Here is a 57671-nt window from a genome sequence, read left to right on the forward strand (position 1 = left end):
CGGGCTAGGGCTACACTGGTCGCTGGGACTACCACTGGCCGCTCGGATACCACTGTTGTCAAATGGAAGGGATCGACGATCCATTTGCTGGCGCACTTGGTAGTGGGATTCGTCAGAATTCCTTTCGGACAGGATTTCTGGCGAAATCCATTACGCCACTTGCAGGATTTCTGGCGAAATCCACTACGCCACCTATTGATGCAGCGTCCCTCAATCGATCGATTCCACCTTGCTCTCACCTCAATGATGCATCTCATGTCTCACCGTTTTCTGATCGCGTTGGTCGTGCTCTCACTGATTTGTATTGGTGGCCTCCAGTCGAATCATCAAACTTCAGCTCAAGCTCAGTCGCAAGCAGAACAGTCGACCGACTTGGTGATCTACGGCGGGACTTCGGCGGGCATCGCGGCGGCGGTGCAGGCCAAACGCATGGGAATGAGCGTGGTCGTCATCGAACCGTCCGATCGTGTCGGTGGGCTGACCACCGGTGGGCTTGGGCAAACCGATATCGGCAACAAGTCCGCGATCGGAGGCATCGCTCGCGAGTTTTATCAAGACATCGCCAAGCACTATGCTCAGCCCGAAGCATGGAAATGGCAGACTCAAGAACAGTATCGCAGCGACGGTCAATCACGAACGCAACAGGGCGAAGATGCGATGTGGACATTTGAGCCCAGCGCCGCTTTGTCCGTCTATCAACGTTGGATCGATGAAAACAAGATCGATGTGGTGTACGGCCAGCGACTCGATCGCGACGCGGGAGTGATGATGACTCGCAGTCGTCCGGCACGAATCATCGGGATTCGAATGGAGTCTGGCGAGACTTATCGAGGCAAGATGTTCATCGACGCGACGTACGAGGGCGATTTGCTGGCGACCGCTGGCGTGAGTTACACGGTGGGACGCGAAGCGAATTCACAGTACGGCGAGACGCTCAACGGTGTGCAAACCAGGATGGCACGACACCACCAACTCTTCAAAGGCATCGATCCGTACGTCGTCCCGGGCAACGCCGACAGCGGGCTGCTGCCCCACATCGACCCTGAAGGACCGGGGATCGAAGGCGGCGCGGATCATCGCGTTCAGGCGTATTGTTTTCGCATGTGCCTGACCGATCATCCGGAGAACCGAATCGAGTTTCATCAACCCGAGGGCTATCGACCGGAGTGGTACGAACTGATGTTGCGAAACTATGAAGCGGGTGAGAATTCGGCCCCCTGGATCAATTCACCGATGCCCAATCGCAAGACGGACACGAATAACCGGACGGGTTTCTCAACGGATTTCATTGGGCAAAACTACGACTATCCCGAAGCGAGCTATGAGCGACGTGAGCAAATCGTGGCGGAACATCGACTGTATCAGCAAGGATTGATGTGGACGCTGGCCAACCATCCGCGGGTTCCATTGTCGGTTCGCAAATCGGTTTCACGATGGGGAATGTGCAAAGACGAATTCACCGATGGCAACGGCTGGCAAAATCAGCTTTACATACGAGAAGCCCGGCGGATGGTCGGCGAGTATGTGATGACGCAAAAGAATTGCCAAGGCGTCGCGGTGCCCGACCCGGTTGGACTGGCCGCCTACACCATGGACTCACACAATCAGCAACGCTACGTCGATGCCGATGGCCATGTTCGCAATGAAGGAGACGTACAAGTCGGTGGATTTCCCCCGTATGGCATCAGTTATCGATCGATCTTGCCCCAAGCCGAGGAAGTGTCCAACTTGCTCGTACCCGTTTGTTTGTCGGCGACGCACATCGCGTTCGGCTCCATTCGCATGGAACCCGTTTTCATGGTCTTGGGCCAGTCGGCGGCAACGGCGGCGAAGCTGGCGATCGATGAGAACAAACGGCTGCACGACGTCCAGTACGACAAGCTTGCAGAGACGCTCAAAGAGAATGGACAGATTTTGGAGCATGTTGGTCCAAAGCCGGTGGCGGGTATCGATCCGAGCAAGTTACCGGGTGTCGTTGTCGACAATGACGGGGCGACCCTGAAAGGACCTTGGATGACTAGCAGTTCTTCTTCGCCGCGGGTGGGACATGACTATATGCACGATGGTGATGACCACAAAGGCGAGTGCGTCGCCACCTATGTTGCGAAGCTACCTGCGCCGGGTGACTATCGAGTGGTGCTGTTTTGGCCCCCGTATTCCAACCGGGCAACCAACGCTGCGGTGACCGTCATCGACGCGGATGGCCGACGCACGACGGTTCACGTCAATCAGCGGAACTTAGCATCCAAGGGACAACACGTGGTTGGCACGTACTCATTCTCTCAGTCAGCGACCGTTGAGATCACCAATGCCGATAGCGACGGTCACGTGATTGCCGATGCGGTTCAGTTTATTGCAGCCGACGATGTAGATGAGGTTTCGGACACCGCAGAACCAAAGTCTGGGACGCCGCGTTGATGGACTTTGGGTTTGACAGTTTAATGCCGCCGTTGGTTGCGATTTGCTTGGCGATCGCGACACAGCGAGTGGTGCTGCCGCTGGCACTGGGAGTGTTTTGCGGCGCTGTCATGCTGGCCCCTCACGATTCGATTTTGTTGTCGCCGCTGTTGTACTTTCGCTACACGATGCAGGACTCGATCATGAGTACATCGCATCTGCAAGCGCTGTTGTTCAGTTTGCTGCTTGGCGCGATGGTCGGTGTGCTGGAGATCGGCGGTGGCATGCGTTCGTTGATCGGTGGATTGGCTAAAACGATCCGCTCCCGTCGCGGTGCTCAGACGTTAGTGGCCACTTCGGGATTGGCCGTTTTTTTTGACGACTATGCCAACACGTTGTTGGTGGGCGGCACGATGCGCTCGACAGCGGATCGCTACGGGATGTCCCGGAGCAAGCTGGCATATCTGGTTGATTCGACAGCCGCGCCCGTAGCCGGCCTGTCAATCATTAGCACTTGGGCGGCAACCGAAATCTCGTACATGAGTGACGGGCTGATGGCTGCGGGGATCACGGATCGAGCGGCGGGATTTGAGCTTTTCATTCGTTCTATTCCTTATCGCTTTTATCCACTGCTTGCGCTCGTGATGGTCTTTATCATCGCGCGAACCGGTCGAGATTTTGGCCCGATGCGATCGGCTGAACAAGAAGCGATGGACCGGCATCTCGATGGCGGTGGTTCTGCGGAAAACGGATCTGGTGACGATGAAGCAGTGAGTTCATTGCCACGCTACCTGTGGCTGGCCGCGATCATACCGGTGTTGCTTTGCATCGCGGTCGTCGGTGTGGTGTTGATGATCACGGGATATCTCTCACTTGGACCGCAGAACGCTGGACTTCCCACATGGAAGTATTTGGGTTTGGTGTTCAGCAACGGTGATTCGTACCGAGCGTTGATTGCGGGCGGGGCGATCGGTTGGGCGGCGACGTCGTTGATGCATCTGGGGATGGGCGGTTGCCGACCGGTGGATTTGTTTTGGGGAACGTATCGTGGCGCCAAGCAGATGATGCCGGCGATGGTCATCCTCTGGTTTGCCTGGGCCTTGTCTGCACTGACGGAGCCCGATCGATTGAACACGAGCGGTTATTTGGCTGCGGTACTTTCCAACGGATTGGACGTGAGATTGCTGCCGGCGATCGTATTTGTCATCGCAGGTTTGACCGCGTTTTCGACAGGCACGAGTTGGGGGACGATGGGAATCCTAACTCCATTGTCGGTATCCTTGGCAATCACGATGGATCCGAGCGGGGGCCCCGGAGGTGCGATTTGCTTGGCAACGTGCGGCAGCGTTTTAGCAGGAGCGATCTTTGGCGATCACTGTTCACCGATCAGCGACACCACGGTGCTGTCCAGTCGTGCAAGCGGTTGCGACCACGTGCGGCACGTGCGGACGCAGATGCCCTACGCGATCATCGTTGCGGCCGTTTGCATCGCGGTGGGGTGTGTGCCGGCGGCGTTGGGGGTTTCGCCTTGGATCAGTTTGCTGGCGGGGTCGGTGGTGCTGGTGGCGATTGTGCGATGGGTGGGCAAAGAACCGGTGCTTCACGAAGAGAATGAATCGCCGGGGTGAATCGTATCGACATTGATTTTGCCGCGTGCTTCTGAGGCTTGGGCAAGAATGTTCTATTGCATCGTCCAGTCTCAGAACGTGGGTTGGATAAATAAGCCGCCACGCGGTCAACAGACAATTCTGCTGGCTTTGCATACCTGCGTGCTCGGCGGGCGAGTACATTGTCAGTCCGTTGGCGGTGGATAGAGAACACATCAAGACTCGATTCAGGGAATAGACTTCCATGGACAGTGTGAGATACCGGCTTAGGAATTTATCATCGATCAATGGCGTCTTGGATTTCGCCGGGAATGCGTTGTTGAGGGAATTCTGGCGAATCCCATTACGGGATGCGTCAGGAAATGTTTCGTTGATCGTAGCGACGGGACTTTTGCTAATCGCAATGCTTTCGGCCGCCAATTCTTTTGCCGATGTGCAAGCGAACACCGAGCGGCCGAACATTCTGATCGCGATCTCCGATGACCAATCGTATCCCCATGCATCGGCGTATGGTGATCCCGCGATCAAGACGCCGGCGTTCGATCGAGTCGCCAAGCAAGGCATTTTGTTTCGCAACGCGTTCACACCCGCACCTGGTTGTAGCCCGATGCGGGCAGCGTTCTTGACCGGTCGCGAAATCTGGCAGAACCGAGAAGCGGGGACGCACGCGAGTGACTTTCCGACCGAGCTGCCGGTTTTCACACAACAGCTAGAACAAGCCGGTTATCACGTGGGGATGACGGGCAAAGGCTGGGGACCGGGCAAGTCCGCGGGCTGGCCACACAATCCAGCGGGCAAGGGCTACGGTAAACGCAAGATGGAGGCCCCCAAGGGGATTTCCAATCTGGACTATGCCGCCAACTTTGAAGATTTTCTGGCTGAACAAAAGGAAGGCCAACCGTTTTGCTTTTGGTTCGGCGGTCAGGAACCACACCGGGTCTACGGTGCCGGACTTGGTGCGGAGAACGGAGTCGATCCGGCGAAGGTCAACGTTCCAAAGTTCTTGCCCGATAGCGATGCGATCCGCAGCGACATGGCGGACTACTTGTTTGAAGTTCAGTGGTTTGACTCGCATTTGCAACGCATGCTGGACAAGCTTGCCGAGACCGGGCAGTTGGACAATACATTGGTGATCGTGACGAGTGACAACGGCATGCCGTTTCCTCGCGCCAAAGCAAATCTTTATGAATACGGCATCCACATGCCGATGGCCGTTTCCTGGCCGGCGGAGATTCCTGCCGGTCAAGACACGGATGACTTGGTGAGTTTGATCGATGTGACACGGGTCATTTTCGAAGCCGCGAGAGTCGTGCCTCGCCAATCCGAGCAGTTATCGGGGGTAAGTTTCTTGTCCCGTTTTCATGGAGCGTCGGACAAGACGGTGCCGGCCCGTGACGCGGTCTTCAGTGGTCGCGAACGGCATTCTTCGTCTCGATACAACACATTGGGCTATCCGAGTCGATGCGTTCGAACCAAAACGCATTTGTACATCCGCAATTTCAAACCGGAGCGTTGGCCGGCCGGGCCGGGACAAAAGTACGACGGGGCAAAGTTCAATGGCGACGGCGAATTGGTGGCTGGGAAACTCGGTCCGCCGCATGCGGGTTACCACGATATCGACGATGGACCGACCTTGCGTTGGATGGTCGATCACCGCGACGAACCCAAGGTCGGTCAGTTACTGAGTGCTGCGGTTGATCTGCGGCCTGCCGTCGAGTTGTACGACATTCGCACCGATCCCGCTTGCATGGACAATCTCGCTGGCAAGCCAGAGTTTGCGGAGCTGCAGCAGGCCATGGCTCAGACGCTGCAGGATCATTTGGTCCGCACCGGTGACTTGCGTCAAACCGATCCCGCCGCGGCAGAAATCTGGGAGACCTATCCGCGCCACAGTTCGCTTCGTTGGTTTGAAACTCCGCAGTGGGCGATCGACCATCCTGACGATGTGCCCGAGCAACCGTGGCTGGAAGCCAGGAGACCACGTCAAGAAAGCAAGTGAGGAGGCCGGAATGCTTCGATGATCTCTCGGGCTTCGTTGATCGTGTCGACCAAGTGGACGTTGTCTCGCATGTGTTCTTTGCCTGGCGTTTCCGCAAGGGATCGCATCAACGGCCATGCGGGACGCTCCTGTTGCCAGTACTCTCTGCCCAGCAGAATCATGGGAGATGCGTGCAGGAAAGTCTCGTAGTAGTTTTGAGCACCATCCTGGAACGTTTCTTGATCGGTCCCGGCGTTGCCAGGTGTATCGATCACGCCATGGTTGGCGATTTGCAGCAAGCCGTCCTCGCGAATGCTGTTGCTGAAGTACTTGGCGATGTCGGTAGCAAATGACGCTGGGGGCTCGTGGCCATAAAACCAAGTCGGGATCGCAAGGGTTGTGATTTCCTGGATGCGTTTGTCGGTGCGGGAGATTTTCAGGGAGGGAATCAGGACGCGGTAAACGGGATCCGACTCGGTGGCATCTACACGTAGCGGCGTCTCTCTGAGACACTGAAGATTGCGAGTCTCGGAGAGACTCGCCTACGTGGTGTTAGCGCTCGGCGTTTGCCTGCTTGACTTGTGGTTGGACGAGCTTGGCGCGAATCAAAATCATCATTTGGTTGGGAGATTGCTGCGGTGTTTCTGATCGGAAAGTTGAAACAATGGATGGCAGCTTTTTGAGAATCCCCGGCTCGGCGTCCGCCTTTGGTTGCGCGGCGACTTCGATGTACGGATCGATCAATAGAACCTCGCCTGGGCGGAGATCATGATGCGTTTGCAAGGACGTGGTCTGCAGTTCGGGAACTTGCACGATCGTTTCGCCATCGGAGATTCCGAAGACACGCTGAGTCGTAACCTGCTTGACCAACGCGGTGCGTAGAAAGACATCCAGCTCGATGGACTCGACGTTGACACTGGGGCAGACTCCGATCTCGGTGCCTTCGTCGAGCACCTGGATGTCCGACTGGATTCCGTTCTCTCGAGTCAGGTCCGTCAAGAACGGTCGCTGCTGAACGTCACTGATGGTAGCGGGGACATGATCATTGGTAATCACTCGTGGCGTCGCGATGATGCGACTGACGGCTGATTGGCGGACCTCCTCTCGCAGTTGCTTTTGGTCATCGGCCGTGATCGTTGCAGTTGAGATCGTGCCAGGAATGTAAGTGCAGGTCTGCCGCGAGTTAGATATCGGCGATCCATCGATATCGTTGTGTTTTGTTTCAGGGATTCTGGTGAACGTGGTGTTGATGTTGTTCGTCCCGATTCGTTCGTACCATTTGACACGCAAATCGGGTTGAATCGACAAGATCTCCATGTCGATCAGGACCGAAGTCGTGTCGTGCTTCATGCGGCTCCGTGCAAGAGCTTGCGCCGCGATCGTCGTCGCTGTCGCTCCGGTTGGTGCCGAAGCAAATGGGCCTGACGAGGGAGGGATTTCGCTCGTGGCTTCAGCCGGGTCAGGTAACGTCCCCGTCGCAGGCTCCCTCGCGGAGGCTTGTTGAACCGACTCGGTGAACGGCGGAATCGACTGCTGGGCGAAAGTGGGAGACGCTGCGAAAATGACAGCCGCTATCGCAGCGGCGTGTCGCAATGAAGGCAGAGGATGCATCGTGCTGTCCCGGAATGGAAGAATGGCGAATCGTTGACGATCGAGGCATAGCAGATCGGCGTGCCGGGGGGCAATGCCATTCGGGTGGTCTGAAAGGCCGCCGTCGCCAGGCGGCAATGCTGTGAAGCATTTTATCTGCTGAAATGCGGGACATACCTGCACGAAACGCGAGCGAGTTGGTGAGTCGCCAGATTCACTCGCTTGCGCTTCGTGCTAGTATTCTTGACGGTCAGAATGCTTTACAGCGTTGTATTTGCTGGGATGCTGCTCGGCGCCACGATGGCGGAACGGATCTTTTGAAAAGCTATCCCCGATACATTGAGCGAGTTATACTCGGCGTTTGGTGAAACTTTCCCCCTCTGTATCCTCTGCACTCCGGTCTCAACTGATGCTGCGATTCGCCCTGCTTTCGATCGGGCTCTTGCTCGCTTGTTCCAATGGTTCTGCGGAAATCGTGTTCAGTGAATTTGACTTGGCGACTGATTTGAGCAATCTGCCCACGGCGCCGACGTCAATCGGTACGCTTGCTCTGGGTGCCAACGAGGTCGAAGGAGCCCTGGTCCAAGGAGAGGTCAACGAGCTGGATATCGATCCTGATATCTTTACCTTCACCATCGGCGCGGGGCAGGTGCTGGACTCTGTCATCCTGCTGGACTTTGAAGGAGATGGGCATTTCTTTGGATTGGACGACGGGACCACCTCCGATTTTGGAAATGGAACCCAATTGCTGATTGCCACCCTGGTTGGTGACGCTGGGACATTGAACATCAACCTGCTGGACTTAACGACGGCTCAGCAGAATTTCGGTGGCCAAGGCGTGACGGCACCGCTGGGAGCTGGCGACTACACCATCTGGGTTCAAGAAAACCTCGCGGAGTTCAACGTGTTCACGTACACCGTCCAACTGAACACCAGCGCGGCCGCCGTACCCGAACCAGGATGTTTCGTGGCTCTTGTCGGATTGAGTGTCGCAGCGATCACGCAGCGTCGGCGTCGACGAACGAACTAGCGTCAACACCACGTGTTTGAGTTTGAATACTAGCACGGATGATTCATCAGCCGGCACGCGATAGCGTCCGGTTCCCGATTTCAGGCGTGAGAACCCGACGCTATCGCGTGGCGGCTGATATGCGCAGCCTGTTTGCGTGCCAATCCGCGTAAACCGTTTCGTGCAAACGCATTGCAAAGAGAATAATCTGAACTAGAACGGTGCGTCGTCGTCACCGGCTTCGTTGAACGCATCATTGGCGTCGGTCACTTTTTCGGTCATCGGTTCGCCGCCTGGGCCGCTGCCCACGACACGGAACGCGACAGCTTCACAGCTCAGGAAGTACTTGACTTCGCTGTTGGCGTCTTTTTGCCAGCGACGACCATTCAGGCGATAGGTGATTTCGACTTCGTCACCCATGTTCATATCGTCGACGGTATCGCAGAGATCACGAGTAAACTCGACGGGGACGTAATTGGTGAAACTGCCCTTGTCCTGCTCCAGGACCACCAATCTTTTTCGAAATCCCTTTGCTCCGTAGGTCTTGGTTTCTTCGATCAAGTGGACCACGCCACTGACTTTGGAATCGCTCATCTCTATTCTCTCGCATGTCTCTTGAAAAGGCATCAATCGCCGAAACGGGCATTGTAGCCGTCAAACGGGGACCTCACCACGGTGGGGTGAAACATCGACCTGGAGGCTTTTTCACGGCACCGCACCTTGCAGAGGGGACGAGATTTCTGGGGCCGAGGACCATCTGGGGACCGGGAATAGCGGTTTAGGGAAGTCAGGAGGACGTTGCCGATTTTAACACAATCAGCGCTGATCTCTGCTGGATTTCTGGGCGTGGGCACATACATTTCGAGTCGGTATCGATCCTGTTTCAGACGCGAGGGAGACTCATTTCATGTCAGGGCACAGATGCGGGCGTTGCGGCACAGGTTTTCAAAAGACACATCGCCGCTGGTTTGAAAAACTGGTCATGAGGGCAGCCTACTACTGTCCGAAATGCCAGCGGAGGCACTATCAACTCAAGTTGATCGGCCTGATCATCTGACTCGGCAGTCACACGTTTTTCTATTGCCGGCAAACAGCCGATCAGTTTGCGTCCACGGCTTCGTCGGCCAAGACACGGCGAGGCACCGCGATCCGACGATAGCGAAACTCGCGGAATAGAAAGAACAGGTTGATGGCGAACACCATCGCACCGACGACAAAGATCAGCGTTGCGATGCCGGGATCAAATCGGCGATTGATGGCATGCTCCCAGGTCCAGGCCCAATTGGGGGCTTCTAGGACCTCGTAGCTTCGAGGCGGTCCGCCGGTCAGCATGAAGTGTAAGATCAACGGCGTGACTAGCGCGGTGAACATGACCAAGAGACCGATCACGAGCGGCAGCACAAACGAGGAGCCGAAGCGTCGTGCCAATGGCATCGTCAACAGGCGAATGACGCTGAGGTAACCCAGCAAGTACCCCGCCATGATCATGGCAAAGATCAGTCCCGACGTCGTGTTGCGACGGCGAGACAGTCCATTGATCTCTGCAAAATCTCCGAAAGCACTCAAGACCAGCAGTCCAGCACAACCGCTGCAAATCGCGAACATGAATCCGGTACCGGGGCCTGGATAGAGCCACGTCAAAAACATGCGAGACAGGTACGTACGTGGCAACCCTCGCTGCACGCGTGGGCTGAGTTCTTTCGATTCGCCCAACATCAACGTGCCCACGATCAACCAATACAGTCCGATCATGGTCGAGCCGAAATTGATCGGCTCGACATCGCTGTACCGAACCGTTAGCGCAACCATGACGAGGATCCAAATGGATTGCTGTATCAACATCATCCATCGCAGCCCCGTCGATCTGTTTTCGGTGACCGGAGCGATCCTGGCAGCGGCGGCCATCAAAAACATGGCGGCAAAGGAGAGTCCGATCGCATAGAAATAGGAAGTGTCGATCAGCGTCCCCAGATCGAAAGACATTCTGTCGCCCAGAATGTCTCCCAAGACAAATGCGCCGCACAGGAATTGTGAAAAGACAATCACCCCGACCAATCCCAACAGCGTGAAGGTCTGCACGGCTCGATGATTGGTCAGGGTCGCCAGCAGCAATCCAAAGGTTGTCAGCAGGAACGCTACGCCAAAGACAAACGCCAACAGATACAGGATCGATGGCAGACTGATGCCACGCAGCAAATAGGAAAAGGCGAGGCAGGGTACGATTGCTGCGAAGTAGATCAGCATTTGCAGCATCGCGCTGTTGAGCTTGCCCCAAACGATTCTCGTTGCCGAGAGCTGGGTGATCGCCAGCATCTCAAACGTCCCGTCGTCCAGCTCTGCGGCGAGCGAACGAAAAGCCACAATGGGCACCAAGCCCATCAAGGGAATCGCCAAGATGAGATAGTAACCGCTCAGTAAACTTTGTCCGGTGGGTGTGTAGTAGACGTCGGGACTATTGATCACGATTCCCAAGATCGTCCATGCCCAAGAGGCAAACAGAAGCGTGAAAAAGATGACGAGAAATTGTTTGCTCTTGAGCGATTGACGAGCCTCTTTGATCAAGATCGGATTGAGCCATCCGCCAATCCGGTCGCTCCAGACATCGACCTTGCCCCATGCTCCCGTTTCTATCGGATCGAGTGCCAACGAATGGTACGGACGTGAGGCATCACCGCCGCCCAATGTTGCTTCGGCAAGGCGATTACCGGCGGTTGGGACCGTTGAGGCTGAAGAGTTGTGGTCTGGCATTGCTTACTCGCCCCCGTCCTATTGAACTTGTCCTGATGTGACTCTCAAGAAAACGTCTTCCAAACTTTGATCACGAACCCGGAATTCGGCGACTCCGAGACGTGCGTTACAAAGTTTCTGCAGGATCTCGATCTGCTCCGGTTCTCCACCGATGAGCGTGAACTCAATCAGTTCCTTGGACGTCTCGATGTCTCTCACGCTCGCCATGTCCGAGAGCATGTTCACAGCAGTGTTGCGATCGTCGCTCGCGTTCGCGCCACCGATCCGGATAGCAACGGTATGCGACTCACGAGTTCGCCTCCGCATGCCGTCGACGCTATCGGTCGCCAACAGTCGGCCTCGCTCGATGATCCCCACACGGTCCACCATCTCGGCGAGTTCCGTCAGGATGTGACTGCTGATCAAGATCGTTTTTCCGTCGGCCGCCAAAGCACGGATGATTTGCCGCAACTCGATGCGGGCACGAGGATCAAGTCCCGCGGCGGGTTCGTCCAAAATCAAAACCGACGGATCATGGATCAACGAACGACCCAGGCAAAGCCGTTGCCGCATGCCTTTACTTAAGCCACGGATCGGCTTGTCAGCCAACGCACGCAGCCCGGTAAAGTCCATCACCCATCGCATGCGGCGGGTACGTTCTCGGCCAATCAATCCGTGCGAGCGGGCGAAGAAATCGAGGTACTCGGCGCAGTTGGTATCCGGATAGGTGCCAAAGCTGTCCGGCATGAAGCCCAGACGCTTACGCACTTTATCGGGATCGTTTACCGACGAGAGTCCTTCAACATAAGCTTCGCCATAGGTTGGCAATTCCAGGGTGGCCAAGATCCGCATGCTGGTGGTTTTGCCGGCACCGTTGGGGCCGATGTAACCGAACACGCTGCCACGCGGCACCAAAAAGGAAACTTCGTCGACGGCGCGCGTTTGGCCAAAATGTCGAGACAGATTTTGCAATTCGATGACGGGGCCGGTCCACGGCGTTGCGATCATGGCAACTCTCCAAAGTAAACGTGGGCGCTCTCACTGAGTCTCGCTTTGGGGACACCCAAATCAGAATCCTGTAGCTGCGTGGTGGCGATAAAAGAACCGGCCGGCATGAGTCGCCGAAATGACTTGAGCGAACGTTCCAACTCGCTGGTCTGTACAACATTGAGATAGCCAGCCGATGGATTGTATCCGTAGCGATAGTAGTCACGCCTGAGTTCGGGTACGTTCGCCGCGTTGGGGAAGACGTCGCTATCGAGTATCTCGTTGATCATCGGCGTCGTGACCGTTTGCATCTTCGCCGTAGCACCCGCCGCGAGATTCGCGACATGCCACCTGACACCCGAGGCATCGCACAGCAGAACATCGCTGAGCGATTGCTCCAGATGGTTCGTCACACGTGGCGTTCCATCATCGATTTGAAAGGAAACCGTTGGAACATTGTTCTTGGGTTGTACCGTTACATATTGAACTTGGTCGCGTGAGGGCAAAAAGCCGCCGGTAAATCGCACGCCATCGTTCCCATGATTGATCAAGCCTTCGCCGGCCACGTTGCCATTGGCATTCCTGTAGTAATAGCCGTCGATGACAGGGCCGTGCCGATAAGGATAGACCGCGACATCGCTGTCAAACTTCAGGCCATTGCCGCTGCCCAAGACCGTGTAGTAGGTGTGGTGCATTTCATGTAGCACACAATCGTTCTCAAGATCCACCCAGGTCAACTTACGAGCTTTGGCCCTCGTGCTGACACCATCAGCGACCAGTGCGTACAAGAACAGGCCGAGTGTGACGACAAAGGCGAGAGCCGGCGCGGAAAAGTACAGCAGGTACAGCCGGTCACGACGTCGCAGATAGAAATAGAGCACCGGTCCGATGAGTACCACGAACAAAGTATTGAGCCCGACGAAGCTCTTGACGGGAGGTTGCCCCACCGCTGCGATCAGCCAACTCCAGTAACTGTCGTTGCCCAAAGGAACGCTGATCCCGTTGCGTGAAACCCATCGCAGGCGATTGCCGTGAATTCGGTTGACCGAGTCCCAGAACTGAAACGAGCCGGGGAACGGGTCGTCCGACTCGATCAACATGACTCGCCCGCTGCCAAATGAACCGAATCGGATTTTCGATGCGAGTTCAGATGGGGCGACGGTATCCACCATGGGATTCTTTTCGGACGCCATTCGGTCGAACAGGCTCTGACGTCGTTCACCGCCGCTGCTACGTCCGTAAGTGCCGGGGCCGTACCATCCCTGCCACGCGTTGTACTCCATGATCTGCAGATCATTGGATTCGCCCAACTGTAAATTTGCCTGGGATTCACTTGGTTTGACAAAGGAACTCGCTGGCAATCGCTCCAGGGTTGGCAAGCCGGTATGCCATGCCTGTGAACTCGCACCGCCATCTGACTCTGCGTCATCAGGTGGGACCGCATAGATCCACAGATTGCCACCCGCGGTTACCCAATTGCGTATCGCCGCCATCGCGGAGGGCTGCTCGGATTCGATGCGTCTGAGCAATGGGTCGGCGACCAGAATCACATCGAGTTGCGAAAAACCGAGCCAAGACTCATGCAGGCTTTCTTCGTCGATACGCCGAAACTGCAAACGCCCCGGTTGAACGGATTCGACAAACGAGTTGGCGGCGAAGTGCGACAGACGCTTGACATCGGTATCTCGTGGCAAGGGACCATCGCCGATGGAGGTCACAAGAGAACGCATGTCGGGAAATATCTTCCAGAGCGCATCCTGAGTCTTTTCGTCCTTGGGGACCAAGATCCCCATCGATGTCAACTGACCCATCGATTGTTGAGTCGGCGTATTAAGATGAAAGGTCCCATCCCCTTTCTCGATCAAACGACCGTTTTCCAGAATCCGTACGGTCACAAACTCCCATCGATAATAGTGCGGAACATAGAGCTTGAACGTCGCATTGGTCGCGCCCTGAGGCAACACGACCTCCTGCTGAAACTGAAAATCCAAATCGGTGCCACGCTCCGCTCGGGGGCGAATCTGAATGGTCAGCGGGCGTTCTCCAGGGAATGCGGTCCCCATGGGTCTGAATAGCAGGTGAATGGGTTGGTAGCCATCACCGCCGAGCGGCTCCATGTCGATCTGCATCGTGAAGCCTGCGTTCTTGGCCTTGCCAGGCAGACTACCGATTCGCTTGGTTTCCCCCATCGCGACGCTGGATGCGATCAGCAGTGAAAACACTGCGATCGACACTGCGATCGGAAAACGAGAGGAGTTCAATGCTCGCACGTCATGACTCCGTATCTTGGCGGGATGTTTCGTCGAACGCCGCATTGGTGTGATTCTCGGTGGCAAGCGTCTCCGTTGTTTGACCGGCGGCTTGGGCAGGTGGATTCGCCGACCACTCCGGCGGCATGGTCAACGTCGGCGTGTATCGCGTTTCATCAGGCAGAGGTGTCATCGCGGCAGAGGAAATCTTGGAAAACAGATTGGCCATACAGAACGAGAGTGCATAGAGCGAAAAGACAGCGACCAACTGTGCCAAGCCGACCAGGATCAAGATCGCCCAAAGTCGTTCGTGAAAGACCGCTTGTTGAGCCACCACCATCAGAAAAGCACTGACGGTGATCAAGGCGATTTGGGATCGAATCGAGATCTGCGGCATCAACGGCTCTCGCAGCGGGCCGATCGGATCGCCAGCCGGTTCTCCTATCGGACCTCTCGTCGGTTCGTCTGCTGGTTTGGTTTCCATGAGGCGGTGTCCGTAAAGTGAATCGTTCGACTAGTGCTGCGAAAGTTTCCTAACCCGACGCGTAAGCGAGGAATTTTTTCGTTATCCCTCGCTGACGCATCGGGTTGGGATGCAGGTTCAATAACGGACGTTATCCCTCGCTGACGCGTCGGGTTGGGATGCAGGTTCAATTCGTTCTCGCAGCACTAGAATGACGCGATGGGGCCATTCTATCGGCAATTGAACATTGGCAGACGTGAGAGGCAAAGAAAAACGGCCTCCGGGGCGCGCCGGAGGCCGCTCAGTGTTGATCAAAAGATCATTTCGATCAGTGGATGTGCTTCAGACGAATGTCTTTGAACTCAGCCCACATCGGTTTGCCGGCGTGCAATTGCAACCCAAGGACGCCTTCGCTGAGCGATTTTTCGGGGTGTTCGTCGGTGAAATCCAGGACCAATCGACCGTTGAGATAGTGCTGAATGTGGTTTCCTTTGGCGATGATGACGACATCGTTCCACTCGTCCACCTTCATCAACTCCTTGAATTCCGCAGCGGTGATCAACGGTTCGCCGAGGACCTTCTTGCCCTCTGCCGTCCAGACGGCTTTTTCCCCGACCAAGCAGATCCGACCGCGGGTGCCTTTTTCGTCATAGATGAAACTCGGCACGTTCGGGAAATTTTCTTCATTGCGGATTTCGTGCTGGTAACCCTTCAGGACCCATTTGTTGGATGCTTGTTTGCCGCTGCTAACACGTTGGCTGCGGTACTGGATGCCGGAGTTGTTGTCTGCGGTGCAGCGGAAGGACGCACGGAACTCAAAATCTTTGACGGGTTCTTTCCAGATGATGAACGTGTTGCCTTTGGCTGGGTTTTCGGGTGTCGTTTCGCCGTGGATCACGCCGTCTTTCACGGACCACAGCGTGGTGTCACCGTCCCAGCCGTCCAAACTCGTTCCATCAAAGATACGAACCATGTCAGTGGGCTGAGCGGGTGCCGTCACGGCGGGGCTGTCAGCGAGGACTGGTACAGCAAACAGACACGCGATGGTCAATACAGTGCTACGAAGCATTAAAGTCTCCAGGAAGGTTTAGGCGTGAGGGGTCGAATGATCCGACCACGTCGTGTGTTGGGGAATGAAAATGATACCCATCCGAGGTGCCGGGGATGGGCGTCGATTCGATGACGTTATGATAATCCATCCTCCAGCCGAGCGAACGCGTCGTTGCCCAACTCGCAAATTTTACTCGGGCGTGGTTCTTTTGCCTTCAAACCCTGCTTTTTGCCTCGTCGATGCCCCTGATCACCCACCTGTCCGTCCGCGACATCCGATTTCCGACGTCGGACGGCTTGCATGGCTCGGATGCCATCCACGCCGATCCCGACTACTCCTGTGCCTACGTGACCTTGCACACCGATGTCCCGGGATTATCCGGCGACGGGATCACGTTCACGCTCGGCCGCGGTACCCAACTTTGCGTGGCGGTGATCGAGCAGCTGCAGAGCTTCGTCGTCGGTCGGAGCCTGGAGTCGATCACCGGTGACTTTGCAAACTGGTGGCGAGCGGCATGCAACGAGAGCCAACTGAGATGGCTTGGTCCAGAACGCGGTTTGATTCACATGTCCTTTGCCGCAATCGTCAATGCGGTCTGGGACTTGTACGCCAAGAGTGAAGGCAAACCACTTTGGAAACTGCTCAGCGACATGACGCCTGATCAATTGGTGAGCGTCGTCGATTTCAGACACATCAGTGATGTACTGACGCCGGACGAAGCGATCGAATTGTTGAAACAGCACGAGCAAACCAAGGCTGTTCGTGAAGCCGAACTATTGAGCACGGGCTTGCCAGCGTACACCACCAGCGCAGGCTGGATCGGATACAGCGACGATTACCGACGCGAGCTATGCCAGAAGTATCTGGATCTCGGCTTCCGGCACTTCAAACTCAAGGTCGGAGCAAACTTGGCCGACGACATGCACCGCGCCACCATCTTGCGTGAAGAAATCGGCGATGAATGCGCACTGATGATGGACGCCAACCAAGTCTGGGACGTCGGCACCGCCATCGATTGCATGAAAGAACTGGCCGCGTTTCAGCCCCTGTGGATCGAAGAACCCACATCGCCCGACGATGTCTTGGGGCACGCCAAGATCGCGAGAGCCATCGCGCCGATCGGTGTGGCCACCGGAGAAGCCATCAGTAATCGCGTGATGTTCAAGCAGTTTTTGGAATCGGGCGCGATGCAGTTCTGCCAAATCGATTCTTGTCGCGTTGGTGGCGTCAATGAACTGATCGCGATCATGTTGATGGCGACAAAGTTCAACGTTCCCGTTTGCCCACACGCCGGCGGCGTAGGGTTGTGCAATTACATTCAACACCTTTCCGCATTCAACTACATCGCCATCTCACCCAGTTTGGACAAGGTCGTACTGGAATATAGCGATCACCTGCACGAACATTTTGTCGATCGCCTGAATATCCAAGACGCACGCTACCGACTGCCGACGATGCCCGGATACAGCATCACGATGCACGACCAATCTCTCGCTGAGCATGAGTTCCCCCAGGGCAGCGTTTGGCGGTCTCGAAAAAAAGGCGTTTGATTGCTCAATCGCGACGCCGACGGAGCACACCCTGGTCCGTGAAAAATGCTTTTTTTGAGCACCGTCTATATCGCTGGCGTGATACCGGATTGCGCCAAGTGCGTTATCCTTTGCCAATCGCACCCCGTCACGCCCTTGGATTTCATCGGAGACCACCATGCCTGCTTTTCACGTTGAACGCAGTGTGTTGATCGATGCTACGCCTGAAAAGGTGTTTGAAACCGTCAGCGATTATGCAACTTGGACCGCATGGTCTCCTTGGCTGCCGGCCGACCGCGATGCCAAAGTCACCGTGAGCGAAGATTCCAACTCTGTCGGATCTCGCTACCACTGGGCTGGCCCCGTCGTCGGCGAAGGCGAGATGCGGCATTTGACACTCAAGAGTCCTCAACGCATCGAAGACGAACTGAACTTTCTCAAGCCGCACCGCTCAAAATCCAAGGTGACCTTTGAGATTGTCCCGTCGGGCCAGCAAACCAAGGTGACGTGGCACATGGACGGCAAACTGCCGTGGTTCATGTTTTGGATGACCGGAATGATGAAAACCTTCATCGGCATGGACTTCCAACGTGGTCTCAAAATGCTGAAGGAGTTGATCGAAACGGGAACGGTTCTTTCGAACACCGAGGTCGACAAGATCGTTGAGATGGGCGAGGGCGTGACGAAGGGAGACCTGCTGATCGGCATCCGCGAGAAATGCTCGCTTGACGAGGTTGGTGCCAAGATGCAGGCGATCTTGCCGCGGGTGCAGCAAGGCCTCGCGGCCGCGGGGGTCGCAACGGATGGCGATGTCGTCAGTGTTTACCATCCGGTAGACATCAAGTGCGGAGACGTTGATTTCACGACCGGTTGGACGGTGCCTCATGGAACCGTAACGCCCAGCGGATTGACTTCGCTGCAGTTGTCGGACGGCGAAGCCTTTCATGTGCGACACACGGGGAGCTACGAAAATCTTGGCAATGCGTGGAGTGCTGCCTATCAGTACGCGAGGGCGAAAAAAATCAAACTGGCCAAGCGTGCCGCATTCGAGGTTTACCGAAATGATCCCGCTCAGACGCCGTGCGCCGAGTTGGTCACGGACATTTACTTACCCGTTTGATAAGCGCGCTGCGGTTGTCGAAAGTAGGTCCGTTGTGGAGGGGAATTCTGGCGAATCCCAGTACGGTGTCCGCTGGGGCAACGTTGCTTGAGTGTTTTCTGAATCAAGGAAGGCCAGAGGGACGCTATTTCTTGTCGACACGTTTTCGCAGCCAGTTTTGCATGGAGCGTTTTGCCGAACTCTGTGGTGCGTCGGAGGCTTGGTCGCTTCGTTTCGTGGCGATCTTGTTTTCGGTCAACACTTCATGTGCCTTGCGAATGTCTCTCAAGCATTTGGGGCAGGTGACCGGCGGTTCCTTGACTTCGGTCTCACACTGCGGGCAATAATAATGAACCGTGGGCCGCTCAGCCGCCTCGAACAGGCCCCCGACCTTGCTGGCTTCAAACCACGCTGAGTCATCCTTGCGAACGAAGGAACCAGGAGTCACTTCGCCGGAACGAACCATTGCCAACAACTCAGCAGGCCGCAACGGACCGACTTCGGTCTGGTAGTTCCCGTCCATTCGTTGCACAAACCAGCTTGTCATGACTGATCACCTCTCGTTCAATTCATCGACCCTCAGCAAGGACCACCAAAAACACTATACTCTATTTGACCCTCGCCGTTCTCCATTCCCAGCAAACAGATGCGTTGCCCGTATTGCCACGTCGATAACGACCGCGTCCTGGACACCCGTGCCGCGGAAGGCGGTTACATGGTCCGACGAAAACGGATCTGTACTTCGTGCGATCGACGCTTCGCCACCCTGGAAAAGATCGAGCAATTGACCGTCCGCGTCGTCAAAAGGGGGGAGATTCGCGAGCCACTGGATCGGGAAAAGATTCGCCGCGGCATTGAACGGGCGTGCAGCAAACGGTCCATCACCAGCGAAGTGATCGAGAACGTCGTCCAAGCGATCGAGACGGAAATCTACACCAACTACGACACCGAAGTCTCGGCCGCGGAAGTCGGCGACATCGTGATGCGGCATCTGGCCGAGTTGGACGAAGTCGCCTATATCCGATTTGCTAGCGTTTACCGCGATTTTGACAACGCCCAGGATTTTGTCCAAGCGATCTACGCGATCATGAGACGGCCACAACCGGTCGATGAACGGGCGGCAGCGGACGACAGGGACCCCGAAAACACTCCGAATTGATCGCCCGGGATGGGCGTTCTGCCGACGTTGCGTTTTCACCGGGCAGGAATGCCATTGCTCCGGAAACTCTTGTGACGCTACAAGCGGAATTGTACCCGGCGGGACGGCGATCAAGTCCGTTCCGCACCCCATCACACCGTCGTCTGGATGGAATGAACCTCATGTCTGTCATGACCCCACGCCAATGCTTTGTCGCTTTGGCTGCCCTTTCTTGTTTCGTGTTTGCGTCGCATGCCAAAGCTCAAAACAACACCCAGCGCGGCGCGACCTTCGGTGGACTCGCCGGCGCGGTCGCCGGAGGATTGATCGGCGATCACAACGACAAAGCGGGCGCGGGAGCAGGCATCGGTGCCGTCGTCGGCGCCGTCGCCGGCGGACTGCTGGGCAACGCGGCCGACAAAGATGCCCAGTTGGCACGGCAGCAACAGTACTACCAGCAACAACAGCACATGGCATATCAACAGCAACAGCAAGCCGTCCAAATGCAGTCCGCTGTCACGCTGCAAGACGTCATCTCGATGAGCCGTAGCGGACTGAGCGATCAAGTGATCACGAATCAAATCCGCCAGCGTGGTTACATCGGCACGATTGCCGTCAGCGACATCATCGCGCTGCACCAGCAAGGCGTCAGCGAAAACGTGATCACGTCGATTCAAACCATCGCCAACAATCCTCAAATCGTCGCGAGACCTCCGCAGTACTCGCCACAAACACATGTGATTCAACGAGAGATTGTGCAACCGGCACCGGTGATCATCCACGAGCCGATCATCGTTCACGAACGTGTGTACCCATCGTACCCGCGTCCCAGTTATCACCGCGGCCCGTCGCGATCGCACATCCACATGCGGTTCTAGTGCATCGTCCAGTCTTAGAACGTGGGTTCGGTAGATGAGCCGTTTTGGCGTTAGCCACGGTTTTCGTGACACAACCGTGGCTATCGCCAAAACGGCTAAACCCAAAATCAAGACCGGACGATGCACTAGAGTGTATGTCAGCCTTTCCAGGCTGACATACGCAGTGCTGCACGTCCTTGCCCCGTAGACGCCATTGAACCCGTAGACGCCATTGAACCCGTAGACGCCATTGAACCTGTGGGGCAATCCGGTTGGTGGCGTCACCTACGCCTTCGGCTGCGGGTCAAACAAAATGATGCATGTGTCAGTCTAGAAAGGCTGACGTACAAGACACCCAGCGTGCGTCAGACTTCGGCGACGTTGACGTAGACCTTCAAGGCTTCTTTGTCTTCGACCAGCAGACGCATCATTTCCTTGTAGTTTTCCAGCCCATCCACCGGATTGGTCAGGATCTTTTCCAAGACGCCTGGGTACATCATTTCGCCCAGTGCCAAGTCGCGGATGCCCATTTCAAAGTGATCGCGGTTTGCGTTGACGCTGCCCAACAGCAGCTTGTTTCCCAGCACCCAATGCAAGTTCACCGCGTCCGAGGGGACTTGGACCGAGCGGTCGCCACCGGTGATGCTGGTCCAGACGACGACGCCGTTGTGCCCGAGATGCTGCATCGCTTCAAACGCCAGCGAGCTGCTGCCGGTCGCGTCGACGATCAAGTCGGGCTTGCCGGACTTGGCAACCAACTCGGCGATCGACGTTTCTCGCGTGCTGACGTAGGTGGCTTCGAAACCCGACACGATCTCGCTCTTCAGATTGGGAGCCGCACCGCGTGCCAACGTGTAGACTTCGATTCCTTTGAGTCGCAGGATCAGCGTGGTCAGCAAGCCGATTTGGCCCGCGCCGAGAACAAACGCCAGCTTTGGTCGCCAGACCTTCATTCGACGTTGTGCTTCGTAGGCTTGATGAACCGCCTTGGCTGCGCAGCTCATCGGCTCTTGCAGAACATGCAAGTGCTTCAGTCCTTCGGGCACACGCACGATGTATTCTTCTTCATCCACGAACCGTTCGGTCAAGTAACCGTGGCGTAGGTTAATGCCTCGCTCGAAATACTCTTCTTCGCTGGTCATGTCGTTGGTGCCGATCAGGTCGTAAATCGACCCGCCGGGACGCCGCACGGTCGCGGTCACGTAGTCGCCCACTCTGACCCGACGGACGTTTTCACCAACCGCTTCCACGATGCCGAAGGATTCGTGGCCGATCACCAAGTAGTCGTCGCCCTCGGGAGCGTTGCCATAGAGCGCGTCGTTGATCTCACGGTCCGTTGCGTCCACGCCGACCTTGAGGACGCGGACCAGGACACCCTTGCCGTCGGGCACTTGATCCACGCTCGGCTCGGGAATGTCTTCCAAGTGGACGCTGTTGGGGGTACCCGGAGTAACCGCGACGGCTTTCATTGCAAAATCTCGGTGCAAACGATGGTGGGAATGGGGGCAGAGGGCACGAAAAAGGGTCCGAAATCAGAGCATCGAATCCTCAGGGCCAAAATCGTACCAGCCCCACCATTCACCGAAAGGGGAGCCAATCCAAAGCCGTTGGACTCACGTCGACCGCGGGTGCGGTGGTTGGGGCGGTGGAAGGGAAATGGCAGATCCTGACGCAACAGGCACGTTAAGGGAGGCGAAAGTGCCGTTGCGGGCTACGTTGCGTGAACCCTGAGGTTATTTTACGCATCGGCAGTTGTCAAAAATGGCTTCAGTCGCAACAGTAGTGGTATCGAGCAGCTCTCGGCAACGTTTTTCCTCACTGTTTTCACGCACTGTTTCCGCACATTGTCCCGCATGTCACTATCAGATCAAGTCGCCTCACAAGCTTACCTCCGGTCGGTCGACCGCGAGTTGTTGCGTGCGTTGCGTCAGTGCATGCAGCCGTCCTGTGGATGTGGACGAGAGCATGGGGTCGAGGATGCCCATGGGGACTCGGCGAGCATCGGTCAACTGACCGAGTGCTTGGGCGTGACCGCAACGGCCGTCCGACAACGGATCGAGCGTTTGTTACAGCAAGGATTGATTGATCGAGAGAAGGTGGTCGAAGGTCGCGGACGTCCGACGTTCCGCTATCGGCTGACGGTGGAGGGATACCGACGCAGCGGCGCTGATCCGACGGAGTTGGCGGATGCCATGTGGCGTGAGATTTTGGCGCTGCCGGACGAAGTGGTCCGCCAGCAACTGATCGGTTCGATCGCTCAGCGATTGGGTCGTCAGTTTGCGGCAAAGATCGACCCGAATGATTCCTTCAACCAACGCGTGGCAAAGCTTTCGACGCTGTTGGCTCAACGCCAAGTCCAACACCGGCTGACGATCAGGGAAAAGACGCCTGAGTACACGTCACCGACGAGCGGGGCGAACGCGAATGGCGAAAGTCTTCCCGGTGAAAACACCGTCGAGCTGCCGGTATTGGACATCGGTTCGTGTCCTTATCCATCACTCACGGATGCATCGGGAGATCGATCCATGTGTCGAATGGAGGAGGAGATCTTTTCCAGAGCACTCGGAACTCCAGTCGAGCTGAGTCGCTGCCGACTTGATGGCGATGATTGCTGTCAGTTTTCCGCAGTAGCCACGCGAGAAAATTTGCCACGTGAAAGCAAGCCTGCTGAAAAAACAAGTTGACCCCGTGTCCTCAATCTCGAATCACTCACCTAACTCAAATCACTTCATAAACAATTTCCCTCTGAATCCTTTGCTTCTATGTCACACGTTCTGAAAATCGAAAACCTTCACGTCGCCGTTGGTGACAAACCGATCCTTCGTGGCGTCAACCTGACGATCAATCACGGTGAAACCCACGCGTTGATGGGCCCCAACGGCAGCGGCAAGAGCACGTTGGGTTTGGCGATCATGGGACACCCCGGCTACGAAGTCACTGAGGGCAGCATCACGCTGGACGGTGCCGACGTTTTGGAAATGTCACCCGATGTCCGCGCTCGCTCGGGGATCTTCATGGCGTTCCAACGCCCGATGGCGATTCCCGGAGTCAAGATGGCCGACTTCCTGCGTCACGCAACGACCAACGTTCGACGTCCAGAGCGCAAGGAGGGCGAGGAGCTGATTCCGATGCGTGAGTTCCGAGCGGAGCTGAAAGAAAAGATGGCGCACTTGCGTATGGATCCCGAGTTCGCTCGCCGCTACGTCAACGATGGATTCTCGGGCGGTGAGATGAAGCGAGCTGAGATCCTGCAACTGGCGATGTTGCAGCCGAAGTTTGCGATCTTGGACGAAACCGACTCCGGGCTCGATGCCGACGCGGTGCGTTTGGCGAGCGAATCGATCGCCGACATCGGCCATCAAAAGATGGGGCTGTTGATCATCACGCACCACGACAAACTGCTGGAACATAACCCGCCTCAGTACACACACGTGATGCTCGGTGGGCGGATCGTCGAGACCGGGGGTGCCGAACTCGCAGACGAACTGCATCAGCACGGGTATGACCGCATCCGCAAAGCTTACCCCGATGCGGAAGCCGCCAATCAAGAAATGTTGGCTGACGACGCTGTCTCGGTCTGACGCCACGCGATGAGCAGGAACCAGCTTTGAGCGTGAACCAACTGACCAGACGCAACACTACCAATCACTCCATCCCGTTTCCGGAGGCCACTTGATGGCTACTGACGTTACCGAAAAGTCCGATATCGGCGAAATCAATAAGTACAATTTCCGTACCGAGACCACCGGCGTGTTCAAAGCGCAAAAGGGGCTCAATCGCGAGATTGTCCATCAGATTTCAGACATCAAGAAAGAACCTGACTGGATGCGTGAGTTTCGTCTTCGCTCGCTGGACATCTTTGAGTCCAAGCCGATGCCGAAGTGGGGTGGCAGCATCGACATCAATTTCCAGGACATTTTTTACTACCTGAAACCGACCGATCACCAAGGAAAGACTTGGGACGACGTGCCTCAGGAAATCAAGGACACGTTTGATAAGCTCGGGATTCCCGAAGCCGAGAAGAAGTTTCTGGCGGGTGTGAAGGCACAGTTTGAAAGCGAAGTGGTTTACGGATCATTGGAAGAGGACCTCGCCAAGAAAGGTGTGATCTTTACCGATACCGATACCGCCGTCCGCGAGCACTCGGATTTGCTCCGTGAGTATTTCGGTAAGATCATTCCACCGGAGGACAACAAATTCGCGGCGCTCAACAGCGCGGTGTGGTCCGGCGGCTCGTTCATCTACATTCCTAAAGGAGTGTCGATCGATTTCCCGCTTCAAGCCTATTTCCGCATCAATGCCGAGAGCATGGGGCAATTCGAACGAACGTTGATCCTCGTCGACGAAGGTGCCAATGTGCATTACGTCGAAGGCTGCACGGCGCCCATGTACAGCACCGAGAGCTTGCACAGCGCGGTGGTCGAAGTCGTTGTGAAACGTAACGCACGGTGCCGTTACACCACGATCCAAAACTGGGCGAACAACATTTACAATCTCGTGACCAAGCGGGCGTACGCCTACGGTGACGCGACGATGGAATGGGTCGATGGGAACTTGGGTAGCAAGCTGACGATGAAGTATCCCGCGGTCCACATGATGGAACCGGGCGCTCGCGGCGAAATCCTCTCGATCGCGTTCTCCAGCGCCGGGCAGCATCAGGATGCCGGAGCAAAACTGGTTCACGCGGCTCCCAACACAACCGGACAGATCATCAGCAAGAGTATCAGCAAGAACGGTGGACGCAGCAGCTATCGCGGCCTCGTCCGCGTCGAACCGGGTGCCCACAACAGCAAAAACAATGTCGTCTGCGATGCGTTGATCCTGGACCCCGAGAGCCGTAGCGACACGTATCCCTACATCGAAATCTGCGAGCAAGATGTTCAGATCGGACACGAAGCAAGCGTTTCGCGAATCGGTGAGGAGCAAATGTTTTACCTGCTCAGTCGCGGGCTGACCGAACAGGAAGCCAGCACGATGATCGTCAACGGTTTCATCGAACCGCTGGTCAAAGAATTGCCGATGGAATACGCGATCGAAATGAATCGCCTGATCCAATTGCAAATGGAAGGCAGCGTGGGCTGATCGCCTCGGTTGCATTTCACGCATCGCCAAGGAAAGCCCTTTGCCTGCGCACCAATCCATTCATTCCAACATTTTTTATCAACATGATCGAGACATTGACGCAGAACTTTGATGCAGCGGGGATGGAGGCTTTTCTCCAAACTCGCGACAACGAGCCGGGTTGGCTGACGGACGCACGCCGCGAGGCTTGGGCACAGGCCGAGGCGATGAGCTGGCCGGAGAGGCGGCACGAGGAATGGATTCGCACCGATTTGCGAATGTTTCAACTGCAGAAGTACGCCATACCGACCGCCGACCAAACGGCCACCCCTTCGCTGCATCAATTGCTCGATGGAGTCCAACTCGGTGGTCGAATCGAGACTTATGACAGTTGTGTGACGAGTGAGTCCCTCAGCGACGAGTTGGCCGCCAAAGGTGTCGTGTTTGGCAGCTTGTCGCGATTGGCCGAAGAGCACGCCGATCTGATTCGCAGCCACCTGTTCACCGCGTTTGACATCGGCCACGACAAGTTTGCGGCGTTGCACGCCGCCACAATGGCGGGCGGTCAGTTCTTGTATGTGCCCCGTGGTGTGGTGATCGACAGGCCTTTGCACATCGGTTCGGTTCTTTCCGACGGCGGCACCGATACGACTCACACGCTGATCGTATTGGACGAAGGTGCCGAGGCCACGGTCTTGCACGAGTACAACAGCGTTGACCACAGTGCCGGAGGATTGCACTTGGGCGGTGTTGAGATCATCCAAAAACCGGGGTCTCATTTCCGCTACGTCAATTTGCAGGAGTGGGGACACAAGACGTATCACTTCGCACAGCAGAAAGCGATCATTGATCGTGATTGCACGCTGCAGTGGACGCTTGCGGCCATGGGTTCTGGGATGACGAAGGTGAATCAGACGGTTGATTTGGTGGGTCCCGGCGCGGACAGCCAAGTCAATGGAGTGATGTTCACCGAAGGCCGCCAGCACTTGGCTTACCACACGCAGCAGCATCACAAGGCCCCCAGTTGCCACAGCGATTTCCTGTACAAGGCCGCACAGCAGGACAAAAGCCGAACGGTTTGGCGTGGGATGATCAAGGTCGACCCGATAGCGCAGAAGACCGACGGATATCAGCGAAATGACAATCTGGTGCTGTCGGCACATTCGCGGGCCGACTCGATCCCGGGCCTGGAGATTGAAGCCGATGATGTCCGTTGCACACACGGCAGCACGACCGCCCAGGTCGATGAAGAACAACTGTTTTACGCAAGATGCCGGGGTTTCACGCGAAAGGAAGCCACACGCATGATCGTCAACGGTTTCTTTCAGCAGATCTTTGACCGGATCACGATCGAAAGCGTTCGAGAAGCATTGGGTGCCGCGATTGCTCGCCAAGTCCGCGAGTACGAATGATTGACGTTTGATCCACAACCGATCAAAGACTGATCCCGACGTTTCCCTTTTTTCCTGTTGAGACTGTTTCCATGGCACTGGCCGAAGACAAAGTTCGTGAGTCGCTCAAGCAAGTGATTGACCCCGAGTTGTACGTTAATATCGTTGACCTGGGGCTGATCTACTTGGTCCAGATCGGTGAAGAGAAAGACGACGGGCGACACGACGTCAGGATCGAGATGACGATGACCAGCCCAATGTGCCCGGCCGGGCCACAGTTGGTCGCCGGCACGAAATCGGCTGCTGAAGAATTGGAGGAAGTCGATTCGTGCGAAGTCAAAGTCGTGATGGAGCCCGCATGGACTCCCGACCTGATGACCGACGAAGCCCGAGACCACTTGGGCATTTTCTAAGTCCAGGTCAGTTCAACCGGGCTGCCCCCCATCGTCTGCACATCAGCCTTTCCAACGTACGTCAGCCTTTCTAGGCTGACACTTGCATCCGCGGTGTGCCCGGTCTGTCCATTTACCACCGGCACAGGGCGGGGATTGGATCTGGCCGGGAGGACCTATGGGACGTTTCGGACCTATGGGGACATACGGGGTCCATCCAGGGCATTTTAATGCAAGCAAACACGCGTGGCTCAATGCCGCCAATTGTTAAGGTGTGAGGTTTCAGGCAATTCTTCCGGATTACCCGCAAGATCGGCATAAGTTCACACGATAACACTCTTACACAAGACCTCCTTGGCACAGGCCCAGGTAGGTACAGGCTAATGAAACCCACGGAAGGTTGCTCGGATGACCACCTCGAACAACAGTCAAGCTCGCAATTCGACTCCCCGATCTGTTGCAGGAATGCTGACTCTCGGAGCCTTGGCGGTGATCGCCATCTCCACCACCGGATGCTATGGCGTGACCGGCGGCTACAATCTTGGATTCCTCGGTTATCCGATTCCGGTGAGCCCCTACTATCAGCACAAGCTGGAAGAGGACTTCTGGAAGAAAGAACGCTATGAGCGTGTTCCGATCCTTGGCCCGACCACTTCGGGCGGTTCACCCGTTGCATTGGACCCGCCGACCGATGACGAAGTCATGCATGCGTTGGAAGACGCACGTCCGGTCCAGGGTGGGATTCCGCTGATCTACGAAAAGCAACGCAACAACGTGCGGATCATCAAAGAGAAGATCGCGGACTACATCGACCCGCCACGCTTCTATCCGTTGATCGGCCCCGCCCAGTTGCACCACGCTCACTACAAGTGCACGATCTACTTCGAAGAAAAAACCACGGTCGGATACCCAGTGCCTCACACACTGCACGATCAAGAGGCTATCGAAGTCGTCTACATCGACCACAACCACTTCCACATGGTCGGCGACGTCGAGCCCTACACGACTCCCAATCTGTAGTCCGATCTCTCCATGGGTTTCTGACAGGCTTTGCTGGGAAGGCATCGACTGTCGATCGGATCGCAGCGAACCCTGGCATCTGGCACGATGTCAGGGTTTTTTCGTGCGCTGACGGAATCGGCGAGCATTCCTGTTTGACCCGCAGCCGAAGGCGTAGGTGGCACTACCAAACCGGATTGCACCGCAGAATCAAACGCCGCCTGCGTGTCGGCCAACGAAAGGAATTCTGGCGAATCCCACTACGGGTGGAGGTAACCGTCCGGGCCCCAGTGGCCTTGATGTGTCATGGCGGCGTTGAGCAATTCGATCGCCATGCGAGACTCCAAAGTCACCCCGGCTCGAACTCCCACGCACGGATCGTGGCGTCCTTTTTCGAGTTGAAAGTCGATCTCCGTGAAATCCTTGGTGATCGATTGCTGGGGCAGATTGATCGTCGAGGTTGGCTTGAACCCGACTTGCATCACCAGTGGGGAGCCGGTGGTCATTCCGCCGATCAGACCGCCGTGGCTGTTGGTGACGTAACCCGATTTGCGGATCGGATCGTTGTTCATGCTGCCGAAGCGTCGCACGACGTCCTTTCCCGCACCGACTTCGCAAGACTGAACCGCGTTGAGTCCCCCCAGCGCGCCCATCAGTCGAACCTTCAAGCTTTGATACAGCGGCTCACCGAGCAGTGGCGGGACATTGATCGCCACGACTTCGACCGCCGCACCGAGCGAGTCACCAGCTTGTCGCGTGCGTTTGATCAGCTCACCGGCTTGCTGAGCAAACTCGGAATCGATCGAGGGAACTTCCGCGGCGTTGATCTGTCGTTCGATCTCGACGACCTCAGACTCCGGCACGCGGCCGTCTTCGCCGGTTGCGAGCGATTCGATCCGGTCCGCCAAGGAATGTTCAGCTCGAAGCTGGCCGACTTGTGAGATCGACGATAGGAACAACGTGCCGAAGCGTTGCTGGAGGAACAGTCGAGCGACTGATCCGCCGATCACGTCGCTGATGGTCGCACGATAACTGCTGCGACCGCCGCCGCGGATGTCGACAAATCCTCGCGACTTGTGATACTTCACCAAGTCGGTGTGCCCTGGGCGGACTTGTCCTTTCGCGCCGGCAAATTGAGTGTAGTCGCCCGATTTTTTGCTGGTCGACAGAACGATCGCCGCGATGGGTTCGCCGGTCGTGTAGCCTTCCTCGAAACCCTCGGTAGAGAAATCGGCTCCATCGACACTGACGCTGATCGATGCGCCGCCGAGCATTCGCTCGTGGTCGTTTTGATACAGGCCCGACAGAAAAACAACCTTGTCCTTTTCATTCCTGGGTGTGCCGTGTTTGTTGCCGCCGGGGCGACGTCGATCCAGATACTGTTGGACGTCGCTGCGTCGGACCAGCAGCCCTGGTGGGCAGCCATTGATGATGGTGGTCACCGCAGGACCGTGGGACTCACCGGCTCCTGCGACGCTGAAGAGTGGTCCGCCGAGAATTTCCATCGACTCAAATTTCCTAGGTCTGGGTTTCTGTCTGAGGTTCCTGTCTGGGAGACGTTTTGGGTGTCCTGGCCATCAGGGTGACACCACCAGCGGCATCAGGATTTCAAGGCATCCAGTCCCAGTCGTTCAATTTCCAGCACTTTGTCCAAGCGACGTTGGTGGCGTTCCCCGGGGGTGTATTGAGCGGAGAGGAACGAGTAGACGATTTCCATCGCCAGCTCCGAGCCGATGATTCTGCCGCCGATGCACAGTACGTTCATGTCATCGTGCTCAACGCCTTGGTGGGCGGAATACGTATCATGACAAATGGCGGCACGGATCCCGGGGATCTTGTTGGCAGCGACGCTGACACCCACGCCGCTGCCACAGATCAGCAGCCCGCGGTCCGCCTTGCCGGCAATGAGGTGCCGAGCCACCTCGACGGCAAAATCCGGGTAGTCACAGCTTTGCTCGCTATTGGTGCCACAATCGATCAGGGCAGAAACATGTCCATCCAGTTTGCGAGCGATCAATTCTTTCAGGGGAAAGCCGGCGTGATCACCACCGATCGCGACACGGAGTGGAGCAATTTGGGTCATGGGGTACTTGAATCGAGCAAAAACAGTGAGAAGAGCGTAAATGTGCCGTTGATCGGCTGTCGAGCAGACCAGTGTGACTCGATGAGGTCGGCCACGCCAGGGCGGACACCGGCTTGGCAACTCACCAGCGGGAAATCTCGGCAGTCGCTGCAAGCCCGATTCGTCAAAATCCGCCTGATTTCGGCAGCGAGGGTGCCAAAAAGCTGTTGTGGGGCGATGGGGGCTTTGGTACCGTACCGGCACTGCGCCGCCAGAACGAGTTTCGCTCTCCGGCACACACATCGGCATGTTGCTCGATGGACAAGAAAACTCTAGCGGTCTAGTCGCTGTCGGATTGCCCTTTTCGGGGATAGTTCCCCATTCCAGGGGCTGCCCTATTTGGGGAACGACGGACGGCTCCCGAAACCCTTCACCCTCCGAGACCAAACGCTCTCATTCACGACTGCTGCACCGTTCTTGTTTCCTTTCATTTCGTTCCTCTTACCCCTCAGCGCCGAGCGAGCCTTCTTTCTTTGACTCGCCGCGTCCAATGGTAAATTTGCATGGTTAACCGTAACCTCATCCGCTCCCTCGAAGACGACGACATTCTCGACGAACTGGCCTTGATGGCTCCCCAAGAGGAGACCGAAGACTGGTTGCTCGATTTTCTGCAGCATGCAGAGCAACAAGACTACAACCAAGGCAAGATCGTCGACGGTCGCATCGTTGAAATCAACGATGAATGGGCGCTGATCGACGTCGGATTCAAGAGCGAAGGCACGGTTGCCTTGAACGAGTGGGGGCCTGACGAAGCGACCCCCAAGATCGGCGATGTTGTCAAAGTCCTCATCGAGGAAATGGAAGACAACTACGGCGCCGCCGATGACCCCTACGGCATGATCTCGCTGAGCAAGAGCAAAGCAGAGAAGATCATCGAGTGGGAAAAGATCATCGAAACGATCGGCGAAGGCCAGGTCGTCACCGGTACCGTCATCCGCAAAATCAAGGGCGGCTTGCTCGTCGACATCGGCGTCAACGTTTTCCTGCCGGGCAGCCAAGTCGACATCCGACGCCCCGGCGATATCGGAGATTTCATCGGCCGCGTGATCCAAGCGGAAGTGCTGAAGATCGACGACACGCGACGCAACATCGTCATCAGCCGTCGCTCGCTGATCGAGAACCAACGCGAAGAAGACCGCGCTTACTTGATGAAGGAACTCGAGGTCGGTCAGATCCGCAAGGGGATCGTCAAGAACATCGCCGACTTCGGTGCGTTCGTCGACCTGGGCGGCATCGACGGTCTGTTGCACATCACCGACATGGCTTGGGAGCGTATCGGTCACCCCAGCGAGATGGTGGCCATCGACCAAGAAATCGAAGTCAAGGTGTTGCACATCGATCGCGAAAAGCAAAAGATCGCTTTGGGTCTGAAGCAAAAGGATCGCAACCCGTGGGAAAACATCGAGGCCAAATACCCGGTGGATTCAACCCATCACGGCGAAGTCGTCAATGTGATGAGCTACGGTGCATTCGTGAAGCTCGAACCGGGCATCGAAGGCCTCGTGCACATCTCGGAAATGTCGTGGACCAAACGGGTCAATCACCCCAGCGAACTGGTCAACATCGGCGACGAGATCGATGTCAAGATCTTGGGCGTGGACCCCGAAGGCCAACAGCTTTCGCTCGGCATGAAACAAACGCAAAAGAATCCTTGGGATGACGTCCTGGAGCGTTACCCCGAAGGCACCGACGTCACCGGCAAAGTACGCAACCTCACCAACTACGGTGCCTTCATCGAGCTGGAAGAAGGCATCGACGGGTTGCTGCACGTCAGCGACATGTCGTGGACCCGCAAGATCGCTCACCCGAGCGAAATGTTGGAGAAGGGACAAGAGCTTGCCTGCCGCGTGCTGAGCGTCGACGAAAACCGTCGCCGTATCGCCCTGGGGCTCAAGCAGCTTGATAACGACCCATGGGATGGCGACATTCCAGACAAGTATCAGCCCGGCCAACTGGTCAAAGGCAACGTCACCAAGATCACCAACTTCGGCGTCTTCATCGGACTCGAAGACGGCTTGGAAGGCTTGCTGCACATCAGCGAATTGGCCGAGCACAAGGTGGAAGACCCCGAAGAAGTCGTCAAGGTTGGCGACGAGATCGAAGTCAAGGTCTTACGTGTCGACACCGACGAGCGAAAGATCGGTCTTTCGCTCAAGCGAGTCGATTGGGGCGAAGAGCAAGAACGCGCCGCAGCGGCAGCCGAAGCCGAAGAGTCGGGCGTCCCTCCCCAAGACGGCGATCTCAAGGGTGGCTTGGGCGGCAGCGAAGGACCTCTGTTCCCCGGTTAGTCGAATCCCTCTTTGGTGGTCGGCCAGTCCATCACCAGCAAATGAAACTGCAAAAGCCTCGCGAGCCAAAACTCGCGAGGCTTTTTTGATGCTGGTAAGTACGGTCTCTATCGCGTGGCGGTTGATCTGCGCAGACTGGGTTCCTACCAATCCGCGTAAGCCGTTTCACGCAAACGTGTTGCGATGACTGTCGTGAGTCGCGTGAATCATGCAGGCTAGTCCATCTTTTTGTTCCATGCATCGCAATCAAAGTGAGCCTCAGGCACTAGCCGTGGGCCGGCACCACAATCCGGCTCAGGCCCACGGCTAGCGCCTGAGGCTCACTGGGGCCACCAGCTGCGCCGGCAGAAGGGACAAAAACCTGTGTAAACCCAAAAAGCAACAACACCAAACTTTGAGCAGTCCGGGCTAGCGGTGGTGGTCCGACGGAGAACCTGCCCCTTGTCTGACGCTTGGCTCGCGCCATCGCCCCGCGCCATCGCCCCGCCCCAAGGTGTACAATTGACGTTCTTGTCGCCCACAAAAACCGCTCTGGTCGTTGCCTTTTCCTTGCATTCATTCATTGAGCCATGAAAGAAAAATTGACTCAGGTCGAAAGCGAAGTCAAAGAGAGGTTAGATGATCCCTTTGTCCGCTCACGCACATTTGGTCGACTGAAATGGCTGCGTGATGAATCTCTGCTGGCAATGGTGCTGGCCGTGATCGTTGCCGCCGCGGTCGTCTTGATCTTCTTGGTGGGCGGCGAAGTCATTGGGCCAGCAGAAGCCGAGTTGGCAAAGCCGAACATCACCGTCCAGGAGGTCATTCTCGGTGACGGAACCAGTCCACTGGACAGCGTCGTCGATGCGGTCACGCCGCAGCAAGCCGTCGAGCAATCCAGCGCCCCGATGGCGGGCATCGATGCGATCGCCAGCCTGGACGTCGGCACCGGGCGTGACCTGACCGGTGAAAACTTGACGATCGCTGATACGAAAACGAAGTTGGATAATCTGCCTGTGGTCACGTTGCCACCAGCACCGCCAGGCGGCGGGTCGCCCGGCAGCTCGTCCGTCGTCGGTATCTTTCGGATCGACGAGAATACAAAGTCGGTGGTCTACGTGATCGACAAGTCCGGCTCGATGGCGGGCAGCAATCTAGCACGCGTTCAAGCCGAGTTGATCTTTGCGATCAGCGAGATGAACGAAGACCAAAGTTTCTCCGTGGTCTTTTTCGATGGACTTGCGTGGCCCATTTTTGCCACCCGTGGTATCGCGGGCACGGGGCGTTCCAGGTCGCTGAAAATGCTGCCGGCGACCGACGGCAACAAGAAATTGGCGATCGATTGGATTCGCACCATGCACGCCGACGGCGGCACCAACCCTTTTCCTGCGGTCATGCTGGGACTGGGTGTCAAACCAGAAAAAATCGTTTTGCTCAGCGATGGCGAGTTCAGCGATACTTATGTTCGAGACATCGACCGTGCCAATCGAGGAAATGCGTCCATCGATTGCATCGGATTTGGCGAAACGATCAGGACTCTGGTCGACATCGCGCAACAGAACAACGGACGCTACATTACAGCCCGCTGAGTCGGCATGTTCGTCAGCCTTTCCAGGCTGACATGCCCCCGTGTTGCCACCCCAGAAAGGTCGGCAAACCGGCGGATTGCACTTTTCACTTCTCCTCACAACGAATCGGACGAACGGATGGTCGAACTGGTCCTCAATAGCGGCTTTGTCGGAATCATCATCGGCATCCTCTTTGTTCTCGCCATCGGGATTTTCATCGAACGCGTCATCGTTTTTCGAAACGCATCGAGCGACGCGGAAGCCTTTGCCGATGAGTTTGATGAAGCCATCCGTGGATCGGATTACGATAAGGCGATCGAGATTTGTGACGAGTACGGCGGCGAACACGGTGCGGGGGTTCCCGAGGTCTATCGGATCGCGATTGAGCACAGCAGCCTCGGACCGGCGACCTTGCGAAACGTTCTGGACAACCACATCGAATTGATCGTCGTCCCCAGATTGCGTGCGCGTTTGGGGCTGCTGGGAACAGTCGCTCGTGTCGCTCCCATGCTGGGACTGATCGGAACCGTTTCGGGGATGATCGGCGCTTTTGGAACGATCGCCGGCGCCACGGGGGCCGGGGTCGAACCTGCAGCATTGGCCGGTGATATCGGCATGGCGCTTGGAACCACGTTTCTCGGATTGCTGGTAGCCATCCCGATTGTCTTCGCGATCACGTATCTCAAAGCGCGGATCGAGAAACTTGAGATCGACCTGGATCGCTACAGCCAAAAATGTTTGGACGTCATGTTTCCGTCCAACCCGCCAACCATCGCCCCAAACAAACGTCCCTCAATGGCCACCGGCGAGGCACGCGCATGAGCGAACTGTCCCAATGGGAACTTCGTCGCCGCGGGACCGACAAAATTGCGACCGCCAGTGCGGACAAGCTTGCCGAGTTCGTTCACACCGGCGTGATCGGCGACCAGCATGAAGTGCGGGTGGTCGGTGCCAGCGAGTGGCTCAGTGTCGCTCAGGCGATGCCGTTTTTGCCCAAGCAGACGGCGAATGTAAATCCTCCGATGGAAAGTAAGCGGGCAACGACTCCTCCGCCAACAACCCCACAGCCGAAAACAACACGAGCGCCGAAAGCAGCTCCGCCGCTGAGTCCAAATCCGACGTCCTCGCGTTGGCTGACCGATTCAAACGCACCAACTTCTGCTGCGGCCGATACTCCTGAGGTCAGTACTCCCGCAGTCAATTCGCCGGTGGTCAGTACTTTGGGCAGTGTCGCGACCGAGGTTCCGACGCAACCGCCATCACGTGGTGAGCGTGCTGCCGCCAGACGTTCGTCGATCGTGGATCCGGACGACGAAGAACTCGACATGACACCCATGATCGACATGACGTTCTTGCTGTTGATTTTCTTTATGGTCACCAGCACCATCTCGCCATTTGCCGACCTGCAGCTCCCCGAAGCCAAAGCGGGGGACGCCGAGCGTCCAGAGGGGCGTGTGATCTTGGTGTTGGACTATCAAGACAATCAGATTGTCGATGACACCTCCCAGTACAGCGGATCGGAATTCATTGAGCTGAAGGATTGCAAGCTCTACTTGGCCGACGAGACAGACAGTTTCATTCCTCCTGACCAGTTGCATGCCGCTCTGGTGAGGGCGTTTGAGAAAAACGGTGGAGGAGAGTTCATCCTGCAGTCCAATCGCAAGATGCCCGTCGGGGTGGTCCGCGAAGTCATCAAGACGGCGAAATCCGCCGGAGCGGGTGATACCATGATCGGCGTTGCGAGGCCCAGATGATGGGAGCCCGACCGACAGGAGCAACACGAACATGAACACCACTTGGATCATCGTAACGCGAGCGGGAGACCGCATCGAGAACCTGACAGAGGATCAAGTACGTGAGTTGCTGTATCGTCGCAAGATCCAGCCGGAAGACTGGGCGATGGAGAGCTCGCCCGCAGAGCATTTCAACCAACCGGCTGCCGACCACGGACAACTTCGTCAGATTGCATTGATCGATCCGTTCGCCGGAGTCGCCAGCACCGCGCGGAGGCGACGACGAAAGAAACAGGACGGCGATCCTGGAATGGACATGACGCCGATGATCGACGTTGTTTTTTTGTTGTTGATTTTCTTTATGATCACTGCAACCTTTCATTTGCAAACCGGACTCGGTTTTCCGCCGGACAAACAAAAGGACTCGCCATCAACGAACGCACCGGCGCCCGGCTTGAGTGAGTTCGACGACCGTGTGATCATCGAAGTCAACGAGAAGGACGAGTTCTTTGTCAAATCGGTCGGTGGCACTAGTCAACCCGTTGCGGTCGCGGATCTGGTTGCGGCGATTCGTTCCGAGGGCGAGTCGAGCAAACTGAATAAAGCGTTTGTGGTCGCTCACGAAATGGCGTCCCTGGAGGCGATCGTGAAAGCGTTCGATGCGGCGGCCGAAGTCGGGATTTCCGATGTCGCCTTGGCAGACGTCACGACGGCACCATCGGGAGGGGCGTCGGGCGGTGCATCGGGAGGAAACAATCAGCCTCTGCAAATTCAACGCAACTGAGTGGCATGAGCAAGCGACCCGCGAAACGAAAGAAGCGATCCGGTGGCAAGAGCCGGCCGCTCAATCGCAGCGTCGTGCCGATCCTGGGTGTCGTGCTGTTGCTGTTGATCGGTGCGGGCTACGGCGCGTACCGACACTATCAGTCGACCAAGATCCGCGCCGCCTATGCTCAGCGATGGGAGATCGCCGACCGACAATTCAGCCGACGAGGTCTGCAACAGGCTGCTGTCGAGTATCGTAAGATCCAAGAGATGGACGCGATCGACTCCGCGATTAGCGATGCCCCGACGGTTCACAAGCTGGCTGAATCGATGACGCAGTTGTGCGGGGCAATGGAACAATCTGATCTGACGGCGGTCGATGGATTATTGCAAGCCATCGTGGCTTCACCGGAGACGCTTGAATTTGCAGGCGAAGACCAAGACATTCTGACCCGAGACGAGCGGATCGACGAAATCCATCGGTGGGCTGCCGACGAAATCAGGCGTCTAGGGAAACGACTCTCGGCAGTTTCTCTCTCGGCCAACCTCAAGTCCATGGACGATGCGAGGAAGTTCGTCGATCAGTGGAACGATGCGGAGTTTGATCAAGCACGGGCCGCATTGGCTCGCTGGGTCGACTTCGCCGAACCGCTGGGTCAGCCCGCTGCCCAGTTGCGGCAAACCCTCAACGACGCTGAGAAGGCCAAACGGTTTCGCGATTCGATCCAAGCGACCCTTGCCGCAGCCGACGGCGCGTTGGCCTCTCTCAATGATGGGGACGTGGCCAACGCATCGTTTCAATGGGAATCGACCAAGAGCATGTTTCCGAATCTGGCATCGGAGACCATGTGGACCGATTTCCGCGAAAGCCTTCGCGATACGATCCGAAACCAGTTCAACGGCAAGCAACAAACGATTCAATCGGCAGCGACCGGCCACCTGGGTGATCCTTCCCCGGACCTGCCCAAACGGATCAAACTGTCCCGATTGCTGACAGTTCCCTCCGACGTATCAAAGGACGCATCGCAGGCTGCATCTCTGGCAACTACCGAGATCATTTTTGCCCGCGTGCACGAGCTTTGTTATGCCTTGGATTCAAAAACGGGGGCGACTCGCTGGGTGGTGGAGATGGGCTATGACGCCAAGTGGTTGCCGACTCTGATCAACAACGGCAACACCACCCTGGCCTGTTGTGTGACACTACAGGGACAACGCGAAGTCATCAGTGTGCTCGAGGCGGCAACAGGAACGACACGTTGGTCCATCATGCTGCCTCCGGGTGTCGGCTTGGCGGGGCCACCCACCGCAATCAATCGAAATCTGCATCTGCTGCTGCGAGGTGGCCAGCTCTGGACATTGCAGATCGACGATGGCAGCGTAGTGTCACAACTGGATTTGCCGGAGACGTCCAGCAATCCCTTGGTGGTCCGAGAAGACGAGCAAGGCGTGATGGCGATCGGCGATCAATTCGGCGTTTATTTGATCGACGTCAAGGATAAGCCGACGGTGTCCGATGTCGTGTTTCCAAGCCAGGATGCAAACACGACATCGCGTCGTGGCATGTGGATCCCGCCCTACGTCGTCGTGTTCCAGAACAAACTGGATGAGAACACGTACGCGGAAGTATTTCAGCGACAGGGTGAGCAATTTCAACTCGTTCAGAGCGAACGCGTTGCTGGCCAACTCTGGGACAACCCTTCGATTGTCGGTGCCGATTTTCTGTTGGTCACCGATGCGATCGATGAAACGATACGCCATGTCGATGTCGATGCCCCTGTCGAACCAATTGCAACTCGCTATCGCCGACAAACGCCGACCTCGTACCCAAGGCGTCCTTATTTTCTTAGTCACGCGGATGCCCCGTTCGTAGCGATCCGGCAATCCAAGGTCATTTGTTATTGGGTGGACCCTTTGGCAAGCGGCGGAGAACGCAAACCGATCGTTCGTTGGGAACACTCGTTTCCATCCGAACATCACGTCGCCACTCAACCGCTGAGGATTCTGGGCAAGCATCTGTACGTCGCGGCGCAAGCCATCGGGACGCGGGCGATTTTGATTCAAGCGTTGTCGCTGGAAACGGGCAAACCGACGTGGTCTCTCAGCTTGGGCGGCGAGGTCACAACGATTCGCAGTGATGATCAAAATGCGATTGCACGAATGGACTCCGGGCAGTTGATTCACATCCGGCCAGACAAAGAGTCAGACGATGGGACCACGCATGCGACGATCCCGATTGATTCAACCGATCCAACGTTTCAGTGGATCGACGAAGCCAACGCAGTGCTGCGGTTCGACGCGTCCTCGCAAAGTTTGCAAGTCAATAAGACCGACGGCACGCAAATCGCGACGCAGAGAGTCGAGTCCGGCCCTGCCAGTCCGTTGTCCGTCCGGGTCGGACCACTTCGATTCGTCGGACAAGACAGTGAATCCAGACAAGGTGTCTGGTGTGCGATGATCGACGCCAAGTCCCGTTTTCAGATCTACCCACTCAGCCAAAACGCCAACTCGGCCGCAAAGCAATTAGGGGGAGCAAGTGAGATTCTGTACCACCAACTGAATGAACCGAACGCCGTCGGCTTTGTGAAGTCCGGTTCGGATCTTCCCGCTGGCTGGTTTGCTCCGCAGTGGCTGGATGAGTCTTCGTTGTTGCTTGCGAATTCTGACGGACGCATCATTAGGGTCCAGTTGAGAGTCCAAGGTGGAGTCCTCTTTGCCGCTCCGGACGACGACGGAGTGATCAAGCTCGGCGTGTTGGATCAAGCCCCGTTGCTTGACGGCGAATCGATTTGGGTGACCACCGGTTCCATGCTGCACCAATTGGATCCCCAGACCCTTGCGATCGGTCACACGGTATCCTTGCCATCACGTGCGACCGCTCAGATGGTTTTGAGTGAAGACCGTCTCGTCATCGGCTTGCAAAACGGTCGTGCGGCTATCATCAATCGAGACGGAAAGCCAAGCGTTCTGTCGATCCACCAAGTTTCCCAACGCCCCCTCCGGCTCGCATCGGTCGCCACTCAAGGCATCTGGCTTTGCGACGACCAAGACACCTTGTGGCTGTTGTCCCAGCAAGCGGTTTCTACGGGTTCCGGACCAGCGGTCTCGGTAGCGACCGCTCCAATACGAACACCCCCGATCGTACTGGATGGCATAGACTATATGACGACGGTGAGCGGAATTTGGACGCCGATCACGCCAATTCCTGTCAACGCTGTCCCGGAGAAAACAGTCCCGGAGCAAACTCTCCCATGAAATCGATACACCTCTGCTGCTTGGTCGCGATCGTGTTGCAGCAATCCGTCTCGCAGCAACATGCACACGCCGAAGAACCGCCCCCTGCACGGATCGCGATTTCCACTGCAGACCGATCGCCATCTGTTCAACATAGAATCGTCAATGGACAGTACCAGATCGAAATCAAACACACCGTCAGCATGATCGGTCGTCCGAGTGTCGAGTTCATCGTCGAGAGCAAGGAGTCGGGTGCCTGGACAGAGTCCAGCGTGACTCACGGCGACAACTTGAATGTCAAACAAAACGGACGCTCGGAGCCCCGCTCCTGCTCAGTCCGGCTGGCACAACAATGGAGTGCCGATCCCGCAGGAGACTATGAGGCGGAAGTTCGCAATCGCATTGAGGACGAAAATGGCAAGGTGAGTGACGAAGCCGCTCGACGCGAGATCGATCGGCTTGTCAATCAATATGGGCTGACGCTCAAGCACGTCTTGAAATTGCCTCGTTCCGCCGCCAATCGCTCCGAACCGGTCAAGACGCTGGCTCGGCTTTGCCGCTGGATGACGTACGACAAGCTTTTTCTAAAGATGCAAATGGACCCACGTCCGATCGCGACGGAGAGTGACGCGGACGCGATCTATCAGCAAGTCATGAAAATCCTGAACGGAGAACCGCTGCCCGAGAATGTGGACGAACACCTGCTGACCGTACCAGAACAGCAGCGGATGCAGGCAGCGTTTCAGTTCACTTATTCGGTCAATTTCATACCTCATTTGCACGACGAACAATCGGAAGCAAACTGGCGGCATGCCTTGAGGGTAAAATTCGAGCCTAGCAACTCCGCATCGGTAGACTGGACCGGTGAGCTTTCCAGTGGTGATCAAAGATCCGCATGGTTGGCATTCCCAAGCACGATCAACGTCCGGCAGATCAAAGTCAATCAAGCTCATGATGACAAATCGATCCAGTGGAATATCGTCACGGGCCAGAATGGCTGGAATTATCTCAGGGTTGCTCGTCCAGAGAGCGACGGCGTCGGCACCTTCAAGATTCAAATCGTCGGCGATCCATCGCAGAAGCCGATCAAGCTGATCCAAAGTCGACCACGCGACGTGGAGTTTCCGTTTTGACATCAACAAAAACAACTTCCCCGCCCATCTCCCCCGTAATGGAATTCGCCAGAATTCCCTTCGTCCACCGCATCCCTCTCTTTGCAGGCTTCACCACACATTCCTCTACACAGGATTTCTGGCGAAATCCACTACGTCAGTGCACATGGCAACTGACGCTCTGCCTCGCGGTTCTATTCGCATTGCATCAGACCGCGTTAGCGCAAACAGACTCGTCACCTGCTCTGTATCCTGGCGAACTGACGATTCAGATGCCGGGTGCGTTGGTCTCGCCCGCATCCGTTCCCACGCTGAAAGAAATTGCAGCGATGTCTGGTGAGGAGATTCCTCAACCCGTTGCGGTGATCCGAGTTCACTCTGACGCCAACAATCACTACGCGCCGACTTGGTCTGGCGACGGGACCGCAATCGGATTCCTGCGATCGGATCTGCAAAAGGGAACTCGCAAGGCAGTTCTGCAGCAACCCGGTCAAGCGCCCGTGACAATCTACGACGACCGGACGAGCTTTGAAGACATGGTGACGTGGAGCTCTGGACCTCGCAGCCTGATGGTTTTCGAGAGCAACAATGAGCCCAACGGTTCGAACAACGTTCATCAAACGTCCATCGCTTCCCCGCCACAGAGAATCACTTCTGGCAATGGTGTGATTGAATTCCCCGCGATCCATTCGTCCGGACAGAGTAGCACGTTGGTGTTCCGTCGCGACCGTGAACTATATCTGGCAACTTACCGACCCGATTCGGCGCTCGCCGAGTCAGTCGATTCAATCGGAGAGGGTGAAGAAGCCCAGTTGTCGCCCAATGGTCGTTTCATGGCGATCGTACGGCGCAACGAATCCGGAAACGAATATCGATTGGTCATTCGCGAGACGGCAGGAGAGCGTGAGAAAACATTGTGTGTGGCAACCGATGCGATCATTCGTAACCCAAGGATTTCGCCCCGTGGAAATGAGATTGCTTTTCATCGACGCGACATTCAAAACAATCGATGGGCGTTGTGGGTGATTCCGACCTCCGCATCGGAGGGTGACTCTAGTGCACGTGAGTTGCTCGCTGACATTCGCGTGCAGGAAGATTTTCGACACGTCGGTCCGACCTGGAGCCCTCACTCATCAGGCTTGTGGTGCTTTGCCAACACCAATGCACAAGCACACTATCCGCTCCAATTCGTTCGCGTGTCGGACGCCAGTTCGTTCACGGTCGAGTATCCCCTGCCGATCACGTCGGCATCCGAAGCCGCGTGCAATCCGGTGGTGCGCCGTCCCGTACTTCTGTTCGCCGGACACACCAGCAAACCGAGAGACATCTTCGCGATCGTACTGAGTCATCAGCCATGAGCGGACGCTTGACTCGTATCGTTTTGACAGCGTACCTGTTCATTGTGGCGAGTGGCCTCGATGCAGCGCAGCCGTTGCGTGAGCAGTTATTGGATGTGATCGCCTATCACCGAATCCAATTCTCGGGTAGCGAGTTGGCCCGACGCACCTACACGCTGTACGAAGATCAGTTTCATCGCATGAATGAAACTGAAAAGGCTGCCATTGCGGGCTGTTTTGCCACGCTGTCTGCGTTGGAGTTGAGGGACTGGACGACAGTCGCGGAATGCTTGTCGGATTCACCAGACAAACAGAAAGCCTGGCTAAGCGATTTCAAGTCGATGCCATCTGACTCACTTCACAATGCTCGAGAAGAACTGATTTCTCGAATCAACGCCCTGCTTGGTGAAATGGACTCCGATCAATGGGACTCTAGTCTCGGCGCCGACCACGGCCCAGATGACAACTTGTTCGACGCAGGCGTTACAATTCGTGTGGCAGGAAAAGTTGACTTTGACTATCGATTCATCGATCCCGGTGTTTTTCGTTTCGCCGCTGAGTCACAGACACACCAATTGTTGTCCTTGGTCGACGATACGAGCGATGTGGAATCGTTGCTGGTTCGCTTGTGGTGTGAACGGTTGATGGAGGACACCGAATCGGCAGCAGACACCACAGACCAGATCGTTCAACTGGCGACCGCTGGCAAACTGTCGGCGTCTCAAAAGGAAGAATGGCAGTACTTGCTCGCCACGCTGGCCGAGTTGCGAGGTGAATCGGACTCCGTTGAAACATTTTTGGAGTCCCGATTGGAAAAGTCACCAGAGGGCGTCTGGGCTCATCGTGCGTTGGGGCTTTTGTCGCTCAAACCAGACCAGCGACTTTCGATCCTGCAAAATTCGGCCAGCCGGTACGCGGAAGGTGCCCATCCGCTGTCCCATCAGGTATTGTCCAATCGGCCGGAGCAAACCAGTGCGGTCCTGGATCGATACTGGGAGATTGCCTGGGCTCATCGTCGCGTCGACGTTCGTGACCATCGATCGTCGGCATCCGAAACAGACACGCCTGTATCTCGACAATCAACTCGGCAATCCGCTCAAGACGCGTATCGATTGATTTCCGAATTGATGTCGCCGACCGTACTCGAATCATGGCGACCCATCGACCTGCTGCGGATCGCGTTGCTCATGGATGCTACAGCCGCGGTCGGCGACACCGAGACTTGGCAGTTGTACATCGATGAATCCTTGAGAGAAAAGCATCCGATACTCAACCCGCTGACGCGACTTTCCAGAGACTTCTCGGGACTTCGCCGCACGACATCGACGTCGGGTGAAATCGAATCCTTGCAACCCGATCACTCCGAAACACTGGTGACCCTGCTTTGGGGCAACGGGCAGACGGTCACGGTAGCAGATGCTGCGACTCCCGTTGCTCCGGAAACCTCGCGGTCTCGATGGATCTATGCCAGCGTGGTTCTGGCCGGACTTTGTCTCATTGCGATGTTCGTGCTGCGTTCGATGAGGAGACGTACCAGATGAGCATGACATTGTGCCGAAACTGCAACACTCCCTTTGAGTTAGCACCGTCAGCCGACGGAACGCTGAGTTGCCCAAAATGCGGCAAGCGATACCGTGTGGCGGCGGAGCACAAATCGCCATCACAATCAAGCACAACGGCCGATCCAGTTCCCAGTGAACCCGACGGCGCGAGCGACCAGAATTGGAACGTTGAATTGCCAACCACCGCATCGTCTCAGCCCGACCATGCCGGCCCTGGGTTCGCTCCATTGGCGAAGGTGCAAACGCCGATGGTTCAGATCGACATCAGCGACTCGTCCTCTGATGCCGCGAAATCGCGAACGTGGATTCCCATCGCCATTGGTGCTGCCGTGTTGACTGGTGCGCTATTGATCGGTTGGCTGGCATTGAGGAGTTCCAACTCAAATTCGGTTGCGGAAAAGGACTCGCAGGCGGACCAGCGTTCTGCTGCTTCGGTCGATCGCGACCGCGAAGCCCAAGACGTCGGCGCGGATTCTGGAGTCTTGGACCTCAGCGATTTGACCGCACTGGATTCCCTGGAAACCCTCGGAGCCGATGCGACGGACACGACATCGCAGAGAGATACCTCCGGCAACGCTTATCGCTGGCCGGCGGACGTTTCCCTGATGCAGATTCCCGCTGGACAAATCGCGACTTTAGATGGTGTGATTCAAACGGAATTGACCGACACAGGATTTGGCGCGATCACATTGCTGCTGCCGACGCCTCCGGGAACGCATCAACTGCAAACCAGCAGCGAACAATCGGGGCGTGAGGTTCGATCCAGCGGATTCTTGGCGTATTATCAACAGCAACGAAAGCGATTTGCTGGCGTGGAAGGGCTGGACTTAGAGAAACTCTCCGTTGAGTATGTGAAGGAGCGCGGATGGTTTCGCGAGCCGATTCTACCGCACTTGATTGGTGACGCGTATTGGCAACAAGGCGAGACCGACTCGGCTGTCAGATTTTGGCAAGCAGCCGTCCGCGTGTCGCCCGGATTTGCACCATCGCACCTGAATCTCGCCTACGCCGCGTCCCAGTCTGGTGAGAGCGCCGTGGCCGTCCGTGAACTGCACCATGCGTCGGCCTTGAACGTCCAGGACACGTACTCAATTTCCACACACCTCATTCGACTTCAGCGAGACTTAGAATCAGAGAGTGTCACGATCGGCAGCATGCGATACTCACCGCTGGACTATCTGCCCAGTTTCCCATCTGACACCAAGTCTCAACGTGTTTTGGATGTTTTGCTGACACTGAGAGACTTGGCCACCTCATCGGAGGACAAAGCCGCATGTATCAACAACATTGGCGTCTATCTGCAACATGAACTCAAACAACCCGGAGCTGCCGTCAACTACTTTTTGCAAGCCCGTCAGGAATTCAATCCCGACAATGCTGCCAGCGAATCGTTTGTATTAAAAACGATCCTGAACAACTTAAGTGAAAGCGCCGAGACTGCGGGATTCGCAGACGCAACGCTATATCGCCGGCTCGCAGTACAATCCCCATAGACACCGATTGATAATTCATCGTCATTGACCCGAATGCCCACTGGACCTTATTCATCGACGCATCGCTCACCGTGTTGCGGAACACTCCGCGACGGACGATCGGGTGCTGCGCAGTTAATGAGTCGCGCATCGGGCACGCGCGTTTTCATTCTGTGGCTGTTGGTGGTCTTGGCGTGTGTCTGCGGCTTTGGATTCAGCGTTGCCGTTGGCCAAAATCCAACTCCCAAGCGTCCTCCGCTGGTGACGATCCATCCCAAAACCAAGGAGATCACCGTCACCGTTTACGATATCATCCTTTTGGCTGATCGCACGGAACTCTACGCAAACCCGATTTGGTCTGACCAGGACAGACGTCCGTCGAACTATCGGATCCGGGATCAAATCATTTATACGCCCTACGATCGTAAGGAAGGCGGTATCGGCTTTTCCACGGATCGAATTCACAGCATCACCTACTGGGAATCGCTCGCCGAAGTCGAAGCACTCGGCCGCATGCGGTCGGGAGACTATCGCGTGGCCGATGCGATTGTCAAGAAAATGGAACAGTTCAACTCCGATTGGTCCACCGTGGATCAGTTGCGGGCGCGGATCGAAACGCGACGCAGCATCTACAAGATTCAATCCCAACAGAAGGTTGCGGAGGGATTGGCGGAGTTGGAAAAACTGCATGCTCGTTTCAGCAAGGATCCCTTCATCGAAGATGCGTTTACAGATGTGCTGATCCAGTTGGCGACCGATGCATTGGACTCCGAGGATGCGGACCAGGCCGACGGATATCTCGCCAAGGGAGAGACGCTGTTTCCGGACAACAAAAAACTGCTCGAGACTCGCAGGCAATGGCAAGCGGAGGCGGTACGGTTGGTCGCTGCAGCAGAGCAAAGCCAACTGACCAACAGTGGGCAAGCCATTGCAAAGGCTCAACGCGCCGTTCGGCTGACCAACGATCCCGATTTGAGGCGACGCGGACGGATCGTCATCCGCAATGCGGAAGGCTTGATCCTGGCGAGTTACGAAGACCCTGGCGTGTTTGAGCCGATCAATGCAACGCGACCTGTGGAACGCCAGATCGTCCATCTGATGCATGACTTTCTGATGACACGCGACGAGACAGGAACTCGCTATGGCAGGACGCCACTTGTTTCGCGGATCCAGCCGAGAAACCTAGATCAACAGTACATCGTCGACTTGACCCCAGGGTTGAAATTCTCCAACGGTTCACCGATCACCGCTGCCGACGTGGTGGAAACGATTGAATTACTGCGAAACCCTGCGGGAGAAGCGTTTGATGCAGAGTGGGCTCGATTCATCACCGGAGCCAGTCAAACGTCACCCTTTACCGTCAAACTCGATGTCAACCCGCATCCACGTCCCGATTCATTGCTCTACTTGCCAGTCCTGTATCGTGGCGCTTTCGGCGAGTTGCCCCAGCGGGGAGATGAGGCGTCCAGAAGTCCCGCTGCCGTTTCGGGCCCATACCGACTGAGCACGGTTGATGGGAGCGATGTCCAACTGGTCGCCAATTCACAGTTTCGCAGCCCGATGCAGATCGGAAAGATCAAGTTCAAAAGGTATGTGAAACGGGGGACTGGTCATGCCGTGAATGATCTCTTGCAAGAACGCATTCACGTCATCTCAGACCCGTCGCCTTCTCAACTGGCTCAGATACGCAATTCGCGAACCCGTTTCGAAACGCGTCGCATCGAGCCAAATAGTGTCTGGGTGCTGGCTGTCAATCATGGCCGCGCCTTGTTTGGTGACAAGTTAAACCCGAGTGGTCCTGGCGCGGCCCGAGATCTTCGCCGCGCAGCATCGCTTGCCATCGATCGACAGGGCATCTTGGATCAGTACTTTAATCTTGGCGGACGAGGACAAATGTCGCACGCGGTGGTCAGCGGCCCCTTTCCACGACAGTCCAAAGCCTACGATCTGACGTTCCCCAAACCGACCCAACAGGTCGATGCTGCGCGGTCGTTAGTCAGTCGATATCAAACGCAGGTGAGTCAACGAAAACTGGTTTTGAAGTTTGCCGATCATGGCGATGTCGTTGAGTCGGCCATGGCGCAGGTCAAGCGCGATCTGGAAGCAGTGGGTTTCGAAGTCGACTTGCAGAAACGACCCAACAATGCATTTCTCCGAGAACTGCGCAATGGTTCGTTTGACTTGGCCTATTACTGCATCGAACACGACAACGTGCTCTTTAACATCGCCAATCTGTTTGACGCCGCCCCGACCGCACTTGGCGAAGGCGGCAATTTCATGAACTACAACAATCAAACGCTTTCTCAATCCTTTGAAGATCTGAGAACCAGCAAAGTATCCGATGAGATCTGGGCGATTCAAAACAAAATCCATCGTTTCATTGGCACCGAAGCGGTTGTCATTCCACTGTGGCAGTTGGATACCTTTATCGCCTACACCAGACGGCTCGTTGCCCGCACCACCGAAGGCGAAGGTGCACTGCCGTTGGACGGGACGCACTTTTTCCGCGATGTGGAACAGTGGTACCTCAAGCCGCAAACGAACTAGCTCGCTCCATGAAAAGATGGCCAAGTCGATTCGCACTGGAAATTCTGCGTTTCCTTGCGCTGCTGGTCTTGGTCTCGCTCGCTGCCTCCGTGCTCGGCATGCTGGTCACGGACAGCAGTTTTTTGGGGTTCTATCGCGACCTGCATCGGGATCGTGACGGAGTGTCGATCGGGCCGCAGTTCTATCGCGCGGCGATGGAAACCGTGCCGATCTTGGCATTGGCAATCGTGATGATTGCATCCGGTGCGATGGTGTTGGGACGACTGGAGGATCACCCCATGCTGGGTTGGATCAAAGTCGTGGTGTTGTCGGTCAGCGCCCTGCCATCTTTCTTGTTGCCGTTTCTGCCATCTCTACTGTCGCCCGATCACGCTTTTCAGGGCATGCCCAGCGGAGGCGTTTGGCTGCCAGCGGTTTGCCTCGCGTTGGGAGATTGCAACCTGTCGACAGTGTCCTCCCGGTTCCGCGAAAGCCTGCGGTCGCAGCATGCGATGCCCCACATCCAGACCCTTCAAACCCTGGGGCTGAGCGTTTGGAGATTCACTTGGCCTCAAGCTTGTGTCGCCTTGTTGTTTTCGCTCACCGGGCGGATTCCGCATTTGATCGGTGGCGTGGTTGCGCTGGAATTGTTGTTCAACATCCCAGGCATCGGAATCACCGCCTACCAATCGGTCTCCGAAACGCCTGCCGACTTGCATTGGTTCTTTTGGATTTGCATCTTCTGCGTCACCTTGCGATCCGCGTTTCGATGGCTGGGAATGCTTGCGCACGCCAGATGGATTCCCGAGCGGATTGAGCATGATATGGAGGAGGAAGACGCCCAGTACGATCCCATTGGCAACGCGACGACTGACGTAAGTCAACGCACCGAGTCGACTTCTATCCTTGCTGCCCCAGTTGAGGCCGATCTGGATGGCCAATCGCATTCAGCACTTTCCTCCGACTTGCAGTCCGATATTGCGGTCACAACTTCATCTGGAACGTTTCTGGGGAACTTGGTGCGCAACACACTCTATTACAGTCGGCTTCGTCCGGCCAACAGGTTCAACATGGCCTACGCTGGGTTGGCCAGTATTGTGTTGGCGATGCTAGTGATGGTTTGCTGGATGTACGGAGACGTACCGCCTGACGGATCGTTTTTGGATCCTGGACAGGAGCATTGGTTCGGAACCGATTTGGCAGGGCTGGATGTTCTGTCGTCGATTCGGACGGGTATGAATCAAATGATCGTGCCAACGCTGTTGGCGATCGCGTGCGCGGCCTCTTGGACTCCCTGTTCTCTCTTGTCGTTGCATCGCTGGGTTCGTTCACGATGGATCAGACGCGGTGTTTTTCTTGCAGACCAGTTTTGTTTGTTGATGGCGGAGTTCATCGAGTCGTTGCCCAAGCTACTGGTTCTGTTAGCGGGATTCAGTGTGATGGCTGGCGAAGTCATTGATGCGACGATACTGGGTGTCGATTTTTCGATCAACACGATGGTGATCCGGCTGTTCGTTTTGATAGGGCTGCTGCATGCACCGCAGGTCTATCAGGCGGTACGAGACGAGCTTGAATCAATCAACCATGCCGTCTATGTCGAAGCCTCGTTGATGACACGAATGACGTGGCGTCAAATGATTTTTCGAATGGTTTTGCAGAATCACTGCCTGCCGGTGTTGTTGATCCAGTGCGCGGCCGTCATCGCTGGCGTCTTGCACTATGATGCCGTGTTGGGGCTGCTGGGGGTCCGTGGACGAGGCGTGATCTTTACTTGGGGCAGCCAACTTGGCATGGGAATGGAGGCCTTTATGAACTGGGCGCCCATGGATTGGTTCAATCGTTGGATTCTGGGGATTCCGTTCTTGTACGTCTGGTTGGGCATCGTTGTGTTTTGGTTGCTTGTCGAGTCACTCAAGACAACGGTGGGGGGATATGTCTATCGCCTTCGATGATTCCACCGAACCGACGTTGGCTGTCAAGTCGTTGGCGGTATCGATGCTCGATCCGATCGATGCCCGGTTCCATCGTGTGGTTGCAGCAGACTTGGCGATCATGCCTGGCGAGTTGCTTTCGATCGTTGGGGCATCCGGCGGGGGCAAGTCCACACTGGCACTGGCCGTTGCCGGTTTGTTGCCCGACTCATCGCGAATTAAAGCCGACGTGTTTCGCATCCAGGGGCAAGATGTGTTGCAGCATAGAACCTTTGCTCCATTGCAAGGTATCCAGTGGAACGATTCCATTGGCCGATTGGCTCCGGCAACCATCCTCTACGTTTCACAGCACGCTCGCTCGTCGTTGGTCCCCAATCGCAGCGTGCGTTGGCATCTGGACCTGGCATCGCAAGTACGGAAACGTTCGGGAAAGAAGCAAGCTGTTTCTGCAGCCATCGGCAAAGCCAATGTTTCGGATGGGCGTGAGTTGCTGGGCGAGTTCTTTTTGAATGACGGCCGCCGAGTGGATTCGATACTGCGCAAATCACCTCACCAGCTTTCCACCGGTGAATGCCAGCGAGTACTGTTTGCCATGGCTTGTCTGATCGAACCTGCGTTACTGATAGCTGACGAACCATTTGCATCATTGGATTCCGAGACCGCCTCGGTGTTGGTGCTGCGATTTCGTCAGTATCTGCGTCAGGGCGGTTCTGCCATGTTAATCACTCATCAATTGGGATTGCTTGAGTCGCTTGCGGAGTCAGGTACATGCATGGTGATCGATCAGGGCGAGGTCGTTGACCGACTGCCCTCGCCGGTACTTTTGCGTGGCGGGCCAAAGACCAAGCAAACCACGCAACTGATTCGAGTTGCGATCCGTCAGTTTCCCGTGTCAACGATGGGCGGAATAGACGGCAAGCCACCAGCATTGACGGTATCAGGACTGTCCAAGAACCAAGCGGGCAAGCAGATTTTTGCCAACCAGAGCTTTCGCGTCGAGCAAGGCAGTCGGTTTGGGATCCAAGGTCCCAGCGGCGGTGGAAAGACGACGCTCGCAAGAATCTTGGTTGGGTTGACGACTGCTGATACCGGAGACGTAGACTGGTTCGCTCACTGGTCGAATCCCCCTGAGATGTCAAGCAATCAACGCCGCGAACTTTGGCGTCGTGTTCAGCTCTCCTATCAAGACACTGATCTGGTGTTTGATCCCAGCGAACCCGTCGGCGCGTCGATGGAGCGTGTGTTACGCAGTGACCAACATCCCTTTACCAAGGCGAACGCCCGACAATTCGCTGCTGACGCGTTTCAGAAGTTTGGACTGTCACCAAGGCTGTTGTCTGCACCTCCCTCCCGTTTGAGTGGTGGAGAGAAAAAGAGAGCGGCGATCGCTCGGGCATTGTTATTGCTACAACAGTTCGAAGATGGAAACGATCAAATTCCAACGAATTCCAAAGCCCTGATTCTAGATGAGCCGACCGTGGGATTGGACGTGTTTCATCAGGGGCGTTTGGCGGAAACCCTGATCGCAGCTCAGCAGTCAATGAACTTGACCATCATCGTGCTTAGCCATGACAGATTCTTTTTGGATCGGTTTTGCACGGAAATCATTTCTTGGCCGCAACAATCGATCCCGTCGCTTGACGAATCGGGTTCTCAGCAGTCCGGTCGATCAACCGCGATGGCCCACGGGGAAGAATCATGAAAACTCACAGCACAGTGACCTTTACACGCCAGTTTTTTTGGGGATTCGTGATCACATCATTGACCCTGCCCATCGGTTTCACTCCCTGCTGGAGCCAGGAGTCGCAGCCCACCGATCGTTTTGGCTTTCCCGTGGCAACAGGACTGGATGTTTCTGTGGTGCTGCATGCGGAGCGAGACCCAGCGGTCAGTGATTCACTACTGACGGCGGTTCAGAATCGCGTGGAACGATTGTTCGTCACCGTTCTGGGCGCTGGGGCGACGGTTGACATCGTATCGCGGCCTGCCGTCGACGAGTGGTTGGGACGGAACTCGATCGAACAACTCACTGCGGCGCAGTGCAGGCTGCTTGGACTCGATGGCGATGAAAAGACGATTGTTCTTTCAATAGAGTACCGCAACGGTTCGTTTTATATCCACGCAGGAGAGTTCGATCGGCACTTTGATCAATTCGGTCCGATCGAAAGCGCGGAGGTTGTTCAACGTGACATGCTGGATGAAGCTGCGGCTCGCTTGGCAATGAATTGCTGGACGCCCGTCGGCCAAATTGTCTCGACGCAAGATGACAAGTTTGTTGTTCACTTTGCGAACCTACCGCGGTTGCTGAGCACCTCCAAACTAAGCCGGCTGGATCAAGGTGCCGTGTTACAACTGTATCGCGAAACCATCAACGACAATCAATTGCGTCAAGATGCCCATCCGAGTCAATTCTTGGCCATCGAGTCTCTGGGAGCAAACGCGGTCGTCGCCGCACCGATCGGTGACGCGTGGGACCGTGATTGGTTTCAGTACCTCGATGACGCTCGCGCTCGCTACTTGGTACGTCGTGTCACCCCACGTACCGGAGTCTCGCGATTGCAAGTTCTGTTGACGGGAACGGTGCCAGACCAACCGGACATACTGGCTCCTCGGGGCGGATGCGATGTTTACTTGCACGATCAGCCGTCACCCCGATTGAAGATCAATTCGAACATTGCGGCCGTTACGCAACGCAACGGACTCGCCGAGTTCCAAGTTGATCACCCTAAGCCGATTTTTGTCACAGTCGCCTATGAGAACCAGGCAATCACGCAACCCTTTGTTAGAGGCGTTTCGCCCGAGCCGTTAATCTTTCAGTTTCGTTATTTGGGAAATCAAGGCGACTATCTGACTTCGCTGAAAGGGCTGCATGACCAGTTGCGAGCAAACGCTGCCAAGATCAACCAACTCGTTGCGACCATCAGCAATAAAGCCAAGGAATCCGACGAGCAGACGATTCGTCAGCTCAGCAATGAAGCATTGCAACTCGCCAATGTTGATTCGCTGGTTGACCAAGCCGAGGCAATCGATGAAGCGGCAAAGGTTGAGAACTTGGACCTGTCGGAGGCGATGAAGTCATTTCGAAAGACGATCGATGACATGAACGCGCAAACGGCAAGACTGCGAGCTGACATGGCAATGGCGGAGCGTTTCGCTGCTGCCGAGAGTTCACTCAAAACGATTCAGGAAGCGTTTGATGCGATGCGGTGGGCAGAAGCGTTGGCGTTGCTGGAACGCTTTGCCGTCGAGTTTCCTGGTCATCCCCAAAGCGGGAAACTGGATAGGTTCCGAAGCGCAGCCCGCGCGGTAAACTCTACTCATGCTGCCGCTCGCCAGCGAATTCTGGATGCGCGTACGGCTCAAGACATCAGTGCGTTGACCGCCCGGTGGTCAGCGATCAGCCAAGCGATTGAAAATCTCTTGTCGCATGATGATGCGTTGTATCTCTCGCATGTGAACCAAATGCGCGACCGATGGCAGCAACTGGTCAACGACGAGATTCAGTCGATCAAGTCCGATAATGTTGCCGCGGCCGCTCTGCAGGGCAGCGCACAAGACAAGGCGGTCGCGGTTCTGAAGCAACGCGTCGCCGACCTGAGCCCCGTGCGTCAGGACCTGGAACGACTCGGTCCTCAGATCCTGGCCGCAGCGCAAAAGTCCAAGGATTTACTTGCGCAATAACGAATGCCGCCGGATGTGGCATTTTCCTGCAGAATCCTGAGGAGTTCGCAGTCCAGGCGAAGCCTGGACCGTTCAAAACTTGGTGTTGACATTGTTTTGTCAGTCCATGTTTTTGTCCCATGCATCGCAATCAGAGTGAGCCTCAGGCGCTAGCCGTGGGCCGGCACGACATCCGCCTCAGGCCCACGGCTAGCGTCTGAGGCTCACTGGGGGCCACCAGCTGCGCCGGGAGAGGTGACAGACACTTGCGGAGCGCCGCAGCGTCACAATCCCAAATTTGAACAGCCCAGGCGAAGCCCCTCCGTCCATGAACCAAAAAATAATGGTGACGATCCACGATTTGGCGTAACGCGGCCGCGAAGTTCAGTTGAGGGGGATTGCCTCCCGTTTCAATAACTGAACGGATTTCGCTGGAGATTTCATTCGTGATCAAACCCGCCAGGAATCAACCGAATCAATGGGGCGAGATTTCCATCGCAGATGCCGATGTCTGGGAGGCGATCATCGCCAAGTTCAAGCCCAAGATTCTGCATCAGGCGAGAGCCGCTGGACTGCAGCCCAGTGACGCTGCCGATGTGACACAAGATGTTTTTCGTATCATGGCGAAACACGCTCCTCAAGATGGTTTATCGGAGCCAACCAGAAATTGCAGTGAAGAGCCGAAACTGGAAATACAGTCCTGGGTATCTCAGATCACTCGCAATGTGTTGAATCGTTTCATGCGCCGCTCACGCAAACGCCCCGTCACGATCGATGCCCGTTTGGATCACGCGAACTGGGAACGACTTGCCCCGCAACTCTGTGAGCTGCACTCCGCCTCCTGGAGAGACGATTCACAGTTTCGGGTGCGTCAAGCACTCCAGGCGATCAAGGCCGATTTCCAAGGAAAAACTTGGCAGGCCTTCTGGAGGATGACCATGCATCAGGAACAGGCAACGGCCATTGCTGAGGATCTGAAAATGGACGCCAGAGCGGTTCGGCAAGCGAAATTTAGAGTCATGAGCCGTCTTCGTGACGAGCTCAAGTGCTACGCGGACGAGGAGTGACAAGAAATCTCTGACCGGATGAACATCGGACTCATTGTTGAGTCCCCCAGTTCATTTATCATGATCCGTTTCTAACCAGACATCGGAAATGGCTCATGAGATCGATCGGGATTACATTCACGTTGTCGGCCTGGCTTTTGTCGGCGGTGCTTTTGTCTATCGTCGGTGCGGAACCCCTGTACGCGGAACCTCTGTACGCGGAGGAATCATCGAGGCCGAATATCGTCGTCATCATGGTGGACGACATGGGGTTTTCTGATATCGGTCCCTACGGCAGTGAGATTCCAACCCCGCATTTGGACGCATTGGCGGCGGCCGGAGTCAAGTTCGCTGAGTTTTACAACACGGGGCGTTGCTGTCCGACTCGGGCAAGCTTGATGACCGGGCTCTATTCGCATCAAGCGGGAATGGGGTGGATGACGGCTGATCAAAGTGCGCCGGGTTATCGTGGTCAGCTCAACAACCATTGCGTTACGATCGCCGAAGTCTTGGGTGATGCCGGCTACTTCACCGCGATGACAGGAAAATGGCACCTTGGTTTTGAGCACGGCGTGGTTCCTTGGAAAAGAGGCTTTCAGGCGAATTTGAGTTTGCCCGCCGGTGGACTTCATTTTTCTAACCAAACCGGACCCAAGGGAAACACAAAACTGTTTTTGGGTGATCGTGAGATTGATCGTGATGCACCGCAGTTGAATGCGCCGTGGTACGGAACCGACCTGTGGACGGAACAGGGGCTTGAGTTCATCGATCAAGCGGCATCGCAAGAGAAGCCGTTTTTTCTGTACCTCGCGCACGTCGCCCCGCACTTTCCTTGCATGGCGCCGGAGTCAACCATCGCCAAGTATCGGGGTAAGTATCTCAAAGGCTGGGATGCGTTGCGAGACGAACGCTATGCGAGACAGGTTGCGAGCGGACTGATTGATCCCTCGTGGCCACTGGAACCACGTCCGGCAGAGATTCCCCAGTGGGATTCTCTATCCCGTGAGCAGCAGAAACGTTACGACGACATGATGGCCATCTACGCGGCGATGATCGACGAGGTGGATCGCAACGTGGGCAAACTTGTGGACGGGCTTCGCCAGCGTGGACAACTCGACAACACACTGATTCTGTTCCTTTCCGATAACGGTGGGAATGCTGAGGCGGGTGTCAACGGAACTTACCAAGGCGAGAATCCCGGCGATCCTCACTCCAACGTCTTCATCGGACGGTGCTGGGCGCACTTGAACAACACTCCATTTCGAAAATACAAGCACTACAACCACGAGGGCGGAATCGCGTCTCCTCTGATCGCCCATTGGCCCGCGGCGATCCAACCGAGCGAGCAATGGATTCGCACACCCACACACGTGATCGATATCATGGCGACTTGCGTCGACGTAGCGCAGGCTGAATATCCGATGGAAAGATCGGGAAACCAGATCACACCGATGCAAGGACAAAGCTTGCGACCGCTATTGACCAAGGACGGCAACCTTCCTGAGCGTCCACTTTTCTGGGAGCACGAAGGCAATGCTGCGATCCGTGTCGGCGATCACAAGCTGGTTCGGGCTGGTGGCAATGGAGACTGGGAACTGTTCGACTTAAGTTCTGATCGCACGGAGCAACAGGACTTGGCTGCCAAGAATCCAGCGATGGTTGCGGATCTCAGGCAGCAATGGAAAACCTGGGCGGAAGCCGCGAACGTGATCCCTAAGCCAGCGGGCAAGAACAAGAAGCCTGCGGGCAAGAAGAAAAAGTCCAAGAAACAATAGACAGCGGTTTCTTTCACGATCCCCCAACCAAGAGATGACCATTGAAGAACTGGCTCACAACCTCTCGTGTTTCCGCATGCCTTGTCGCGTGTCTTGCCCTGACCTCGCTCGGCCAACCACATTCTCAGGCCGAAACGACGCGTCCCAATGTGTTGTTGATCTTGGTCGATGATCTCAAACCGGCATTGGGTTGCTACGGCGACCCCGTCGCTCAGACACCCAATCTGGACAAGCTGGCCAGTCGAGGCATGCGTTTCGACATGGCGTACTGCAATCAAGCCGTTTGCGCACCGTCCCGCTTTACGCTCATGCTCGGATCGCATTCGACATCGACCGGACTTTACGGTCTGGGCAGTCAGCTTCGGCAAATCGTTCCGGATGCCGTGACGATGCCTCAGTACTTTGCCAAGCACGGTGGTTATCGCACCGAGTCGTTGGGCAAGGTGTTTCATATCGGACACGGCAACGAGGGTGACCCGGTGTCTTTTCAAGTGCCGCACTTCAAAGACAAGGTCATCGAGTACCTGGATCCTGACAGCACAGATGGCGGCAAACTGACGCGAGAGGAAGCCCTGTTCACCAATCAGAAGCTCGGCCAAATCCGCTCGCTACCACGCGGTGCCGCGTTTGAGTCTCCTGATGTCGCAGATGACCAGTACGCAGACGGCCGAGTTGCGGCGGAAACAGTGGAGCGATTGCGTGCAGCAAAGAATCGCATGTCAGAAGACAACACTCCATTCTTTATCGCAGCGGGATTTGTCCGGCCCCACCTGCCGTTCTCTGCCCCGAAAAAGTACTGGGACATGTACGACCCGATGAAGCTACCGATGCCATCGAATGTTTCCTTCCCCCGCGACGCGCCCAATGTGGCTCTCAAGCGAGGCGGCGAAATCGCTGCTTACAAACCCGTCCCGGAGGATGGGAATGTCGACGAAGCGTTAAAGCGTGAACTGATTCATGGTTACTACGCCAGCATGAGCTTTGTCGACGCTCAGATCGGCAAGGTTCTCAGCGAGTTTGATCGTTTGGAATTGGGTGAG

At 56.1% G+C, this 57671-nt stretch carries 43 protein-coding genes (1 of these 43 only partly in view); 31 read left to right on the plus strand and 12 right to left on the minus strand.

Annotated features, from left to right (window positions below; genetic code table 11):
- Positions 1-255 precede the first annotated feature (255 nt).
- The 3 genes from Pla52nx_RS25930 to Pla52nx_RS25940 all read left to right on the plus strand — a co-directional run bounded on the left by Pla52nx_RS25930 (position 256) and on the right by Pla52nx_RS25940 (position 6003).
- A complete protein-coding gene (locus tag Pla52nx_RS25930) occupies positions 256-2418 on the plus strand; it encodes an FAD-dependent oxidoreductase (RefSeq protein ID WP_197454350.1) in 2163 nt (720 codons plus the stop codon).
- Positions 2418-4025, plus strand: a complete 1608-nt coding sequence (locus tag Pla52nx_RS25935; RefSeq protein WP_146518812.1) for a Na+/H+ antiporter NhaC family protein — start codon at positions 2418-2420, stop codon at positions 4023-4025. The genes Pla52nx_RS25930 and Pla52nx_RS25935 overlap by 1 nt, the downstream gene beginning before the upstream one ends.
- 223 nt (positions 4026-4248) lie before the next feature.
- Positions 4249-6003, plus strand: a complete 1755-nt coding sequence (locus Pla52nx_RS25940) for a sulfatase family protein (RefSeq protein ID WP_197454351.1) — start codon at positions 4249-4251, stop codon at positions 6001-6003.
- On the opposite strand, the gene Pla52nx_RS25945 is transcribed toward Pla52nx_RS25940, so the two are convergent.
- Both Pla52nx_RS25945 and Pla52nx_RS25950 read right to left on the minus strand, forming a co-directional pair.
- Entirely contained in the window at positions 5988-6281 is a 294-nt protein-coding gene (locus Pla52nx_RS25945) for a hypothetical protein (RefSeq protein WP_146518813.1), read from the minus strand. The two genes, Pla52nx_RS25940 and Pla52nx_RS25945, sit on opposite strands and share 16 nt — an antisense overlap.
- 253 nt (positions 6282-6534) lie before the next feature.
- The gene (locus Pla52nx_RS25950; protein WP_146518814.1) at positions 6535-7593 is read right to left on the minus strand and encodes a type II and III secretion system protein; all 1059 of its coding nucleotides are present in this window, start codon (positions 7591-7593) and stop codon (positions 6535-6537) included.
- Positions 7594-7981: 388 nt separating this feature from the next.
- On the opposite strand from Pla52nx_RS25950, the gene Pla52nx_RS25955 reads away from it, so the two are divergent.
- Positions 7982-8602 carry a hypothetical protein gene (locus tag Pla52nx_RS25955; RefSeq protein ID WP_146518815.1) on the plus strand — a complete coding sequence of 207 codons (621 nt, stop codon included), beginning with the start codon at positions 7982-7984 and terminating at the stop codon, positions 8600-8602.
- Positions 8603-8794: 192 nt separating this feature from the next.
- On the opposite strand, the gene Pla52nx_RS25960 is transcribed toward Pla52nx_RS25955, so the two are convergent.
- The 6 genes from Pla52nx_RS25960 to Pla52nx_RS25985 all read right to left on the minus strand — a co-directional run bounded on the left by Pla52nx_RS25960 (position 8795) and on the right by Pla52nx_RS25985 (position 16076).
- Positions 8795-9175, minus strand: coding sequence for a DUF3127 domain-containing protein (locus tag Pla52nx_RS25960; protein WP_146518816.1), 381 nt, complete (start codon positions 9173-9175; stop codon positions 8795-8797).
- Positions 9176-9679: 504 nt separating this feature from the next.
- Positions 9680-11329, minus strand: coding sequence for an ABC transporter permease (locus Pla52nx_RS25965; RefSeq protein WP_146518817.1), 1650 nt, complete (start codon positions 11327-11329; stop codon positions 9680-9682).
- 18 nt (positions 11330-11347) lie between these two features.
- Positions 11348-12316 carry an ABC transporter ATP-binding protein gene (locus Pla52nx_RS25970; RefSeq protein WP_146518818.1) on the minus strand — a complete coding sequence of 323 codons (969 nt, stop codon included), beginning with the start codon at positions 12314-12316 and terminating at the stop codon, positions 11348-11350.
- Positions 12313-14565: a hypothetical protein gene (locus tag Pla52nx_RS25975; protein WP_146518819.1), complete on the minus strand. Its 2253-nt coding sequence runs from the start codon at positions 14563-14565 to the stop codon at positions 12313-12315. The genes Pla52nx_RS25970 and Pla52nx_RS25975 overlap by 4 nt, the downstream gene beginning before the upstream one ends.
- A gap of 1 nt (position 14566) precedes the next feature.
- Positions 14567-15028: a hypothetical protein gene (locus Pla52nx_RS25980; protein ID WP_146518820.1), complete on the minus strand. Its 462-nt coding sequence runs from the start codon at positions 15026-15028 to the stop codon at positions 14567-14569.
- Between the two features lie 307 nt (positions 15029-15335).
- Entirely contained in the window at positions 15336-16076 is a 741-nt protein-coding gene (locus Pla52nx_RS25985; protein WP_146518821.1) for a 3-keto-disaccharide hydrolase, read from the minus strand.
- Positions 16077-16297: 221 nt separating this feature from the next.
- Between Pla52nx_RS25985 and Pla52nx_RS25990 the strand changes: the two genes are divergently transcribed.
- Together Pla52nx_RS25990 and Pla52nx_RS25995 are read left to right on the plus strand one after the other, a co-directional pair.
- A complete protein-coding gene (locus tag Pla52nx_RS25990) occupies positions 16298-17608 on the plus strand; it encodes an enolase C-terminal domain-like protein (RefSeq protein WP_146518822.1) in 1311 nt (436 codons plus the stop codon).
- Positions 17609-17765: 157 nt separating this feature from the next.
- Complete coding sequence (locus Pla52nx_RS25995) at positions 17766-18707, plus strand: SRPBCC family protein (protein ID WP_146518823.1); 942 nt, start codon at positions 17766-17768, stop codon at positions 18705-18707.
- A gap of 124 nt (positions 18708-18831) precedes the next feature.
- Here Pla52nx_RS25995 and Pla52nx_RS26000 read toward each other — a convergent pair whose 3' ends face one another.
- Positions 18832-19233, minus strand: coding sequence for a GYF domain-containing protein (locus Pla52nx_RS26000; RefSeq protein ID WP_146518824.1), 402 nt, complete (start codon positions 19231-19233; stop codon positions 18832-18834).
- 99 nt (positions 19234-19332) lie between these two features.
- Here Pla52nx_RS26000 and nrdR point away from each other — a divergent pair, with 99 nt between their 5' ends.
- Both nrdR and Pla52nx_RS26010 read left to right on the plus strand, forming a co-directional pair.
- Entirely contained in the window at positions 19333-19845 is a 513-nt protein-coding gene (nrdR, locus tag Pla52nx_RS26005) for a transcriptional regulator NrdR (protein ID WP_146518825.1), read from the plus strand.
- Between the two features lie 161 nt (positions 19846-20006).
- The gene (locus Pla52nx_RS26010) at positions 20007-20702 is read left to right on the plus strand and encodes a glycine zipper domain-containing protein (RefSeq protein WP_197454352.1); all 696 of its coding nucleotides are present in this window, start codon (positions 20007-20009) and stop codon (positions 20700-20702) included.
- Between the two features lie 344 nt (positions 20703-21046).
- On the opposite strand, the gene Pla52nx_RS26015 is transcribed toward Pla52nx_RS26010, so the two are convergent.
- Positions 21047-22150, minus strand: a complete 1104-nt coding sequence (locus Pla52nx_RS26015) for a glucose 1-dehydrogenase (RefSeq protein WP_146518827.1) — start codon at positions 22148-22150, stop codon at positions 21047-21049.
- A 384-nt stretch (positions 22151-22534) separates the two neighbouring features.
- On the opposite strand from Pla52nx_RS26015, the gene Pla52nx_RS26020 reads away from it, so the two are divergent.
- The 6 genes from Pla52nx_RS26020 to Pla52nx_RS26045 all read left to right on the plus strand — a co-directional run bounded on the left by Pla52nx_RS26020 (position 22535) and on the right by Pla52nx_RS26045 (position 28545).
- Positions 22535-23365 (plus strand): helix-turn-helix transcriptional regulator, encoded by an 831-nt coding sequence (locus tag Pla52nx_RS26020; protein ID WP_146518828.1) that lies wholly within the window; start codon positions 22535-22537, stop codon positions 23363-23365.
- Between the two features lie 78 nt (positions 23366-23443).
- Complete coding sequence (gene sufC / locus Pla52nx_RS26025; protein WP_146518829.1) at positions 23444-24262, plus strand: Fe-S cluster assembly ATPase SufC; 819 nt, start codon at positions 23444-23446, stop codon at positions 24260-24262.
- 94 nt (positions 24263-24356) lie between these two features.
- Positions 24357-25763 carry a Fe-S cluster assembly protein SufB gene (sufB, locus tag Pla52nx_RS26030; protein WP_146518830.1) on the plus strand — a complete coding sequence of 469 codons (1407 nt, stop codon included), beginning with the start codon at positions 24357-24359 and terminating at the stop codon, positions 25761-25763.
- 83 nt (positions 25764-25846) lie between these two features.
- Positions 25847-27154 carry a Fe-S cluster assembly protein SufD gene (gene sufD / locus Pla52nx_RS26035; protein WP_146518831.1) on the plus strand — a complete coding sequence of 436 codons (1308 nt, stop codon included), beginning with the start codon at positions 25847-25849 and terminating at the stop codon, positions 27152-27154.
- Positions 27155-27225: 71 nt separating this feature from the next.
- Positions 27226-27546, plus strand: a complete 321-nt coding sequence (locus Pla52nx_RS26040; RefSeq protein ID WP_146518832.1) for a metal-sulfur cluster assembly factor — start codon at positions 27226-27228, stop codon at positions 27544-27546.
- A 444-nt stretch (positions 27547-27990) separates the two neighbouring features.
- On the plus strand, positions 27991-28545 hold the full coding sequence (locus Pla52nx_RS26045) for a hypothetical protein (RefSeq protein ID WP_146519613.1): 555 nt from the start codon (positions 27991-27993) through the stop codon (positions 28543-28545).
- A 239-nt stretch (positions 28546-28784) separates the two neighbouring features.
- Here the strand turns inward: Pla52nx_RS26045 and Pla52nx_RS26050 are convergent, their stop codons facing one another.
- The gene (locus Pla52nx_RS26050) at positions 28785-30029 is read right to left on the minus strand and encodes a chorismate synthase (protein WP_146518833.1); all 1245 of its coding nucleotides are present in this window, start codon (positions 30027-30029) and stop codon (positions 28785-28787) included.
- Between the two features lie 95 nt (positions 30030-30124).
- Complete coding sequence (rpiB, locus tag Pla52nx_RS26055) at positions 30125-30607, minus strand: ribose 5-phosphate isomerase B (RefSeq protein ID WP_146518834.1); 483 nt, start codon at positions 30605-30607, stop codon at positions 30125-30127.
- Positions 30608-31149: 542 nt separating this feature from the next.
- Between rpiB and Pla52nx_RS26060 the strand changes: the two genes are divergently transcribed.
- From Pla52nx_RS26060 to Pla52nx_RS26140, 17 genes are all read left to right on the plus strand, one after another.
- On the plus strand, positions 31150-32934 hold the full coding sequence (locus Pla52nx_RS26060; protein ID WP_146518835.1) for a 30S ribosomal protein S1: 1785 nt from the start codon (positions 31150-31152) through the stop codon (positions 32932-32934).
- A gap of 569 nt (positions 32935-33503) precedes the next feature.
- A complete protein-coding gene (locus Pla52nx_RS26065; protein WP_146518836.1) occupies positions 33504-34502 on the plus strand; it encodes a hypothetical protein in 999 nt (332 codons plus the stop codon).
- Between the two features lie 117 nt (positions 34503-34619).
- Positions 34620-35303 carry a MotA/TolQ/ExbB proton channel family protein gene (locus Pla52nx_RS26070; RefSeq protein ID WP_197454353.1) on the plus strand — a complete coding sequence of 228 codons (684 nt, stop codon included), beginning with the start codon at positions 34620-34622 and terminating at the stop codon, positions 35301-35303.
- Positions 35300-36235, plus strand: coding sequence for an ExbD/TolR family protein (locus tag Pla52nx_RS26075; protein ID WP_197454354.1), 936 nt, complete (start codon positions 35300-35302; stop codon positions 36233-36235). The genes Pla52nx_RS26070 and Pla52nx_RS26075 overlap by 4 nt, the downstream gene beginning before the upstream one ends.
- Before the next feature lie 31 nt (positions 36236-36266).
- On the plus strand, positions 36267-36998 hold the full coding sequence (locus tag Pla52nx_RS26080) for an ExbD/TolR family protein (protein ID WP_146518839.1): 732 nt from the start codon (positions 36267-36269) through the stop codon (positions 36996-36998).
- 5 nt (positions 36999-37003) lie between these two features.
- A complete protein-coding gene (locus Pla52nx_RS26085; RefSeq protein WP_146518840.1) occupies positions 37004-40231 on the plus strand; it encodes a PQQ-binding-like beta-propeller repeat protein in 3228 nt (1075 codons plus the stop codon).
- Positions 40228-41343 carry a hypothetical protein gene (locus Pla52nx_RS26090; RefSeq protein WP_146518841.1) on the plus strand — a complete coding sequence of 372 codons (1116 nt, stop codon included), beginning with the start codon at positions 40228-40230 and terminating at the stop codon, positions 41341-41343. The genes Pla52nx_RS26085 and Pla52nx_RS26090 overlap by 4 nt, the downstream gene beginning before the upstream one ends.
- A gap of 38 nt (positions 41344-41381) precedes the next feature.
- Positions 41382-42680 carry a TolB family protein gene (locus Pla52nx_RS26095; RefSeq protein ID WP_146518842.1) on the plus strand — a complete coding sequence of 433 codons (1299 nt, stop codon included), beginning with the start codon at positions 41382-41384 and terminating at the stop codon, positions 42678-42680.
- Complete coding sequence (locus tag Pla52nx_RS26100; RefSeq protein ID WP_146518843.1) at positions 42677-44200, plus strand: hypothetical protein; 1524 nt, start codon at positions 42677-42679, stop codon at positions 44198-44200. Before Pla52nx_RS26095 ends, Pla52nx_RS26100 begins: the two co-directional genes overlap by 4 nt.
- A complete protein-coding gene (locus Pla52nx_RS26105) occupies positions 44197-45714 on the plus strand; it encodes a tetratricopeptide repeat protein (protein ID WP_146518844.1) in 1518 nt (505 codons plus the stop codon). Before Pla52nx_RS26100 ends, Pla52nx_RS26105 begins: the two co-directional genes overlap by 4 nt.
- 33 nt (positions 45715-45747) lie before the next feature.
- The gene (locus Pla52nx_RS26110) at positions 45748-48240 is read left to right on the plus strand and encodes an ABC transporter substrate-binding protein (protein WP_146518845.1); all 2493 of its coding nucleotides are present in this window, start codon (positions 45748-45750) and stop codon (positions 48238-48240) included.
- Positions 48241-48248: 8 nt separating this feature from the next.
- Positions 48249-50171: an ABC transporter permease subunit gene (locus tag Pla52nx_RS26115; RefSeq protein ID WP_146518846.1), complete on the plus strand. Its 1923-nt coding sequence runs from the start codon at positions 48249-48251 to the stop codon at positions 50169-50171.
- A complete protein-coding gene (locus Pla52nx_RS26120; protein ID WP_146518847.1) occupies positions 50152-51852 on the plus strand; it encodes an ABC transporter ATP-binding protein in 1701 nt (566 codons plus the stop codon). Before Pla52nx_RS26115 ends, Pla52nx_RS26120 begins: the two co-directional genes overlap by 20 nt.
- The gene (locus tag Pla52nx_RS26125; RefSeq protein ID WP_146518848.1) at positions 51849-53831 is read left to right on the plus strand and encodes a hypothetical protein; all 1983 of its coding nucleotides are present in this window, start codon (positions 51849-51851) and stop codon (positions 53829-53831) included. The genes Pla52nx_RS26120 and Pla52nx_RS26125 overlap by 4 nt, the downstream gene beginning before the upstream one ends.
- 425 nt (positions 53832-54256) lie before the next feature.
- A complete protein-coding gene (locus Pla52nx_RS26130) occupies positions 54257-54877 on the plus strand; it encodes an RNA polymerase sigma factor (protein ID WP_146518849.1) in 621 nt (206 codons plus the stop codon).
- A 95-nt stretch (positions 54878-54972) separates the two neighbouring features.
- Positions 54973-56631 (plus strand): arylsulfatase, encoded by a 1659-nt coding sequence (locus tag Pla52nx_RS26135; protein WP_146518850.1) that lies wholly within the window; start codon positions 54973-54975, stop codon positions 56629-56631.
- Between the two features lie 98 nt (positions 56632-56729).
- On the plus strand, positions 56730-57671 hold the 5' portion of the coding sequence (locus Pla52nx_RS26140; protein WP_146519614.1) for a sulfatase. It continues 528 nt past the right edge of the window; 942 of the gene's 1470 nt are visible here — the first part of the coding sequence; the start codon lies at positions 56730-56732; the stop codon falls past the right edge of the window.

The organism is Stieleria varia, from assembly GCF_038443385.1.
GTDB lineage: Bacteria > Planctomycetota > Planctomycetia > Pirellulales > Pirellulaceae > Stieleria > Stieleria varia.

Bases quoted from the DNA above. Each gene is read 5' to 3' on its own strand.
- Pla52nx_RS25930 (WP_197454350.1), top strand. From the start codon at position 256: ATGTCTCACCGTTTTCTGATCGCGTTGGTCGTGCTCTCACTGATTTGT.
- Pla52nx_RS25935 (WP_146518812.1), top strand. From the start codon at position 2,418: ATGGACTTTGGGTTTGACAGTTTAATGCCGCCGTTGGTTGCGATTTGC.
- Pla52nx_RS25940 (WP_197454351.1), top strand. From the start codon at position 4,249: ATGGACAGTGTGAGATACCGGCTTAGGAATTTATCATCGATCAATGGC.
- Pla52nx_RS25950 (WP_146518814.1), bottom strand. From the start codon at position 7,593: ATGCATCCTCTGCCTTCATTGCGACACGCCGCTGCGATAGCGGCTGTC.
- Pla52nx_RS25955 (WP_146518815.1), top strand. From the start codon at position 7,982: ATGCTGCGATTCGCCCTGCTTTCGATCGGGCTCTTGCTCGCTTGTTCC.
- Pla52nx_RS25960 (WP_146518816.1), bottom strand. From the start codon at position 9,175: ATGAGCGATTCCAAAGTCAGTGGCGTGGTCCACTTGATCGAAGAAACC.
- Pla52nx_RS25965 (WP_146518817.1), bottom strand. From the start codon at position 11,329: ATGCCAGACCACAACTCTTCAGCCTCAACGGTCCCAACCGCCGGTAAT.
- Pla52nx_RS25970 (WP_146518818.1), bottom strand. From the start codon at position 12,316: ATGATCGCAACGCCGTGGACCGGCCCCGTCATCGAATTGCAAAATCTG.
- Pla52nx_RS25980 (WP_146518820.1), bottom strand. From the start codon at position 15,028: ATGGAAACCAAACCAGCAGACGAACCGACGAGAGGTCCGATAGGAGAA.
- Pla52nx_RS25985 (WP_146518821.1), bottom strand. From the start codon at position 16,076: ATGCTTCGTAGCACTGTATTGACCATCGCGTGTCTGTTTGCTGTACCA.
- Pla52nx_RS25990 (WP_146518822.1), top strand. From the start codon at position 16,298: ATGCCCCTGATCACCCACCTGTCCGTCCGCGACATCCGATTTCCGACG.
- Pla52nx_RS25995 (WP_146518823.1), top strand. From the start codon at position 17,766: ATGCCTGCTTTTCACGTTGAACGCAGTGTGTTGATCGATGCTACGCCT.
- Pla52nx_RS26000 (WP_146518824.1), bottom strand. From the start codon at position 19,233: ATGACAAGCTGGTTTGTGCAACGAATGGACGGGAACTACCAGACCGAA.
- nrdR (WP_146518825.1), top strand. From the start codon at position 19,333: ATGCGTTGCCCGTATTGCCACGTCGATAACGACCGCGTCCTGGACACC.
- Pla52nx_RS26010 (WP_197454352.1), top strand. From the start codon at position 20,007: ATGTCTGTCATGACCCCACGCCAATGCTTTGTCGCTTTGGCTGCCCTT.
- Pla52nx_RS26015 (WP_146518827.1), bottom strand. From the start codon at position 22,150: ATGAAAGCCGTCGCGGTTACTCCGGGTACCCCCAACAGCGTCCACTTG.
- Pla52nx_RS26020 (WP_146518828.1), top strand. From the start codon at position 22,535: ATGTCACTATCAGATCAAGTCGCCTCACAAGCTTACCTCCGGTCGGTC.
- sufC (WP_146518829.1), top strand. From the start codon at position 23,444: ATGTCACACGTTCTGAAAATCGAAAACCTTCACGTCGCCGTTGGTGAC.
- sufB (WP_146518830.1), top strand. From the start codon at position 24,357: ATGGCTACTGACGTTACCGAAAAGTCCGATATCGGCGAAATCAATAAG.
- sufD (WP_146518831.1), top strand. From the start codon at position 25,847: ATGATCGAGACATTGACGCAGAACTTTGATGCAGCGGGGATGGAGGCT.
- Pla52nx_RS26040 (WP_146518832.1), top strand. From the start codon at position 27,226: ATGGCACTGGCCGAAGACAAAGTTCGTGAGTCGCTCAAGCAAGTGATT.
- Pla52nx_RS26045 (WP_146519613.1), top strand. From the start codon at position 27,991: ATGCTGACTCTCGGAGCCTTGGCGGTGATCGCCATCTCCACCACCGGA.
- Pla52nx_RS26050 (WP_146518833.1), bottom strand. From the start codon at position 30,029: ATGGAAATTCTCGGCGGACCACTCTTCAGCGTCGCAGGAGCCGGTGAG.
- rpiB (WP_146518834.1), bottom strand. From the start codon at position 30,607: ATGACCCAAATTGCTCCACTCCGTGTCGCGATCGGTGGTGATCACGCC.
- Pla52nx_RS26060 (WP_146518835.1), top strand. From the start codon at position 31,150: ATGGTTAACCGTAACCTCATCCGCTCCCTCGAAGACGACGACATTCTC.
- Pla52nx_RS26065 (WP_146518836.1), top strand. From the start codon at position 33,504: ATGAAAGAAAAATTGACTCAGGTCGAAAGCGAAGTCAAAGAGAGGTTA.
- Pla52nx_RS26070 (WP_197454353.1), top strand. From the start codon at position 34,620: ATGGTCGAACTGGTCCTCAATAGCGGCTTTGTCGGAATCATCATCGGC.
- Pla52nx_RS26075 (WP_197454354.1), top strand. From the start codon at position 35,300: ATGAGCGAACTGTCCCAATGGGAACTTCGTCGCCGCGGGACCGACAAA.
- Pla52nx_RS26080 (WP_146518839.1), top strand. From the start codon at position 36,267: ATGAACACCACTTGGATCATCGTAACGCGAGCGGGAGACCGCATCGAG.
- Pla52nx_RS26085 (WP_146518840.1), top strand. From the start codon at position 37,004: ATGAGCAAGCGACCCGCGAAACGAAAGAAGCGATCCGGTGGCAAGAGC.
- Pla52nx_RS26090 (WP_146518841.1), top strand. From the start codon at position 40,228: ATGAAATCGATACACCTCTGCTGCTTGGTCGCGATCGTGTTGCAGCAA.
- Pla52nx_RS26095 (WP_146518842.1), top strand. From the start codon at position 41,382: ATGGAATTCGCCAGAATTCCCTTCGTCCACCGCATCCCTCTCTTTGCA.
- Pla52nx_RS26100 (WP_146518843.1), top strand. From the start codon at position 42,677: ATGAGCGGACGCTTGACTCGTATCGTTTTGACAGCGTACCTGTTCATT.
- Pla52nx_RS26105 (WP_146518844.1), top strand. From the start codon at position 44,197: ATGAGCATGACATTGTGCCGAAACTGCAACACTCCCTTTGAGTTAGCA.
- Pla52nx_RS26110 (WP_146518845.1), top strand. From the start codon at position 45,748: ATGCCCACTGGACCTTATTCATCGACGCATCGCTCACCGTGTTGCGGA.
- Pla52nx_RS26115 (WP_146518846.1), top strand. From the start codon at position 48,249: ATGAAAAGATGGCCAAGTCGATTCGCACTGGAAATTCTGCGTTTCCTT.
- Pla52nx_RS26120 (WP_146518847.1), top strand. From the start codon at position 50,152: ATGTCTATCGCCTTCGATGATTCCACCGAACCGACGTTGGCTGTCAAG.
- Pla52nx_RS26125 (WP_146518848.1), top strand. From the start codon at position 51,849: ATGAAAACTCACAGCACAGTGACCTTTACACGCCAGTTTTTTTGGGGA.
- Pla52nx_RS26135 (WP_146518850.1), top strand. From the start codon at position 54,973: ATGAGATCGATCGGGATTACATTCACGTTGTCGGCCTGGCTTTTGTCG.